Source organism: Streptomyces sp. NPDC007875, assembly GCF_042868035.1.
GTDB classification, from domain to species: Bacteria; Actinomycetota; Actinomycetes; order Streptomycetales; family Streptomycetaceae; genus Streptomyces; species Streptomyces antimycoticus.
Map to the genome: position 1 here is coordinate 170,966 of NZ_JBIADZ010000011.1, position 56,439 is coordinate 227,404.

A 56,439-nucleotide genomic window follows, 5' to 3' on the forward strand; every position below is an offset into this window, starting at 1 on the left:
CCCACGGCGGCACGCACCGCTGCGACGGCGGTCAGGACCGCGTCGTCCAGAGCGCGCAGATCGCTGGCGCGCAGGTACTCGGCGTGGTGTGCGGCGGCTAGTGCTGCGAAAGACCGAGCACGACCGAGGAAGGCGCGAGCTGTGCGCAAGTCGTTTGCGGCATTGCTTATTTCAAAGCGCCACAGCAACGCCTCACCGAGTGTGCCGAGCCAGGCCATACGGGCCGGGCTTAACTCTGGTAGGGCGGGGGATTCCAGGGCGTGGGTGAGGACGGTGATCAGCCGTTCCAGACGGGTGAGGCTGCCCTGTCGCTCGAAGCTGAGCCGAAGGGTCGTGACGAACGCCCCCGTCCACTCCGCCCATTCGGTCGGGTCGAGTTCGCCGGAACCGGCCAGGGAGAGGGCATCATCGAGGGCGACTGCCGCTCTGTCTAGGAGGTCCGGCTCGACCGAGCGTTCGTACAGGGCGAGGCAGGTGTAGCCGAGACTCGCGTACACCGCCGGTGAGATAGAAACGCCTTGGATGCCGTGCACATCGCGCGATGCCCGTGCACGCGCGAGGCTGAGATGGGTCTCGTAAGCCCTGTCCAGGTAGGAATTCTCATCTGAGAGCGCGTAGTGATACCGCTGCAGAGCCCCGACCGCACGCAACCAGCTTGCCCACACGCCTTGTTCGACGCGCAGTGATGTTGGGCTCGTGGTCTCCCATAGCGAATCGGCTGCGGCTTTCAGGTCTCCGACGTCACCTTCAGCTTGGTACCGCATCCGCAGGGCGGCCCCGAGCACGCCCGTCCACACCAGGGAGGCGTCGCGCTCACCGGCTCCTTGAGCGAGCCGGACGGCCGCCTGGGCGTTGTCGACCGCCCGGTCGAGGTCCGAAGATCGCCCAACAGCCTCGTAGCGCAGCAGTAGTGACTGAGCCAGATCGCCCAGAGTGAATGTCCATGCCCAAGGAAGCGGCTCATCGGTGCTGGAATCGACGGCCGTCTGTAGCCTGTCGACTGCCTGGTCCAGCGCGCTGGCGTCGCGGGCGCCGACTGCACGGAGGAGTCGGGTACGGTCGAGGGCGGAGAGCTGGATGTGCTCGGCGGTAGGGGCGCCGTCGACCTCATCTGAGGACGCGTTCAGCGCGTCGCGGATCTGGCAAGTGAGGACCAGCAGAGAGAAACTAGGGATCTCGCTCTCGTAGCCGCGGGCGGCTGCCAGGGCAGGCCGAGGAGCTCGATAGGCCGTTCGGTCCCCGCCAGTGTGTGCCCGAAGCAGGTCACGCAGCTCGTCCAACGTGTCCCCATCGTGTGCGACTCGTCCCTGAAGCTCGGCGCTTCGGGGCACGGCATATGGGGCGGGCACGTCGGGGAGACGATCGAGCCGCCTCCGCAGGGCCGGAAGGTCGGAGCCGAGGGCACTAGCCGCACCGAGCGCCGCGATGGCGTCGGGGAGCGTGCCCTCCCGCCCCGTGCTCTCGTATGCGTCTAGGGCCCGCTCCCCGATGAGCCCGGCACGTCTCTCAAGCGGCAGCTCCCGCTCGTTCCCCCCAAGGCCAACGGGCAGTCAACTGCTCCACGACAGCGACGAAATGCTGATGCTCCACCCGTGCCACTGCTGCCCCTCCCCGTACTGCTCCGGCAACAAGGGCACACTACTCGCGCTGGGGCGCCAGCGATGAGGTTCGCCGGTAGACCGGGGTCACCGGCGAACCGTGGCGGGTGCACTGTCGAACAGCGTGGTGTACAGGTCTGCGGACGCGATGGGCGGAGCCCGAGAGCCCGCTCCCATTCCTCGGACCGCGGACGACGGAAGAAGCTGGCCAGCCAGACAGTACGCGTCGAATCGTCGCTGACCTGGATGCCGCAGCCCGTCACTAGCGTTAGAAGCCGTGCGGCACGGACGGTGCGCCAGCTACTGGCGCCGGCCGGGGTGTTCCTCGGCGAAACCTGTGGCGCTCTTCTCTTCGAGGTCTATCTCGTCTTGGGCGAAGATGGACACTGCTGCACGTACCTCGAACAGCGAGTGCTGGATGGCGGAGAGCCTGGAGGCCAGGGTGTCTGCCTCCGTCGTGTCGAAGGGGTGGTGCACCTCGGCGACCTGGGCGGCAGACTCGACCTCCGCGAGCCGGCCGCGGAGCCGGGCGGTCACCCTGTCGATCTTCTCGATTTCCTGTGCGAGCTGATCTTTCGCACGCCACAGCGATTGGGCTGGCGTGTCGAGCGGCTCGGGCGCGGGCTCGTGCCTGGCCGAATTCGGCGGGAACGCTCGGTCGAACCAGGCAGCAGAGGCGCCCTCCCTGGTGGCCTCGCCTTCCTCGTCCACCCGGGACGGCGTCCGGTCCCCGCCGTTCATTGCCGCCGCCAGTTCACGCAACAGCCCGGCTGCCATGACTGGGTTGGCCCGCAGCGCAGCGATGCGGGCTGGCATCGTTCGGCGTAGGGGACTACCCGGCCCGAGATTGACGATGCCGAAGAAGGCCAGCCAGTGCGGGGCGCGGAAGAGCAGCAGCTCCTCTAGGGCGGACATATCGGTGTCCGCGGCTGCGAGCAACTCGTCCAGCGGGCGACCCGACAGGGTGATTCCCGTCCGCCCGCTGGAGGCCGGTAGCACTTCCGCCACCCGGGGGTTCCACGCCCGTGGGTAGCTCTGAGCGCTGAGCGCGGACCACAGCCGGGTCCGGTGTCGGACGTCCCGTACGGAGAGCCGAGACGGCGGTGGTTCGTCCAGGGCGCGCCGGAGCAGGGCGCGTCGGTCCGGATCGGTGGGAAACAGCTCGGTCAATAGCCGCATCGATCGGAGGTCCCGCAGTGCAGCGGTCGAGGCGCCGTGAGGGGCCTCGGGTAGGTCTCTGGCGGGGCGTAGTCCGGCCAGGACGCTTGCCGTCACTTCGTCCAGAAGGCCCTGCGCCACGTAGGCGTCGAGCACACTGCGTCCTAGAGTGAGCGAGAGGTCGGCTGCTTTGTGGGGAAGTGGCTGGAAAAGATGTTCACGGCGGATGTGGTCGCGGACGATGCTGAGCAACCGCCGGGGTGTTGGCGTACCGATGACCAAGTGAGCCTCTACCACTGCGACCTTGTGGGCTCGGAAGGCAGGCGAATCGGCATCTTTCGCTTGCACGGCGTCGGCGTATTCGGCGTTAAGTGAGGAGGACAGGGAGGTGAGCCAGAAGCCTGGGTTGGTGGCGAGGCCAGTACCTGGTCGGCGCAGTTTGGCGAACGGTACCCCGGTTAGGACTTCCTCGGAGGTAACGCCGAGCAGCTCCTGGCGGCAGCGCGTGCGGGAGTTGCCGTCGGCCGCCATCCATGCCCAGTACGGGCCGGGTCCGCGGTCCGCGCCGTCCACTGCGTCCTCGACTTCAACCGCGTGCGGGACGTAGAGACAAGGCTCTGTCTGGCCGCTAGCGGCCATATCCTCGATGAGGCTCCGCAGACGTGCGGTGTCTTGGTCGGCCACTGCGGCGTCGGTCCGCCGCAGCAACTCGACCAGTTCGCCTGTGTTGCGAAGGGTGCTTGACAGCGCGCACGCCTCCGCCTCTCCGCCGGCTTCTGCCTGCTGGGTCCAGGGGCGTATTGAAGGTAGGACCGATGTCCTGTCTGGGGCGTGCGCTGGATCGGCGGCTGAGGGCCACACGCCGGTGAGACGCTCGTTGTGTGGCCATAGACAGCCGGCCGCGCCGTGCAACTGTACGGTGGCCACCAGTAGCTGACCGTATGTGGTGTTCAGTACCCGCATGCGATCCGGCCGCAGTGAGAGTTTGCCGTGCCCAGCCTGAGAAGAGCTGAGCACGGCAAGTTTGGGGGCGACCACAAACGGCGCGATCGCCTCCAGCGCGGGCCGCGGCACATTGGCGCCCTTAGTCGACAGGACAGCATCCACCCACCTGCGTTGCCACTCACGCGTGGAGGGGGCGGGGAAGGGGCCATCGGTCGGGCTGGCCATCGAGGCGCCTGCGCTTTCTGGATCCGTTGCGGTGCGGGACGACCCAGCGGGGCCGTCCGGCCGCTTATCGGTTGAGTGCGACCAATAGCATGGCAAGGGCGCAGAAGAAAGAGCCCAGAGCGGCCACCACCATCACCTGCTGAACCGGCCAACGGCGAGTCTGCAGTTCCTGGATCTGCGCCCCTTGATCATCGACCTTCTTGGTCAACGTATCAACCATGCTGCGCAGCACGTGCAACTCGGCGTGGTGGTTGTCGGAGGGCCTGCTCATGACGGATGCCTTTCACAACGTGGGGCGGCGAGAGGCCGTCCCGGTCGCCAGTGACCGGTTGGGTCACGGGGAGCGGGCGGCCGGTCCGAAAACCTGCCTGCCAAGCACGTTGCGTCGCACCGCCTGAGTGGCGGCAGTGACATCCTACCGATCACGGCTCGCCTGCACCGATGCGGCCAACCAACGCCCGCTCGGTTAGGCGGAGCGCCTTCTGGTCGGTCTCACGATGACCGGCCCGCCGCAATTGCGCGACAGACCATGCGAGCCACGCCGGTCACGGGCACGACTCCGTTAGCCAACCTAGCGCGACAGCACATGAGTTGGGGTGGCATTGCTAAAAAGGTCCGCCCCTCAGCGGGTTGGCCGTGACTCAGATAGCTCCGCGCATCGTGCCTCCGCGCCCGCCTGTTTGTCGAGCTGAACGAAAGGGCCGGTCTCCCGCCGGTCCGGCTGAAGTCCGACCGCCGTATCGTCGTTCCGGCCACTTGCCAGCGCATCTGTTCCACTCTGTGTGTATCGCTGAACGCCGGGACCGCGAGCTGGCCGACCGCGTCGTGGAGGACCGCCTGTTCGCGGCGTCCACCTGATTGCCTTCCGTGGGCTGTGGCATAGCCATGAGGGGGAGTCGTGCTGGTGCTCGTGAGCCTGTTCCGTGGCCCGAATCAGACCCACGAGCTGCGCTCATGAAAGGGCTGAGCGACGCCTGCGCTTGCCTACAACGTGGCCTAATCGCGCAGCAAGCGCATAGCCAGTACGGAACCGTCAGGATGCATGGAGATGGGACCATTCCAGCGTGGGGCCCAGGCGTCGCGCGGCCATGTGGACCGGCGGGCGTAGATTTCCCGGCGGTACTGTTCCACCCGTCCTTCCTCAAGGTGGCGGAAGAGATCTTCCGCGACTCCGGAGAACGCCTCGACTCGCTTCCGGTTGAGCCGGAAGACGTGGTCGGTGCCGACGAAGTCGATGCCGAAGAACCGATGCCGTGCGTCCTGGACGCTGTCCGTGGCCGCATGGGTCAAGCCTGCGAAGTGTCGTTGCCCTTGCCGTTTCGTCAGGTACGGGACGGTCGCACTTGTGTCTCCAGCGAAGGCCGTAAGGCCGGCTGCGGCTGTGCGGGCAAGCACGTGTTGAAACCACCCGTACAGTTCGGGACTTACGTGATAGCCGGGTTCGGGCTCCGCGGGCTTGTCGTTTTGCGAGGATGGCTGGATGCCGGGATACACGTTCTCGTCTTCCAACGCGTGATCAAGAACGCGCTCCGGAGCGTCCAGCCAACCTCCCTCTCCACCCGCCTCCAGGGTGTGAACCGTCAGCGGGCCGTCGAGTGGGAGTTCGGTGCTGAACACCAGACACGGTGTCGCGTCCCAGGCTCCGATGTGCACTGCCTCCACGTGGGCGGAAGCCGAGGCAAGCTGAGTATGAGAGGCGGAGAGCCCGCTGTGGTTGCCTTTGCACGCGATCGGGAAGACACGAGAGGGCTCGCCTGGCCTCCATACCTCGGCGAAGAACTGCGGTCGGTATCGGTAACCCGACTTCGGACCGGAGTCCCTGCTGGTCAAGGCCCACCCTGCGCGCAGAGCTGTGTCAGCCGGCACTATCGAAACGAAATGGTTCGGATAGCGCCTGCTTAGGAGCCGTGTCGCGAGCGCCAGCGCGAAACCGGTGCCGAGTTCTCCCGACTGAAGCGCCTTGTAGTACTCCGCGGTCTCCTTACCCTCGGTGGAGAGCGCCATGAAGGAGTCCGCGTTCCCGGTCAGAGCCTGGTTGTACTTCAGGCAGCCCCAGTGCTCGGCGAGGCCGCGTCCCGCTCCGCGTCGTGCCAAGGTGATTGCCCGTCCAAAAGAGTGCAGCACATCCCAGGGCGTGAGTTGTGCGAGTCGGCCAAGATCCTTTGCGGGTATGGGGTCCAGCCCAGGCTTCCGGCGAAGCCGGTCGAGCTCCTTCTCCTCTCTCTGCTTGTCGTCGTCCGCCGCCGCGATGCTCACGTCCCCGGCCAGTTCCGTGTTCGAGTGGACCGCGACGTTGGACGGCTCCGCAAGGTCCCTCAGTACTTCTGCCGTGATCTTCAATGTGCTCCCCCTTGTGATCCGATGTGCCTGGATTAAGCACTTGTGGCCCGACAGCCACGCCGCAGATTTCTTGCGTGACGGCCTATGCGTCGGCTTCGGGCTGGCTGGCCGCGAGGTCGTTGAGGGCACCGTTCACGACGTACCAGGACACGGTGAGCGTGTCGCGGTCGGGAGTGTGCGCCTCGCGGAACTCACGCCGCGGGTGGACGAAATTGCGGTACTTGCAAACGGCCTGGCTGAAGCGCTCCATATCGACGTCGATCCAGCCCGCCTGGTGGCAGATGTCGATGAGGGCTTTGAGACCGATGAAGTTAGGGTCCTTGTTGCTCAGCAGTGAGGCGTCGCGCTCCTCGATCACCGTAAGCAGGACGCCTTCGAGGAGGCTGCCCAGCATGATGATGGCCGCGATGTGAGCGCCGTTGGCGAAGCAGGTGCGGGCTTCGTCAAGTCGGCGCTGGAGCAGTGCGGCCATCCGTGGTTCACGGATGATCTCTGCCATGGTGGCCTTGAGCTCGATCGGTGCCTGCTGGCCCGGGTGCGCCAGAGCCGGGTCGCAGACAACGATCCTGGGTCGGCCGCCCGGATTCTCCAGACGGAAGCCCTCGTGGACGAGGAAGGTGTTGACCGCGTTGACGACGGTCGCGAGGACACCGGGTTCATCGAGGTACTCGCGTGCGTCCGCGAGTCTGATGAGTACCTTTTCCAACTCGGTGGGGTTGTCACGACGAGCAGTGAGGAGTTGGAGAGTCCACTCGCCCCGGTACTCGCCGTCGTACTCAGGAACATTGAGCCACCCGGCGTTCTCCAGGAACTGGGCGATCTCGAAGCCTCTGCGGTAATAGAGGTGGTCGTCACCGCAGATGACGCGGGCCAGCTCCTTCAAAGTGTTGCCGTCGAGTGGGCCCAGAACGGCTTCTTGCGTCATGCTGCGTCGTCCTCTGCAGTGTCGTCGTCGATTCGGTCGTCGGTCTGTTCATCCCCGGTGTCCTCGTCGTCGGTGAGCCCGTCGTCCGAGGAGAGGTCGAGCGGCTTCCACTCGGCTTGGGAGCCGGCTACCTGGGCAGCTGGAGTGGAGCGCGCATAGCTGGCGGGGCGGATCTCCTGGCGGTCGAGTTCTTCCCACAGGCCGTCGAGCGCCGCTTCGGGATCGAAGCGGAATTCGCTCTCCCGTACCCGCCAGAACTCCCAGCCCACGCGCTTCAGTTCGCGGTCCCGCCGCTGGTCGTTCTCGATCTGCTCTCGCGTGGCGTGGTGGAAGGCGTCGCCATCGCACTCCACGGCGAGACGGCCGCGTGCCCCCACGACCACCAAGTCAATGCGCTTGCTGCCGGCCGGGAACTGCGGGATCACGTGGTAGCCCCGCTTCTTGATCTCCAGATACACCTGCTGTTCGAAGAGCGAGTCGAAGGGAGCCCTGCGGACGTCCGGCAGCACCGGTCCGATGTCGTCGGCGGCTTCCATCGCGGCGGGCGGGTTCTCCATGTAAGTCAGGAGGTTGAGCCGTAGGTCGTGCGGCTTGAGACGGTCCGGCGGGACCGAGTAGAAGAGCCACATCTGATCCTGAGCCCTGCTGGCGGCGACGTTGTATGCCTGCTGCTCGCTCTTGTTCCCGCCCGCTGCGCGCGGCGGGTTCGTCACGACCATGGACAGCAGGATCACGTGACGCTCGTCGCCCTGGAACGAGGCCGCGTTGCCGACGCGAATCTGGTGCTGCTCGCGCACGGTGGCCGGCAGCCGCTGCTCGATGAGGGTCTCCAGGAGCTTGATCTGTCCGAAGCCCTGGAGCACGATCACGCCCATGGTCTTTTCCTGGTAGGCCGGGTCCTCGGCAAGACGGGCCAGACAGTCGACGATCGCCTCGGCCTCCTTGGGGTTGTGGACACGGCTTTCGCGGCCCGCGACCACGGCGCCCTCGACGAAGTGGGTACGCAGCGGGTCCAGCCGTTCGGCGCCGTACTGCCGCAGGGGCAGGAGCTTGTTGTTGTAGAACGTGTTGGAGGACCAGTTGATGATCTCCGGCACACAGCGGAAGTGCTCCTCGAGGCGGATCACCTTTGGGAAGAAGGTGGACAGCAACTGGTACAGGTTTGTGTGCGGCGTGTAGAGCTCGCGCAGTCGGCTGGGCATGTCCGGCAGATGGGCGGCCAGCTTGTCTCGGATAGCTTGGTGACGGCCGTTGCGTGTGAGGGCGGGCGCACACTGTTTGTCGTCACCGACGACGATCACACGGGGAGCCAGCCACAGGAGGAAGAGCGCGTCCATGCCCGCCTGACTGGCCTCGTCCACGATGACGACGTCGAAGGCATCCCGCCTCGCCTGCACCATCTCGGCGACCTGGGGGATGGGCATGACCCACGCGGGCACTGCGTCCTGGGCCACGGACATCGAATCGCGTGCCGCGGCCCTGAAGAAGCCGGTGTTCTTCCCCTTGCCCTTGCCGAGGGACGCCATGTGGGTCCGGTACGCCTGGAGCGCCGAGCGCTGTTCCTGCGTCATCCGCTCCAAGCAGTGCAACCGACCCCAGGCCGCGGCGAGTTCGCCGGTCACCTGCTCCAACCGGTCTTCGTGCTCGCTCAGGTCGCCTTCAAGCTTGCGCTCCAGACCGGGTGTGCGCTGCCTGTCCAGGAACTGTGAAGCCTTCGCCCACGCCCACGCCCGCTCCAGGGAGCCCAGCCGTTCCTCCCAGTCGGGATCGTCGGCGTTGTCGAGGAGGCGGCCCGCGAGCAGGGAGTGGCCGGCGCGCAGGGCGCCCAGCAGTTCGTCGCACCGTCGCGTACGGTGCTCCCGCCGGTGCGCGGCCGCCAGTGCCTCCAGGGCCTCGGCATAAGCCTCCACGTTCTGGTTGCGGAGAGCCTGGACCAGGGCCATGGACTCTGTGGCCAGCTGCGTGCCGCTGACGGGGGTACGAAGGAGTTCGTCCCACGCGGCCAATTGCGCAACGGCCTCGTCGGCGGCCCGTCGGCCACGGAGCGCGGCGACACCGGCGTTGAAGTCCTGCCACGCCTGGCAGGAGGCGGTCGTCAGCCGTACCCCGTGACGCACGAGAAGCGCGTCGACGCAGTCCCGGGCCGAGCCGAATGCCTGTATGTGCTCAAGGCGCTCGGCGCGCGAGGTCAGTTCGGCCAGCCGCACCTCCACGTCCCCCGGCGGGACGGCGGCGTTCACCTGCTGCCAGCGCGTGGCCGCGCCGGCGATCGCGGAGTGCGCCCGGAGGTGGGCCAGCACGGCGTCCAGGTCCTCAGTCGTTTGGGGTGTACGGCCGTCGACAGTGCAGCAGTCCAGCAACTCCTGTGCGTTCTTCTGCACTTTGCCCGGGAACCGGGACCGCAGGGTCTTGCCTGTAGCCAGGTGATTCCGGAGAGCGACACCGGCGGTTGTCAGCTGGCCTGCCTTCTGGGCGGTCAGGTCCTCGGGCATGGTCACCAGGCGCAGACCCAGCGCATCCACGTCCCCTGCGACTATGCGGATGTCGCCGGTGACGGCTGCCACCCGCTGCCACAGTGCGAGGTCGGATCGGCAGAGCCGGTCCGTCAACGCCCTGGTGATCCAGGAACCGGGATCCCAGCGTGTGGCGTCGGCAGGCATTCCGAGGTGATGAAGGGCCGTCTCGCATGCATCGAGCAGCGAAGCCAGCTCGGAGGTCACGGACACGTCGAGATGGGCGAGTACGTTCCGGATCTCGACGGCCTCTGCGGACAGACCTTCATCACTGAGGCGGCTGGCCGCGAATACGTCCGCGACTTGCCGGGGCGAGGGAAGATCGCCAGGCACGGGAAGCGCGCCGCCAGCCCGCGGTTCACCCGCGCCGTCACGCAGCAGGACGAGCAGTTCGTGGGCCTGTTCGGAGGCCAGCGGCGGGACGTCCTCGGCGGTGTCGGGCAGACGGCCGATCCATCCGAACTCTTCGGTACCGGCTTGGACCCGCTCCACGATCTCGGCGAGCGTTCCTGCGTATCCCGGTGCCACGCTCCGATGTCGGTACTCGGCCTCCCGGAGCGAGATCACCTGCTCCGTGAGCGTATCGATCCGTCCCCTTGCCTCGTCCCGCTCCCCGGTGAGGCGGCGGATCTCAGCACGTAGTTCGGCGGGGTCACTGGCGGCCACCTGGTCGGTGAGCGCGTTGATGGTGCGCTCCAGTTCGCCCTCACTTGCGCCGTTGTGGCGAGTGGAGCTGAGGAGCAGGACGCACAAGTCCCTTACAGGTTGCGGAAGCTTGTCCCGCAGCACAGTGAGCGGCTGGTCGCGAGCGCTGGTGACGAGTACCCGCTGGCCCTGTGCGAGCAGTGCCGAGACAAGGTTGGCGATGGTGTGGGTCTTGCCCGTCCCCGGCGGCCCCTGGACCACCACACCGGTGTCGTGCTCCAGGCGCCCCAGCACGCTGCGCTGCTGAGCGTTCGTCTTGCCCGGGAAGAGAGGATCGTCACCGAAGAGCGGCGCTTTCCGGGCACCGTCCCAGGTAGAACGGTCGGCGGTCTCGATCGTCATGGCCATCTGGGCCAGGCCGAGTGGTGCCCGGCTCTCCGAGGCCACCGTCTCCGCTATCTGGTCGTAGAACCGTAGCAGCGAGTTGAGGTTGCGCGGGCGTAGGACCAGGGCCGGTGCGTAGGTGAGACGGGAGCCCAGTTCAGGTGCGCGGGGTGGCTCCCACCCTGCGCTGAAGCCCATGGGCCGAGTGGTCGCCCGCTCCTGCCACTGCGCGATCTGCTCCAGTGCCTCAGCCCCCAGCGGGTCCATCCCGCGAGCCGTTATCTCCTCCGAGAGAGCGGCTCCGCGCTCGCGTACCCAACCATCATCACTGTCCAGGAAGTCCTGGTCTTCGAGACGCAGGGCGCTCTCCGGCGACAGTTGCACCGTAAGCCGCGCCGTGCGGCGATCGACCGATGTCTCTACACGATGGGTGAACAGATGGCGGTGCACCACATCACCGTCCGGGGTGGCCCAGGTCAAAAGCCCTATGCCCAGAACGAGTTCAGTCTGGTCGTCTTCCCGGGCGAGCTTCTGGTGCCACGCGTACAGCCGGTCGTAGAGCTCGCGGAGTGGTCGTTCCGCGCGCTCCCGCGCCGCCCATCGACGCCAGCGATCCAGCCACGTTCCATAGGCCCGCAGCACGTCACCGGCCTCTTCGCGGCGCAGGGCGCCTTCCTCTGCTGGCGGTTCCCTGTCGTCCGCAACGCGCACCAGTTCGCCTCCTGGTCCCTCCTCCGCAAGAGGCGGATCGCCTCCGTCGGGGTCCAGGCAGCTCGTCGGCTCGACCCAGCCGTCTAGTGAGTCGGGCAGGTCGGGCGGCGTACTCTGCGGCACGTGGTCGAGCGTCAGCAGCAGACCGTCAGGGCGCGGCGCCGGCCTGCGGACGGGCTCCGGCAGCCTGGCCAGCCACAGACGTTCACGGTTGCGGTCGTCACGCTGCCGCTGGTGACTGCTGTGGACCATGTCGCGTAGGAAGTTGACCAGCCCTGCTGTTTGCCCGATGACGTCGGGGTCACTCGCGAGGCGTTGCGGATTGTTCACCGTTCTCCTCTCGGCCGCTGACGAACGTTCCAGGATGAGGGTCGGTTGAGAGCACAACAATGAGCCCCCGGCAGGATGACCGGATTCGTTTCACGGATTCGGCGTCGCGTACGTCGTTGAATCGGTTGTTCGCGTACGTGCGAAGGGGCTGAATGGGGGCGCTTCACAGCGTTCCGTCAGGTGCCTCTAAGCAGGTGAGAGGCACTGCGGAGAGGCTGGGGACGATGCCGGCACCGGCTTACATCCGAGGTGCTGCGCGTATGCGAACGGAGGGTTGAGTCCACGACGAATGATGACCGGTTGCGGTGCAAACCGGACGTCCGGCTTGATACTCGAAGCGCGGAGTGCTCGCGTTGTGAGAGACGGCGAATGCCGGTACTGCTCGGATGCCTACGAGGTGGCCCTCCAGGCGGACCATGACAGATGTCTGCCGGTATCGGCGATTAAGTACGCGGCCGAGTGCTCGGGCATTGGCAAGCATGCTGCCGCACTCAAGATCTTCATCCTGGGTCCGTGGAACGAACGGGTCTGACCGGGGTCGTGGCATTGTTGAATCGGTTGATGACCGGTTGGCGCGGGGGGAACGGCGTGAGGCTGTCGCGGGACATCACTGGGTGGGCGTTCATGGTGGAGGTGGACGGTGTCCGGCATGCTGGACTGGCGGTAGGACTGGCCGGCATCAGCCCGTTCACCGCCGGTGACGGGGCCGGAGGCAGCCTGTTCACCCGCGCGAACAGCTGGTGGGGCCTCCCGGTGCTCCTCTCGCTGAACGAACTGCCCTTCGGGCCCCCTGTCGATCACAGGTGGTGTGTCACGCAGGATGACGGAGGCGTGCTGTCCGTCTTCAGCCCAGACGGCGCGTACTTTGTGCATGACCTCCGGCTGGAAGAGCCGCCGGGCTGGCGGGAGAGGGCGATCGCCTCGGGTTCGGTCATGCTGGTCGTCTCCCACGTGCTGCCTGCTATGGACGATCCGATCGGCGCGCTCGACTTCGAAACGCGGCAGGGGATGGTGTGTGCCGGCCCCGTGCGCTTCGGGGAACCGGCCTACGAATCGCGTGATGAGGAGGATGGCGCGCCGACGGTCAGGTTCTTCATCGACCCTCTCGGCACGCTGATGGAGCTTGCACATTACGTGTGCGACCGGATCCTTTCGCTGTCCCAGGCGAAGGAACAGGCGCGCGAACTGGAGCAGACGCGACAAGCCTTGGCGGAACACGCGGACCAAGCGCTGCCAGCCGAGGCGATGGTGGAACTACTGTTCCGGGACGAGTTCCACGACCACCGCGGTCTGGTCGAGCTCATATACGTCTACTGGAGGCTGGTCGCCGAGGTCGCCGACGTATGTGGGGCGGAGGCCGCCTGGCGGGACGCGGCGCTCCGTACTGTCGAGTCGGCCGTCCACCTGGTGGCGGACCGGTGTGATCGCGCGGTGTTCGAGGAAGCCGACGCGGTGGTGTCACGGCTGATCGACGAGCTGAGCGATCCCGCCGAACTGGAAGCGGCGTTGCTGGCCGCCGCCCGGTTGCGGATGGCCACCCGGGGAGTGGAGGACTTCGCCGCCGACCACTACGCCCGCGGGATACGTACCGTCTGGTCCGCTCGGCTGGAAGCGGACCTGTACCGCACGTGGTTCACCGACGAGGAGCCCTTCCAGGTCGAGTCCCACCGTCTGGTGGCGGAGGCGGGACACCTGGTGATGCGCGCTCTGGAACTGGACGGTGGGACGCGAAAGACCCGGCTCCTGGCGTCGTTGGCGCAGATCCTTGCGAACGAGGAGGGAGTTCACCGGGATACCGCCGACGCCGCGCTGTCGGCATGGCTCGACTCGTCGACCGCCGACGATCTGGATGTCGCCCTGTTCCTGCTCAGGGTGATGGACGGGATTCCCCCGGCCCTGGCCGACGGGTTGCCCAGGGCGGTGTTCGGGTCGCCCTTGGCCGATTTCGTCGCCGCCCATGGCAGCAACGTAACCGCGAAGGTGATCAGCCAGGGCGTCAACCTGGCCCGGGAACGCGCCGACCGGCCGCTGCTGCGCACCGTGCTGGACTGGGCAGAGCAGCTCGGCGTCCGCTGGGACCCCGCACACCGCAGACAGTTGACTGAGGCACGGCTCCACGTGCTGCCCGACGACCCCACCGACTGCCCGGGTCCCGGCCAGCCGCTCGCGGCGTCCCTCCCGCAATCCGCGCAGTCCTGGACCCCGACGCAGCGGTCGGCGGCGCTGCTGCATACGGCCGCACACGCCCGCGACCTGCGGCAGCCGGCGCTGGGGCTCACCCTCCTGCGGCAGGCGGGCGACGTACGGAGCGCAGAGGCCAGGCTGTTGACGGCCGACCTGTACCACCAGTCGGCCCAGGCGGGCGAGCCGGTCTCCGGCCCTGTCCCGTTCCCTTGGGGTTACTACGCGTACGCGGCACTCGGCTACGCCTCGCTCGGCTTCGAGGAACTGGCGCGGGCGGGCCTGGTGCCGTTCGTGCAGCGGATGGGCAACCTCCACGGCGAAGAACTCAAGGCAGCGCTGTCCGCGATCACCGTGAACGTGCCGAACTTCGACACGAGCCGCGCGCCCGAACTCGGCGGGATACTGCGCGACCTGGTGCACTCGGCGGTCTGGCAGCTCACCGCGGAAGCCGAGGCGCTGCCGGTGGGGCTGATGCTCGGTCTGCACCAGGCGGGCAAGGGACCGGAGCTGGGCGCATGGTGGCGGATCGACGGTCCGCTCGCGCTGCCCGCGTACATCCAGCACTTTCTCGGCAAGCTGCGCGACCTGGAGGAACCTGGCGCCTCCCACGGTGCGTCCGGCGCGTCGCCGCACCTGCTGAACGCACTGGACTCCGACGGCCGTCCCGGCGGCCACGACACCCAGCAGATCGCACGAAACCTGCGGTGGCACATCTCGTCGCTCATCGACGACGAGCTGAGCCGCCGCTCGGCACCGCTCATCGATGACCAGCGCCTCTGGGCGAAGACGCACGAGTTGCTGGACGACCGGACCGTACTGCTCACTTGGTTCCTGCCCGCCGCTGTGAGCGGCGCGGCCGTGCTTCTCGCGGTCACCAGGCAGCGCCGGGCGCTCGTCGTGCACTTGGGCGACGGCGCGGACGAGAACATCGACCGGCATCCGGTGGCGGACCGGGTCGAGGCGATCCGGATCGAGGTCGAACGCGACCCGCTGTTCGGCGACGTGACGCCGGAAGGCAGCCGACTGCTGCGGCAGCCGGGCGACATACCACTCGGCGCCGACGAACTGTGGGACAACTGGCGGGCCCAGGGCAAGGACCGGATCCTGGCCTGGCCGCACGGCGCGCTGCACTACCTGCCGCTACCGCTGTGCCGCACCGGGGACCGGATGATCGCCGACGACTGGACGGTCACCACCATCGCCGGCCTCGAAGCCCTGACACCCGCCGCAGGCCCCGTACGGCCGCGTCGCACTGCGGTGCTGGCCTCCACCGACGGCGGCGTGCCCTACGGGCTGCCCGCCGAACCTGCGCTGGAGGAGCACGCGCGGAAGGTCGCCGGCGCGGTCCGAACGGAAGCCGTCACCGGGCCTGCGGCCACGCGCGACAGGCTGCTCGCGGAGCTCTCCACGGCGGACGTGGTCCACATCGCCGTACACGGGACGCTGGACCAGGACGCGCCGTGGCTGCACTGCCTCTACCTCACCCCGGACCGTGACGACGACGGCCGGGTCTTCGCTTACGACTTCCTGGAGGCCGACCTGCGCGGTGTCCGCCTGGTCACGCTCGCCGCGTGCGAGTCCGCGCTGGGCCGGTTCGACCGCGCGGACAACGTCCGTGGCATCCCGTCGGCACTGATCACCGCCGGCGCGCAGGCTGTCGTCGGGTGTCTGTGGCCCGTACGCCCGGAGCCGGCCACGTACTTCTACCACCACATGCACCAACGGATCGCGCACGGCACGGACCCGGAGCCCGCCTTCCGCCAGGCCCAACTCGCCACCCGTGCTCGGCATCCCCACTACCGTGACTGGGGAGCGTTCACCTACCTGCATGGTCGGAGCAAGGGAGCCGTTGCATGACCGAGGTCCGGTTGCACGATGTCGAGCTCGTGCCGGAGCGCACGCTCGGCAGCCCAGCCGACGACGAGCCGCTGCGCGGCAGGCTCACGTTCGGCTGGGACGTGCTGCCTGCCGACCACGAGGGCGTGCCCGCAGAGTGGGCGTCCTACGTCAAGGCAACGCCCGAACGCGAGTTCCGGCAGCTGCTGATGGTGTGCTCGTTCCGTCCGGAGACACCGACCGGCAAAGGCGCGTTCCGCCACGCCTCCCTGGGGGTGGCACTGTCCACGCCGGATGGCCAGGCACGGCCCGTCGCGCGGCTGATCGACCCCGGCGAGCGCACCCGCCCGGTCGTCGGCTCCGGCATGGGCATGAACTTCACGGTCAAGGCAGGTGTGCTGGACGTGGGCGTGGAGAAGCCACCGGGCGCGGGGTCGGAGAGGGACGAGTGGATCGTCCGCGGCCACGGCGCGTCCCAGCCGAACCCGCAGTGGGAGTTTCGCCGAGTCAAGAGCTTCCCGTTGGTCGGCGACCACCCGGTGGCCGCGCTGGTGGAACTCGTGCCCGACCGACTGAACACGGCCGAGGTGCTGGTGGCGGCAGAGCTGGAGCACCGCAGCTGGGGGATCCGCCGCTACCGGGCACGGCTCGCACCGTCGCCACACGCCATTGTGCTGGCGGGGTGACCCCGCCACATCCGTCAACGGAATGCGCACGGCGAGCCGCTATTGCAGGAATCTTGGGGTCCAAGGCCACCGAAGAGGCCACCTCGGACGAGACCGTAACTGAAACTGAAGCAGCTACTACGAGCTGAGGCGGGAGGCGTCCGAAGACCACGCCGTAAGGACTGACCCGACGCACGTAGCCAATATTTCAATGCTAGAGCGGCTACAAAGTCCTCAAGAAAGCCGCCACCTCTAGCATGTTGATGTGGTAGTAGTCCTTGGGGTGGATAACAATAGTGAGTTGCTTGCAAATGACGCTTTGTCGTGAGCGAGCCACAAAAGATAGCAGAATCATCTTGAGCAGACTCTCTCGATTGAGGCAAGCGACGCGCGCCAGCTCGGATCCAACAATCGGGATCGAAATCTCTTTTCGCTGACCTCGGACGTAGGCGGCTTCCCACACGGCTCCAAGGCTCTGCCACAAGAAGTCTACGTTCGAGTTAGCAATGAGGTTGTTCTCCAATTTGGAATAGGCAACGCAGAAAAAATGCCGAGCAGGATCACCAAGTACGGCAACGGTACCGATCGGATAGCGATCACGCTTCCCGACAGGCTTGACCGAGATGTCTTCGGTCTCGGTGACAACCTCCGCTGCGAGCGTGGCCGCCAGCTCGGCATCGAGTCGCACCAGATCGTTTCCGTAGATTCGATCCTGGAACTGACCTTGGACGCTCGTCTGGTTGATCACCACATTGTTCGTCGTGTCGGTGTCAAAGAGATCATTAAAACCAATCACGAGATGCGTTTGCTGCTTAAAGAGGTCTCCGACCATAACCCGCACCGTGATGTCCGGGCTGCCAAACTCTCGGCTTGCCTCACGCCGCGGCCACGCGCGGATAAGACCGAACACAAGCGAGAATCCCAGCAACGAAAGCAGCAGCACCCACCGATCGTGGCTCGTAAGCTTGATGCTTGCCCACAGGGCCAGCGCCACTTGCAGGAGGCCGGAGGCCAAACCGAAGGCACCCAACGCGTTTCGAGCGAGAAGCGAAAGTCCGCGTTGGGTGCCAAACAGCAATCTGAAACTGTGTCGCACTGCTTACAATCCAAGGTCGGTGTAGACGTGCGCCTTGTACTGGTAAGGCCCCGTAAGGGGGCTAGCAGCAACCAGGTTTTTGTTGAACCTCTCCACGTAGTCATCCAGGGCGTACTTAATAATTGCGGGCTGGAAGGACACGTTCATCGAGTAGTGATCTGTCAGAGTGGTCGGGATCTTAGCGGACTGAACAGTCCGTGCCTGATCGAGATTAACAAAGACTACCGGCAGGTTACGCCGCTTGATCGCCTCGATCTCGTAGTACAGGAAGCTCGACGACCTGCCGGCCTTCGGCTTGGTGGTACCACTCAAGAGCACGACGGTCTGCTTAGTGTTTGAGAGCCGCTCGCCAAGGCGACGACGGATCGTTTCCGGCTGGCTTGTGTCCAACGCCGTATTGATGTCGTGCGCGTCGAAGAAATCGAACTCGATGTGCTCGTTCTCGCGCCACGCCTTCATCAGGTAGTAGGAGCGGATGTCCTCGCTGGCGAAAGCGACATAGGTCTTGTTGCGGTAGGCCACATGAACCCCTTCAGGGTCTCAGAGAACGACGTGCAGCACTCAACGACCGCTGCACGTCTGGAACGTCGGTCGCCAAGAACACGGTAGCCCCACGGACTGACAATCCCTCACGCTCCGTCAGGCTTAGGGCAGACAAAAGGAGTAGACCACCCTTCCTTCTGACTGATTGTGATCACTTCTGTCGACTGGTGACCGTGCTCATCTCCCGCTCCAACACCCAAGAGAGCGCCACGCCACCCTTGGGGAACGTCCACCCCTCGTAGGCAACTTCGACGTTCGGTGACGAATCCGATGCGGCGAGCTGCGTGTACCGCGGCTGACGAGGACCAGAGAGGTAGCCCAAGACGTTCATGTAGCGGATACCGCAATCGCCGTACCAAAGCTCAGCCCTGAAGTCCTTGGTCGGCTGGGCGAGGTGCAGGCCGTGTCCGTGCTGTTGGACGAGCACGCGGCAGGTAGACGACACGATGACCGACTCCCCGGTCTTCACGTGGCCCCGAGGCTCACGGTGAAGACCTGGCCCTCCTTGCGGACACTGCGGCGGATGTTCTGTGCCTTGCCGTTCACGGCAACTTGCACTGGACGTTCATTGGGAAAGTCGAGCGCGGTCAGCGCAACGTGAGCCTGCACAGCATCCTGAAGTTGGCCGAGGCGCTCGGTGTGGATCCGGCGGGGCTGAAGGCGCCGGGAGACGCAGACAGTGGCGGCGCTCCAACCTCAGCCTCCTGAAAATACGCTGGCATCGTGCCGCCTCTGGCGCAGTAGAATTTCCGCGGGCCGTCATCTCTTGGACGGCTCTGCCTACGCGCCAACGCTTGAGGTGCCCGTGATCTTCAGATCGGCAATATCTGCCTTCTCGAAAATTCTTCGGAAGTCATCGTCCGGCGAGAAGGCGGCCTCAGAACATCTTCTGAATCTGGCCACCGACTTCTACATGAAGTCACTCGATTTCAATGGTCTGCCCGTACATGCCCTCGACATGGACACGGACGGTCTACGAGCGCTCCTGCGCCCGCTGATCGAGGCAGGTGCTCTTTACGTCAACTACGGTGACCGGCATCCCAATCCGCATATCTTGGCGTTCGAGCCGGAACCGCGAGAGCAGCAGCTTGAAAAGCTGGCAACCAATGATTTGGCTGGAGCGTGTCTCTACCCCACGGTAGGACATCTTGAAAAAGTTGTGGACCGAGAGGCATACCGAAGCCGGCCGTACAGCCTTGAACTCGCACTCGGATATCCCACCCTTGGGCACCACTTCTTCGATCTCTCAATCCTGGAGTCGTACCGTAACGATCCTCGCTACTACTACAACTTCGACATCAGCGGCATGATCAGTATCCACGACGACCACTTTGGTCAGTCGACGATGGCGGAGCGGGATCAGGTGCTACTCCAGTCGTTCGGCCTAGCACTATCGAAGGACCACGGATGGGGCGTCGTCGTGTTTCGCCGGTACTTGTCATCGCTTTCGCCCGAACATCAGCAGATTTGGAAGGCCAAGCAGGAAGACGACAGGGACAAGTTTGTTCCGCACCCGGATTACTGGCGGTCGAGCATCCTGGGAGAGTGGCACGAGATGCTTTCACTCTTCAGGGCATTCCTGGAGGAGATGGAGCAGGTCAACGCTCTCTGTCAGCACATCGGGCGGTCAGCACTCTTCCGGAACACCTATATCGAGAACCGACCGAATGACTTCGGCTACCTCATCCGTCCAACGGGTCGCGAGCTGGCTAACTTTGCTGGCGTCCTCGACAAGATGCTCTCAGACAACATCAACCGGGACTTCTTCCAGAACGAGGTTCCTTACGAGGATGAACTGCCAGACAAGAAGGGCCGCATTGTCGTCACGCAACGCGGAACCATCCGAATTCTTGATGAGTGGATCAAGCTGAAGTTCAGGACCTCGGACACCGAACTCATCGAGCACGCCATCAAGACGCTGAAGGATGTCCGCAAGAAGCGGAACCCGAATGCCCACTCGATCAGGCCCGACGAGTACGACATTACGCTGTTCAAGGAGCAGATTAAGCTCATGCGTAATGCCTACCGAGCAGTGGTAACGTTGCGGCAAATTCTGCAATTCCATCCGGCTGCGCGCGGCTACGAGGTACCGAGTCACCTCGAGGACCAAGAGGTGTGGGCGTTCTGAATCCGCTTCGCAGACGGTCGACGGTGACGGCGAGCTGGCGGACTTCGGGGATATTGGTGTCCGCGCACCGGGTCAGAAACTTCCACCGCGCGTGACCGATGCGGTGGCGGTCGGCGCCAGTGCGGGCCAGAGCGAGGAGGTTGCGCAGGGACTCCTTGGCGATCCACGCCGTCAGCAGGATGCGGCCGATCTTCCCCTCGGCCAGCAGCGGGTTCTACATCTTCGCGAACTGCTCATCGGTGAGGTCCTCGCGGTTGCGCAGCAGACACCGTCTCGCCTTCCATTCCGGGTCGCTGGCGCGTCCGCGCCGTCCGCGGGTTTCGGCGGTGGTGCGACGCCGGACCATGTAGAGCATCTTGTTGGCGAGCTGGACGACGTGGAAGTGGTCGACCACGACGGTGGCGTCGGGCAGGCCGGTGCGGATCGCGGCGCGGTAGGTGGCCGACATGTCGATGGCGACATGGCGGATGTTGTTGCGCCAGGTCAGCGGCGTGGTGGGCAGCCATGCCAGGACGTCGGCGATGGTGTGGCCCTCGACCTGGCCGAGGAGCCCGCCGTGGCCCAGCGCGTCGACGAACCCGGTGTGCCACCGGTCCCGGGTCAGGTGCCGGCTCTGGCCGGGTGACGATCGTGATCAGTGCCGCTTCGTGGCCCACCTTGCGGTGGCATCCTCAACTCATGTTCCGACGCATTCGTTCCCAACTCGCCTTGCGACAACGAGAGAAGGCGAACGCAGCGATACGTAAGTTGTGCGAGGACGCCGAGTACTTGGGCATCGGTCCGGTTCCAGGACCAGTTCGGGTCGCACTGCGTGCCCACCACGAGACTCGTTGGCAAACGTGGGCGGTTCTGATCCCCATAGGCTACTTCGTGGTGGCGTTTGTGGGCCGAGCACTGCGGGTCCTGGTCCTGACGTACACGCCGGCTTGGGTTCAAGAGGCGGTATACGGGGACCCACCCGAAGCGTCTGTGTCCAGCCGGGAAGGTTGGGTGTCGTTCGGGCACGGTGTGCTGCTGGTCGGAGCCAGCTTTCTGGCTGCACGACGTCTGGCTGTGTGGGCAGCAGACGCGTTCGAACTCCGCAGCATGACCTTCGAACGGGTCCAGCGCTGGGCCGACCTCATCGGCGAGTGCGCTGAGACTGCCCGCGCCCCGCACATGCGCGCGGATCTGCATGGTGTGTCTTTGCGGTTCGCAGTAATGCGGGTCAGAGGTGCGCGGTCGATGCGCGGCACGGTGCCGGCGCTGTCATGGCGCCGTCCCGGGCTGCGGGCTCACGCGAGCGGGGTTGTTGCCGCCCTGCGAGCTGCTCACGCTGGGTTCGACCTCGACAGGAAGGAAGCCGCTCGAAAGCTTGCCGCACTTTCACTCAAGATCAGTGACCGTTATGCCCAAGGGTACGTGGGAGCTCTTCTTGACGGTGCGGAGCTGGTCGAACCCGCGCGTCGGCGTGAGGCATTCAACCTAGCGATGATGGTTGGTGTGATGGTGGCAGTGGCCTTCGGCATCCGGGTGTGGCACTTGCCTATGCCGCTTGCTATGGGCGCTGTTGTCATGGTGGGTGCGTGGTTGTACCGCAGCACAGTCAGCGCTGGTCTGGCGGTATTGACGACGTTGCTGCCGGTGATGTTCCCAGGCAAATAGGCAGGTACGGTGCCGAGCACCGATCCCCGCTGGGATCAGGGGAAGGCCAGGCCACGGAAGGCGTTACGGATTTCGGTCAGGGGCTGGCGGTCACGGGTGTAGTAGAGCTTGTTGGTCAGGAGTACGGCCCAGCGCCCCTGGTGGGGTGAGATCCACATGCCGGTGCCGGTGAAACCGTAGTGGACCCAGATGTCCTCATCGGGGTGCGTGCCAGGGGCGGGGTGCCAAAATAGCCCGCGCACTGGTTCCAAGGTGCCGGTCTGTACGGTCAGTGACTGCCTGGTCCACTCGGGGCCGAATCCGGCTCGCCCCAGGCTGGTTGAGGTGTCCAGCATGTAGCGCAGGAAGACGGCAAGGTCATCGAGGACGGTGAAGGCGCCGGCAATGCCGCACACTCCGTCCAGGAGCCGGGCGGAGAAGTCGTGGGCGACGCCCTTGAGGTGGGTGTCGGTCTCCTGGTCGAGTTCGGTCGGTGCGCACTGTGCGGCGATCTCGGCGGACAGCGGACCGAATCGGGTGGAGTCCATGCCCAGCGGCTGCCAGCTCCGCTCCGTGGAAAGTTGGTCGAGGCGCTGACCCGAAAGGTGTTCCGCGAGGTATCCGAGGATGAGGGCGGCTCGGTCGGTGTACTCGACAGCCTCGCCGGGCGGGCGGTGCAGGGCCTCGTGAACGACGCCGTCGCGGATGTCCTGGGGGTCGGTGCCGTAGAGGTTTTTGAGCTGGGCGCGGAGCGGTACGCCGGCAGTGTGGGTCAGCAGGTGGCGGGCGGTCACGGCCCCGAGAGGGTGGGCGTCGACTTCGGACCAGAACGTGTTGAGCGGGGAGTCGAGGTCGAGCTTGCCTTCCTCCCACAGGGCTCCGATCGAGGCCCACACAGCGAGGATCTTGGTGAGGCTGGCGGCGTCGAAGACCGTGGCGGGCTGCATCGGCACGTTCGGCTCGTTGGGGTCTAGGACCCCGGTGGCGCCGTGGGCGCGGGTGCCGGTGGCGTCACCGACTGCCCATACGGCGCCGGGGTAGATCTTGTCGCGGACGCCTTCGTTCAGGAGGGCTTCAATGCGGTCGGTGCTGTACGTCATGGTCTCCCTGTTCGCCGTGGGCAATCCGCCGGATCAGCGTAGTGACGAGGGCAGGGCCGGTGGGGGAATGGCGTGTCGGACGTCGGATGCGGGGGCTGGTCGGCGGCTTTCTCAGGTGAGCTGGCGGCCGAGGTCGGCCAGGGCCTGGGCGGTGGTGGTGAGGGGGTAGCGGGCGGCGTTCGCGTAGCCCGTCTGTCGCAGGGCGGGCAGCAGGCCGGGGGCGGTCCGTAGGCGGTCGAGGTCGCGGGCGAGTGCGGCGGAATGGGTGAAGTCGGTGGCCACTCCGGACGCGGCGAGGACTTCGTTGAGGCCGGGCACGGGTTGGTACAGGACAGGCAGGCCGCATGCTTGGGCCTCCAGCGCGACCAGGCCCATGGCTTCCAGGGTGGTGGACGGCATGACCAGGACGTCGTGCTCGGCGAAGGCTTTCCACAACTGTGGACGGCGGAGCCAGCCGAGGTACCAGGCCCGCACTCCGGTCCGTTGGAGGAGCGGGGCCAAGGCGTGGAACTGGGCTCTGGGGGCGGCGATGCTCAGCTCGACTCCTGGAATGGGCGCCAGGCCCGTGATCAAGTGCTCTGCGCCCTTCTCGGCGGTCAGCCTGCCTGCGTAGAGCAGTCGTAGGTGGCTGGTGGAGGTGCGGGCGGGCCGCGTCGGCGGATCGGTGAGCAGATGGTCGGGGATGCCCCATGGAATGCGGACGACCTTGCGGCGGTCGATCTGCGGGGCGAGCTTGAGAAGGCGGTCGGCCATCGCGCCGGTGGGGACGACGATCGCGTCGGCGGCCCTCGCCGTCTCGCGCAGGACTTGGAGCTGGTCGCGGTGGGCCTCGGCGAAGATCAGGTCGGTGCCGTGGACCAAGGCGATTCTGGGGTGGGCCGGCAGTGCCCGGAGCAGGGCGGGCGTGGCGCCGAAGGTGAGGTGCTGCAGGTGCAGTACCCCGATCTGGGCTGGATCGATCGCGGTCACCAGCGCCCGGCGCAGGGCTGCGACGTAGCGGCTGAAGGCGGCGCCCTCCAGGCACTTGCCGGCGACCGTCAGCAGGTTGAGCCCGGCGGGGAGATGGGGTTTGGGGCGGGCGGGGGCCAGCATGAAGGCTCGTGCGGGGATGAGGGGCCTGTCGCCGGTGTACAGGTCCAGGAAGAGTTCGACGCTGCCGCCGGGGCTGCCGGCTGGGAGGTCGAGGAAGGTGGCGGCCAGCGGCCCCGCGGCCGAGCGGACGAGGGGGCTCACAGCGCTCCTTGGGGGATCTCTTCGTACAGGCGGGACATGTCGATGCCGTGCGTGGCGGCGTACTTGGCGCGCTGTTGCTGGTAGCTGGCCGGGGTGCCGAGGGTGGTGAGGAAGACGAGCTTGCCGAAGGTCATTCCCGGATAGATGCGGGCGGGCTTGGCAGCGCGGATCTCCAAGGTCCAGCGGATCGCGTGGCCCTGGTGGCCGAGTGGCGCGGAGACGTGGACCCAGATGCCGAGGGCGCCGATGGTGCGGTTGCCGTTGAGAAGTTGGGCATACGTTTCCGAGCCGGTCCTCTCCAGTGTGACGCCGAGGTAGAGCACGCCGGGCTGCAGGACCAATCCGGAGGCGGGGATGGCCAGCTCGGTGAAGGCGGTGGGGGCGGCGGCGTCCAGGTCGCCGTCGCAGATGCGGATCGTGTCGCCCAGCCGCCAGCCGTAGGCATTGGGGGACAGGCGTGCCGGGTCGTAGGGCGCGATGGTGATCTCGCCTGCGCTGACGGCAGCGGCAATGGCGGAGCCGGTGAGGATCACGAGGCGCCCGCCTGCACGTGTGCCGCATCCCGCCAGTAGCGGGAAGGCTGGGGGCCGGCGGCGCCCTGGTACTTGCCTCGGTACAGGTCGACGTCCCCGGTGGAGACGAAGAACATGATCTGCCCGATCTGCATGCCCGCGTACACCCGCAGAGGGCGGATGGGGGACAGCATCAAAGTCCACTGGCCGTGGAAGCCGATGTCACCGATAGGGGCGGTGATCTCGACGAATAACCCCAGCCGTCCGACCGAGGAGCGGCCGAAGAGCAGTGGGATGAAGAGGTCCGAGCCGACCTCCTCGACGGTGTGGCCGAGGTACAGCTCGCCGGGCTGGAGGACGTATCCGTCCGTGTCGATTCGGATCGTGTGCGTGGGGTTGGCGTGGTGGGCGTCGATGACCTTGGTGGCGTACGTCAGCAGGGTGGCGCCCAGGCGGACGTTGTAGCTGTTGGGGTTCGTCTGCTTCGGGTCGAACGGGGTGATGCGAAGGCGTCCGTCGGCAACGGCCGTGTTGATCTCGGGCCCGGTGAGGATCATTGAGCGCCCCCTTGAAGAGCGTCGGCAGAGTCAGCGAATGGGGCCGCCAGGACGCTGCGCACCGCCTGGCCCAGATGCAGTCCGGCTTGATGAGTGCGGCCGCCGAGATAGGTGTCGGCGATGTAGTCGGTGGTCAGCACGATGCGCGCTGTGGGCGGAAGGGGCGTGGGCGCGACTGCCAAGGGTCCGATGTGTTCGACGAGGTGAGCGAGCAGCTTGGCGTGGTCCTCGGACTGATCGTCGGAGAGGAAGGCGTGGACGAGCTGGTTGCCGAAGGGCTCGATGGCGAGCAGGTCGCCGAGGGTGAGGACATCGCCGAGCTGTACGGGGCGCAGAGCGGTCTCGTTGAGGATGACCGCATCCGTTCCGAGGCCGGTGTGCAGGCGGGTGGCGGTCTCGCCCAAGAGGAGGCGCCGGTCCAACAGGGTATTGAGATACGGCTCGTTCACGATGCCGAGCCGGCTCCCCAGGGTGCTGCCGACGAGGGCGATCTTCTCCTGCAGTACGGCGAGGTCCTCGGGGATCAGGGACGTGTCGGGGAAGGTGCCTATGCGGACGGCCCAGCCGGCCCCGACCGGCTCGGCGGTGGCGTACCCGACGCCGAGTTCGTGGCCCTTGACGACGAGGGTGTCACCGACGGGCACGGGGCCGTAGGTGTCGCTGTGGCAGTGCCCGGCGAAGATGACGTCCGTGAACGGGCAGGCAGCGGCCAGCTTCAGGTCCTCCTCGAAGCCCGAGTGGGACAGCACCATCCAGGCGTCGGCACGGTGATGGTGCTCCAGCATCACCTCGCGCAGGGCCTGGGCCGGGTCGGTGACGTGGTGGCCCGTGCGCTGGTTGGCAGGGATCGCGTTGAAGGCTTGCAGGCCGATTACCGCTGTGACGGCAACTCGCCGGCCACCGATGTGCTCGATGCGCACGCGGTCGAAGAGCGGCCTGCCGCTGCCGTCGGCTGCGTTCGCGCACACGGTCATTTCGTGCAGCTGCGGTTCGAAGTAGTGCGGCCAGCCGTGGTTTCCGGGGGCGAGCAGGTCGTACAGGCTGGTGAGGACCTCGCGCTCGATCTGCCCTTGGCCGAAGCGGTAGAAGCCGGTGCCTTCGAAGAAGTCGCCGCAGTCCACGATCAGGCTCTCGGCCCTGGCGGCGTGGAGGTAGGCGAGCATCGATGTGGCCTGGGCGAAGGAGGAGTGGACGTCGGTCGTGGCGGTGATTCGCTGGAGCTGCCGGGTCATGGAGTGACCTCGCAGATGTCGGCGCCCAGGGCGTGCAGTTTGGTGGGCAGGTCGGCGTGGCCGCGCCGGAGCTGTTCGAGGCCGCCGAGGGTGGCGACGCCGCTCGCTGTGAGGCCGGCGATGAGCAGGGCCGAGCCCGTGCGGATGTCGGTGGCCTCCACGCCGGCGCCGGTCAGCTGCTGCGGTCCGGTGAGGCGGCATTCGGTGGGCGAGAGCTCGTGGATCTCGGCGCCGAGGCGCGCGAGCTGGGGGAGCAGGTTGCCGTGACGGCCGGGGTTGATGGTGTCGGCGAACAGGTGAGTGCCGGGCAGTCCGAGGGCGAGGGCCATCAGCGATGGTTCGAAGTCGGCATCCAATCCGTCGGGGGAGAGGGAGGCGATGGCACGCAGCGATCGCCCGGTCGGTTCGGCGTCGTGGGCCCGGATGATGAGGGCATCGCCCTCGACGTCGGCAGGCACTCCGAGCCAGTTCAAGGCGGAGACCAGGGGAGCGACGTCGTCGCCGCGCACGCCACAGATGCGTGCCTCCCCGCCGGTCGCCGCGACCGCACAGGCCAGAGTCCCGGCTTCGACCTTGTCGCCGGGCACCGACCAGACGGTGGTCTCCGTCGGGACGGAAGTGGGTGGTGACAGCGTCAGGACCGACTCACTGACCCGGCACTCCCATCCCGCTACTTGCAACGCCTCTACGACGCTGATCACTTCAGGCGAGAGATTGGGATGGCCAAGGCGCAGGGGCCGGTCGGCTACGACCGCGCGCAGGAGGGCAGCGACGCTCGCCCCACGAGAGCGGAATGGCAGCACCACGGACACGGTTCCGGTCCCACCAGTGGCTGCTTCCACGAGGTAGCCGCGTCCATCGACCGTTGTGCGGTCACCGAAGCGCTCGTAGACGTTGAAGTGCTGCTCCATCCCGCGTTCCCCGATCCGGCAGCCTCCCGGCCAGGGCAGCCGGGCTCGCCCGGACGCGCCGAGCAGGGCCGGTACGAGGTAGTACGAGGCCCGGATGCGGGCGGCGACCTCGGGATCGGGGCCTGGCTGGGGCTTGTCGCTCGGCAGGATCACGATGGTGTGCGGATCGCTGACCGGACGGGCCGTGTGCCAGCCGGCCTGTTGGAGCAGGGTGAGCATGGTCTCGACGTCCGTGTTCGACGGGACGTTGCTCAGATGCACCGGGCGGTGCAGGGCCGCGGCGGCGGCCAGCAGGGGCAGGGCCGCGTTCTTGGAGCCGTCGACGGTGATGGAGCCGGCGAGTGGGCTGCCGGGTCGCACGGCGACCACTTCTGCGGCGACGGGGGGAATCCGTACGGCTGTCAACGGTCAACTCCTCTGCAGGGGCAAGTGTGATGCGGTGGGTAGTGGGGTGCTGACCTTGAACTCGGCCCAGCAGCGTTTGCCGGGCGGCAGCGGATCGAAGCCGTGGCGGTCCGCGAGTGCTGCGACGAGGAACAGCCCGCGTCCGCCTTCCTCGTCCACATCCGACAGGCCGACCTGTGGGACGGCGGGGTTGGCGTCGTTCACCTCGATCCGCAGTCCCTTGTCGCTCAGGCATGCGCCGGCCGTGATCGGGCCGCCGTTTGCGTGCCTGACCGCGTTCGCGATGAGCTCTGCGGCGACCAGCTCTGCCGCGTCCAGGAGTTCGGGGCCGAGGAAGGCGCCGAAAGTCCGTATCCCGTCCGCGAGCTGCTGGCGCGCGGACGCTGCGGCAGCTGGCGTGCCGGAGACGGGAATCCGGATGTGATGCGCTTCCATGAGCGGCCTCCTGGTCGGTTCGGCCACTCCACGCAACCGCTCGGGAGGTAAGCGGAGCCAGTCGGTGTGCCTGGGGTGCATCACTTATGCAGGAGCTGCATCACTGCCAAATGCCGCTCGGTTACTCTCGGTTGAGCAGGCAGGATCGGCGACGGCAGAAGGGGCCGTGGCACAGATGGCCGTGGCACAGAGTGAAGCGAGACGGATCGGCGAAGTGATCCGTCAGGCACGCGTGTTACAGCGGCGCTCGCAGAGGGACGTTGCCGCCGCGCTTGGGTATCACCAGTCGAAGGTGAGCCGCCTGGAGAGCGGCAGGGGTACCGAGGATGTGCGAGTGCTGCGCGAGATCGCGCAGGTGCTGGAGATTCCGCCGCAACGTCTCGGCCTCGCCGCCGCTTCTGATGCCAGCCCCGCCGAGCCCGGAACAGAGGACATGCACCGCCGTACCTTCCTTGCCGCGAGCGTCGCCGCGCTCGCGGCTCCGCCGTCGTCGAGCGCGGCACATCACGACCTGATCCAAGTCCTGTTGCCAGGCGCGAGCCCCGCGGCCACCGGGCAAGCCCTGGGCCTCGACAAGCTGCGGGGCCGGGCACGGGCCGTACGCCGGATGTTCTGCACGTGCGACTACGCGGAACTGGAGCAGACCTTGCCGGGTCTGATCGCCGACCTGCGTCAGGCCGCCGGAGGCTCATCCGGCTTGGCGGAGGTGTCCGGGCTGCTCGCGACCGCCTACCAGACGTCGGTGAGCCTGTTGCTCAAGCGGGCCGACCAGGGCAACGCCTGGCTCGCGGCCGGTCGGGCCATGGCCGAGGCGGAACGGTCCGGGGATCCCGTCGTCCTCGCCGCCAGTGTCCGCGTCCACGCGCACGTCCTCGTGCGGGAAAAGCACACGGCCCAGGCCGTGAACATGGTCCGCCACACTGCCGACCAGCTCACCGGCTCCTACGACCAGCGCTCGCCCCGGTACCTGGCAGCGGTTGGTCTGCTGTTGCTCCGCGGGGCGACCGCCGCCAGCAGAAACGGCGACCGCGACACCACCCAGGACTTCCTCGCCGAAGCCAAGGAAGTGGCCCGCTACGTCTCCTTCGACCGGCCCGACGCCTGGGCGAACTTCAGCCCCACCAACGTCGCACTCCACGAGATCAGCGCAGCCGTCTCCTTCGGCGACGCCGGCATCGCCCTGGAAACCGCACGGCCGCTCATGCGGCGGCACATTCCCGTCCCCGAGCGCCGGGCCGCGCTGTGGGTGGAGACCGCCCGCGCCTACAGTCAGCAGGGCAGGCTCGCCGACGGCTACCAGGCCCTGCGTATCGCCGAGAGCTGCGCGGCACAGGACATCCGCCGCCCGGCCGTACGCGAACTGGTAGCCGACATGGCAGCCCGCGACCGCCGCCGGGCACTGCCCGAGCTGCACCACTTCAGCCGCCAACTGGGAGTGCCAGCGTGAGTGATCAGCCCGACAAGCCGTTCCTACAGATCGTGGTCTGCGCGGCCGGGGTCGCCGCCGACGTCGGCAAGCTGATCACCGCAGCACAGGAACGGCACTGGGACGTCGGCGTCATTGCCACCCCACAAGGACTCGGCTTCCTCGATGCGGAGGCGGTCGAGACCCAGACCGGCCGCCCCATCCGCTCGGCCTGGCGATCACCGGGCGAACCGCGCCCGACTCGGCCTGCGGACGCGATCGCGGTCGCGCCAGCCAGCTTCAACACCATCAACAAGTGGGCCGCCGGGATCTCCGACAATCTCGCCCTGGGCGTCCTGTGCGAAGCACCCGCCATGGACATCCCGGTCGCCGTGCTGCCGTACCTGAACTCAGCCCAGGCCGCCCACCCCGCGTACCGCCAGAGTCTGGAACGGCTACGCGAGATGGGCGTCCTGACCGGCTCGTACGAACCGCACCGGCCGAAGGCCGGCGGCGGGGCCGACCGATACCGCTGGGAGGAAGCCCTGGAACTGCTCGCGCCCAGGCTGTCCGCCCCGGCCTGATCAGCGCCGCTGTGTCGGTGACCCCTGCGGTGGCCGAGCAATGGCTGCCGCAGGGTGGACCGGCACGCTGGGCCGTTGCACGGCACTGTGGGCCCTGGCTGCCTGGGCCCAAGGACCGGGAACGTGGCGCTCGCCGAGGCGGCGGATACGCCAGGTCAGCGCGCGGGCGGGACTGCGGGCGTCGTCCAGGGAACGTTGGTGCAGCGCTTGGCCGAGGACGGTGGCTGCGTTGTGTCCTGCTGCCTCTGCCTCGGCGAGCACGGTGGCGAGTGCGTCCCAAGCGGGGTCGTTGAGGATGCGCTCAACGTGCTCCGGAACCACATCCTGAAGGTGGTGGGCGAAGCGGCGCTTGGTCTGCGGGCCGGGTGCCCGGCTGGCGAGGCTCACCAGGACGGGCTCGGCGGTCTGCGCGTACGCGGTCTGCAGGTGGAGGAGGGCCTGTTCGGCTGCCGCCTCCTGCTGGGCGTGGTGGCGGGTGCGGTGCCAGTGCAGCGCGAAGACGACCGCGGTGAGTGCGGCGTCCAGGAGCATGGTGAGCCCGGTGCCGTCACCGTCCTGTGGCCTCTCGCGCCAGATGGTTTGGATGCTGCGGCGCAGGGCGCGGGTGCCGTCGAGGTCGGCGGTGATGCGGGAGCGGGTGGCGCGCTCGAAGGCAGTGGCGGCTTGTTCGAGTTCGGCCCGCGCCGCGGTCGGTGCCATGACGGGCAGCAGGTCCAGCGTCGCGCCGAGCGCGACGAGTTGGCCCTGGGCCGTCTGCTCGTTGCCTTTCGTGAGGTGGTGGGGGATGCGTTCGGTGGCGGCGGTGGCCTGGTGCCACGGGTTGCCAGGCTGGATGGTGGCCGGCTCGGGGCTGGTGGTGGCGAGGCGTTCGCGGATCTTGGGCAGGGAGAGGTCAGGGGCGAGGGTGGAGCCCGCGAACCACACCGGGTCGCCTTCCTCGTTCACGTTGCCGGGCAGGGCGAAGTTGCAGCCGAGCGCGTCGCCGGAGGGAGCGAGCTTGAGGCGCACGTCCACGCCGGTCGCCTCCAGCAGCGAGAAGAACTCGGCCTCGTCGGCCGCGGCGGCGACCGCGCGGCGCACCCGCATGCGCAGGACCTCGCGGGCGGTGGCGTCCTGGCCCTGGCGTTTGGCCTTGAAGTGTTCCTTGCTGGTGGGGCGTTTGGCGGCGGTGCCGTCGCAAGGCTTCAACCGCCGCAGTCCGTTGTCGACTTCGATCTGGCGGGCCTCGCGCTGGACAGCCCGGATGTCGTAGTCGCGCTTGGGGCGTCGGCCGTCCTGGCGGACGAGGGTGGCGGCGATGTGGATGTGGTCGTCGGCATGCCGTACGGCCACCCAGCGGCAGGCTTCGGCGTCTCCCGCGCGGGCGATGCTGGCGGCGGCCACGATCCGGCGGGCGATCTCCGCCCACTGGGCATCCGACAGGATCGGGTCCTCCGGGGCGGCGCGGACCGGGCAGTGCCAGACCGTGGTCTGGGGAGCCCGGCGGCCGAGCATGGCCACCGGCTGGTCGAGCTGGGTGTAGAGCTGCTTTTCCACCTCCTTGGGGTTGCGGTGGGGGCTGCGGCCGGGGTCGGGGGCGAAGTCGTTCCAGGACGCGACCAGGTGGGGGTCGACGTGCTCGTTGGCGTCGCCCTTGCCGAAGAGGTAGGCGATCAGCCGGCGGGTGCTGCCCTTGCCGGTGATGATCTTCGGTATCACCGGCCCTGCCTTCCCTCGGTGACCTGGGCGACGGCGGTGTCCACGTCGTCGATCGACGCTTCGACGCGGGCCAGGAGCCGGTGGACGACGTCTGGCTCGGGCCAGGCGCCGTCCTTGTTGAGGTGCCAGGTGAGCTGGTTGAGGTTGTTGCCGATCATGCCGAGCTGGCGGTTGGCGGCCATCAGTGCCTTCACCATGGCGCGGTAGTCGGCGATCGCAGCTGTGGGGTCCTCGGCGCGGGCTGCGGCGAGCGACGCCTCGGCGACGTAGCCGCCGATCTGCATACGGCTGAGCGCGGCGGCGTGGGCGAGGTCGGTGAACTCGCTGTCGCTGTAACGGGGATGGACGCGGCGCTCGCGCAGGCGCGACTGACGCAGGCGGCGCTGCGGTTTCGGCGTCCGCGCGGCGTGCGGCGACGGTCTGGTGGCTCCCGTCTCGGTCGGCACCCCCGGGCCGACCGACCTCGATGCCCCCTCGGCGCCGGGTGCCTCCGCCGCCCCAGGGGCAAAGGCAGGGTAAGGACTCCTTACCCGACAACTTGCTGCGCTGTCTGGGGCTGAGGTGGTGTGCATCTGCTCCTGAGGCATGGGCAGTTCGTGGTGCTGTTCGTGCATGGTGGTGCTCCGGTACTGAGGGGGCGGGAGGCGTGTCACGTGCGTCGCATCCGTCCCATGCCTGGTCAGCACAGGTACGGACACTCGGGCAGGTACGGAGAAGTCCGTCCCGGCGAGGACATCCGTCCCCGCGCTGACCTGCGCGGGGACGGATGCGACGCAGTGATACGGACCCGGTGGAGATGGGTCAGCGGGCGCGTTTGGGGCCGGCGGGGCCGCTGGGCGGGCCGATGGGCACCTGACCCGCCGGGGCGGCGGGCGGTTTGCCCTGGGCCGGGGGCGCGGGTGTGGCGTCGTGCGTGGGGGCGGGCGCCGTCTCGGTGAGGTCGGGGCAGTGTCGGGCCCAGCTGTCGAGGAACCGGTTACGGGCGTACCCCTTGGCCTGCCTGCCCTTGTCGAACCGGTAGTTGGCCGGGCGGATGTCGAAGTCCCGGAGCATTCTGCCCAGGTGGTAGGCGTTGAGCCCGTTGGTGCCGTGCTCTGCCCAGGGGGCGTCGGGGTCCTGGAGCAGGGCGGTGACCAGATCCAGGGAGGACAGGGCCTCGGGGCTGCCGTGTGCCTCGAAGACGCGGTGGATGTCGCGCAGCAACCTTGTCTTCAGGTTGGTCTGCTCGTCCTGGACGGCCTCGTACCGGGTCATCGCGACACAGGCCGCACGGGCGCTGGCTGGCCACTGGCCGCCGGCCAGGTCGGCGATGATGACCAGCGGTTCCCAGGTGTCTGCTGCCCGGTCCTCCACCGGCATGGTCGGCGCCATGCGGCCTGCCGTGCCGCGCAGCGGGCCCAGCCAGGCGGCCAGCTTGTCCCGCAGCGCGTTCAGTTCCGGTGTGGCGTAGCGCGAGCGGAACGGGGTCACCTTCTCTCCCGGCTTGCGCTTTTGCATGCGGAGCACGACCGCCCGGTCTGTGATCGTGTCGGGCAGGTCGCCGATCGAGGCCAGCGCGGCCATGGCGAAGGTCGGATACGGGGTCGGCTTGTGCTCCGGACCGGAGATGCGCCAGGCGGGCCGGTTTCGCTGGTGTCCGGCGTTCAGCAGGCCGCGCAGTTCCTCGTTGTCGCCGGCCTTGCTGAAGATGGTGTCGGCCTCGTCCACCAGGATCGTGCGCGGGTTCTTGCCGATGACGCGGAAGAGCACCGCCGTGGACATGTTCACCGTCATGATCGGCTGGTGGACGGTCTCGTGGAGCACGTCCAGAACCCGGGACTTGCCGCAGCCCTTCGTCGGACCTACGACCGCCAGACGCGGCGCGTGCTGCAGAACGGTCTGGATGTGCGTGGCCGCCACCCACAGGGTGACCGCTGTCAGTGCCTCGTCACTGGGCAGCACGACGTACTTGCCGATCGCCGCCCGCAACTCATCCAGCAGTTCCGCACCCTCACCGGAACCCCTTTCCCCAGGGTCTGCCGGTCCCCGAGGAGGCCGGGAGCCGGTCCCGTGATCCGGTCCCCGTATGCTTCCGCCTCCGCCGGGTGTTCGACGGTCCCCGACGTGGGGGACCGTGTGTCCTCCTGATCCTGGCGGCGCCAGGGGATGCCTTCGCCGGGGACCGCGGGAGTGGGCCAGCCGGACGGGGAGGTGTTCGTGGAGCTGGGGGACGTAGGGTCCTCCATAGGCGTTCCTCTCCGGTGAGGGGCAGGACGGGCAAGGTCCCGCCCCTCACCAGCTCGTTCGTTCAGGGATGGGCGATCAGTCGGGAAGTCTTCGGCCCTCGGCGTTGGCGCGCCGGGGGCCGCTTCGTTGTCCGCGCCAGACGCGGGGTCAGGCCGTGAGGTCGTACGACGTCTGGGCATCCAGCCACGCGTCCACCTCCCGCCAGCGGTAGCGCAGGTGACGGCCGACCTTGTGGACGCTGGGGCCGATGCCCCGGTACTTCCACTGGTAGAGGGTCTTGACCGGTACCCCGAGGTACGCGGCCACGTCGGCGGGAGTGGCGAGCTGGTCACGCTCGGCGCCGGCAAGGCGCGGGGAGTGGTTCGGCAATGAGGTCTCCATATCGGAATCAGGGTTTTTGATGGCAGGCGTGGGCGACACAGCCACACCACCTGGGAAGCGTCCAGAGTGAATTCTTAAACTCCCGGTTACTTCCCTCGGCGTCGCCGGGGAAGACCAAAACTGTAAGGGCGGATCGCCGGTTGCCGAAATAGCTCCCGCGGAAGCCGAAATTTTCTGCGGCGAAGCAACCGGCCGAGGTGCCGGAATCCGGTACCTCGGCAGCTCAGAAGCGGTGTCCAGCAGTCAGGAGTGACGCGGCCAGCCCGCCGGACACCTCATCCGATAGGTGCTCAAATCGCCCAATTCTTTGACGCGGAGGGAAGGTAGCACAACCTCCTCGCTGAAACGGCTCGTGATGTACCGGAATTCGACGAGACGAACACCATTTCGCCCCCGAATGACTTTTGGAGAGTTTAAGAGCTAACTCTTGCCATAGCGGTCGGCTGCAAGTTACAGCTATGTGTCATGCCCAACCGACCTGTCGAAATAGGCCCCGCCGGCCTTCACGCCGCCCGCGCCATCGAACACCTACGCCTCGTGCGCGGGCTGACCCAGCACCAGCTCGGCGCCCGCTGCACCGCACTGGGCCGCCCGATGGCCAACACCGCCCTCAGCCGCACCGAACGCGCCCGCCGCCGCTGCGACATCGACGACCTCGTCGCCATCGCCACCGCGCTCGGCGTTCCTCCCGCGACCCTGCTCCTGCCACTCCCGTCAGGGCCCAGTGATGACCGGAGGGGGTGCTAGTTGGCGCGGGTCTGGATTGAGGACCGCATAGGGCACGCGGCGTACGTTCGCGCTGCGGCGGAAGCCAAGCGGGCGGGCCGTACGCCACCGGGGCGCTACCGCGTGCGCTGGTACGACCCTGACGGCAAGCCGAAGATGAAGACCTTCACCCGCAAGGTCGATGCCGAGGCGGAGCGGACGAAGATGGAGTCCCGCCTCAGCGACGGCTCCTACCGTGATCCAGCCGCCGCGCGGGCGAAGTTCGCAGAGATAGCGGAGTCCTGGCTGGCTGCGCAGCTCCATCTCAAGCGTTCAACCCGAGGCCGCTATCGCGGTGTTCTCGACGTCCACGTGATCCCCAAGTGGGGCACCACGCCATTGGACCGCATCCACTTCGAGGACATCGCCGAGTGGCTCGCGGACCTGCTGTCCGGCGAGGCGACCGGCGGCAGGAAGCTGAGCCCTCGGTCGGTCCGCAAGGCGTACGTCGTTCTCAGCCGTGTTCTCGGCTACGCGGTCAAGGCCCGTCGTCTGGCGGTCAACCCGGCTGTCGGCGTGCCCTTGCCGAAGGTGATGCCCGCTGACCACGTGTACCTCGACGACATGCAGGTCGACGGGCTGGCCAACGCGGCAGGCGCCTACCGGGTGTTCATCCTGCTGCTGGCCTACACGGGTCTGCGCTGGGGTGAGGCGTCCGCGCTGAAGGTGGGACGTGTCGACCTGGACGCCTGCCGGGCGCACATCGTCGAGGCGTACGTCGAGGACAACGGCAAGCTCTACCTTGACACCCCCAAGAACCACGAGCGTCGCTCCGTACCGATCCCGCGGTTCCTGGCCGAGGAGCTGAAGCCTCACGTCCAGGGGCGGGGAGATGAGGAACTGCTCTTCACCGCCCCGCAGCGCGGGCCTCTGCGGGCCCGCAACTTCCGTCAGCGGTTCTTCGCGCCGGCGGTCGTGAAGGCCGGACTGGGGCACCTCAAGGTCACCCCGCACAAGCTGAGGCACACGGCAGCCTCGCTCGCCATCGCCAGCGGCGCGGACGTCAACGTCGTCCAGACGATGCTGGGCCACAAGTCGGCGACGCTGACCCTGGACACGTACGGGCATCTCTTCCCGGACCGCCTGGACGAGGTCTCGAAGAAGATGCACAAGCGCCGCTCCAAGCAACTGGCCAAGGCGAAGGCCAAGCTGGAGAAAGCGGAGAAGAAAGCCCGCAAGGCTGCCGAGGCCGTGGCCGTCCTGGAGGATCCCGCGGCGTGATGTGTGCCAAATCCGTGCTGTCTTTGACAGCAGGGGTCGTTTCGGCGGCGCGGCGGAACGCCCCCTGCTGTCGGGCTGCTAGGGCAGGTCGCGGCGGACCAACGCCCGAGCGAATGGTTCTCCGGTGGCCTGGGCGTAGGCCATCCGCTCGCGCACCTCGCTGAGGGTGCGCGGGCGGTAGCCGGGGCCGCCGCAGCAGCTCTTGTGGAAGCGCACACCGGCGTGCAGCAGCACTGAGAGAGTGCGCCAGGCGGCGGTGTCCCGCCTCTTGGGTGCCGCGAAGGCGGAGCCGACGTGGATCAGTGGTTCGGCGCAGCGTGGACAGACCCGGTCGTGGTCGTGGTAGCCGGGGTAGGGCTGCTTGTACGAGGCCCGGCAGGGCAGGCAAACGTACGAGGTCTTGGCATGGGCCATGCGGGAAGGGTAGAGCCACCACAGGGTCGGGCTCGACAGATTTCCGGCAGCCTGCACAGGCCCTTCAGTAAAGGTGGGGCGGCGATGGCCGACCGTACTTGCTTCTACTCGCCCCTTCGGAGTGCTGCGTCGACGGCGGCAGCAGCATCCCTCGCGGCCAGCTCGCTGATCTCTCTGGGGACCTCGCGGTCGTCGTACACGAAGAGTCTTGCGTCGACGATGTGGGTCTTCGGTTGCCAGCCGAGACGACGGCCCGCCTCGCGTGCAGCACGACGGACGTCCTTGAGTTCGCCCATCTCCTCAAGATCGCCGCTGCTCAGGATCAGCTGCCCGTGGTAGCCCCGGTAGCGAGGCTTCAGTGAAGCCCGCATCAGGCTCTCCAAGCGGTCGACCAGCTTCTCGTACCGGCGCCGGGCCAGCTCGTCCTTCGCGGGCATATCGCACAGCTCCCCACCTCTGCCCGCAGCCGCATGTGTGCCATATGTGTGCTGCGAGGAAGAAGGCCCTCCCGTCCGACGGACGGAAGGGCCTCTGACCAGGTGTTTCTCTGTGCCCCCGGCAGGATTCGAACCTGCGACACCCGCTTTAGGAGAGCGGTGCTCTATCCCCTGAGCTACGGAGGCCCGGCGTCAAGGCGGCATGGTGGTGCCGCCGCGTCGCACCGCCACAGTGTAGCGGGTCGTGCACTTGGATCGTTTCGGGTGCTCCGGGCCGCCGAAGGCTCGGGCCCGGGGTGCCCCCGGGCCCGAAGCTCCGGCCCGAGCCCCCGGCCCGGAGGCCCACCGGCCGCCTCAGTCCCCCGCTGGCCCGAATCCCGCGATCGGGTTCCGCAGCGTGCCGATCAGCTGCAGTGCCCCCGCCGGGTCCTGGAGGTCGACCATCTCCCGGTTGTTGCGGAGCTGGAGGCGGTTGAGGCAGGAGAGGGCGAAGTCCTCGGTGAACATGTCGTACTGGGCGAATTTGTCCGCGAGGTGGGGGGCGGATCGCTGGTAGGCCAGGACGGAGTCGGCGACCGTCTGCCAGAAGGTGTCCTCCTCCAGGAGGCCCTCGGTGACCAGGATGCCGTTGAGGAAGCGGAGGAAGCAGTCGAAGACGTCGGTGAAGATCGAGAGCAGTTTCTTGTCTTCGGGGACGTCCACGCGGATGCGCTCGACGGTCGGGGGGAGGACCGTGGTGGGGTCCATGACGGCGATTTCCTCGGCGATGTCCTTGAAGATCACGCGCTGGACGGCGCCGTCCTCGATCACCAGGATGACGTTCTCGCCGTGCGGCATGAAGACCAGGTCGTAGCCGTAGAAGCTGTGCAGCACGGGGGTGAGGTAGGCGTCCAGGTAGCGGCGCAGCCAGGTGGCGGGGGTGAGGCCGGATTCCTCGATGAGGGCGCTGACGAAGGAGGCGCCGTCGGGGTCGGTGTGGAGGAGGGACGCCATGGTGGCCAGGCGCTGGCCGGGTTCCAGGGACGGGACGGGGCTCTCGCGCCACAGGGCGGCGAGCATTTTGCGGTACGGGGAGCCCTTCGCGGTGGCGGCCTCGTACTGGCGGTGGTGGTAGCCGATGGCGGCTCGTTCCCGGATGATCGAGAAGCCGCAGGACCGGAAGGTGTCGTCGGCGGAGATCAGGCCGGCCAGCCAGTCGTTGATGGCCGGGGTCGCCTCCATGTAGGCGGCCGAGAGGCCCCGCATGAAGCCCATGTTGAGGACCGACAGCGCGGTTTTCACATAGTGCTTGGACGGGTCGCTGGTGTTGAAGAAGGTGCGGATCGACTGCTGGGCGAGGTACTCGTCGTCGCCGGGGCCCAGGCACACCAGATACTGCCGGGCGACCTCGGCGGCGAAGCTGACCGACAGCTTGTTCCACCACTGCCAGGGGTGCACCGGCAGCAGGTGGTAGTCGGCCGGGTCCAGGCCGAGGTCGGTGAGGGTCTGCGCGAAGCGGGCCCGGGTCCGCTCGCTCAGTTCGGAGTGGATCAGCGCGTCGTAGTCCAGGTCCGCGGAGGCCGTGAAGGTGGAACGGTCGCGGCGGGCGGCGAGCCAGATCAGGTGGACGGGGCTCGCGGTCTCGGGGGCGTACGAGAGGTATTCATGGATGCCGAAGCCGAGACGGCCGTTGTTGGCGACGAAGCAGGGGTGGCCCTCGGTCATCCCCGTCTCGATCTCCTGGAAGCCGGATTTGGCCAGCTGGGCGGCGCCCACCGGCTCCGCGGCCAGTTTGAAGGCCGTACCGGAGAGGGTGGAGCCGATCTCCTCGAGGTAGACGGGGAGGACGTCCTCGCTCAGGCCCAGCCGCTCGCTCAGCTCGATGAAGAAGTCCAGGGCGTCCAGGGGGAGTTCGGCGCCGGACCGGTCGTGGCGGGTGATGCTGTCGGCGTCGACCAGCCAGTGGTCCAGGGAGAGCACCCGGGCGGCGAAGCGGTAGGTCACCGCCCCGTCGTCGCTGGTCACGGCGTAGCGGCCGTCGGGGCCGAGCTCGGGGGCGAGCAGGCGCTCGTGGGTGAACTCGGCGAGGGCCTTGCGGATGAGGAGGCGGCCCGCCCGGTCCCACAGATCGGGGGTGAGGTGGGCGACGGCGTCGCGGGGGCTCATCGGGTCACTCCTTGGACGGCGCGGGCGGCGAGGGCGGTGCGGGCGGCCTCGAACCGCTCGCGGGTGCAGACGCTGAGGTAGGCGTCCTTCTCGGGTTTGGCGATCCGCTCGACGATCTCGAAGCCGACGGCCGTGTTGAGCGCGTGCACCGCCGCGTTGCGCACATCGGGCTCGACGACGACGCGCCGGACGTGCGGATCGGCGAAGCAGAACTCCATGACGACGGTGATCACGGCCAGCGTGAAGCCGTGCACCGGGGTGTCGGTCGGCGCGCAGAGGAAGTGCATGCCGACGTCGCCGGGCCGGGCGGGGTAGAGCCCCTCGAGTTCCACCCGCGACGGGTCGTAGCGCTCGGCCAGGAACGCCGGGCGTCCCTCGTGCAGGCCGATGAACGCGTCGTGGTGCGGATGCTCGTGGATCCTGCGGTACTCGGCGGCGACCTCCGCCTCGTCCGCGCCCTGCATCATCCAGTAGGACGCCTTGGGGTGGGTCACCCAGCCGTGCAGCAGCCAGGCGTCGGCCGCCGGGTCCAGGGTGCGCAGGGCGAAGGTGCCCAGGCGCGTGTCCGTGTGCTCGAAAACCGGTGCCGGTGTCATGAGATGGCTCCTTCCGGTGCGCCGAACTCCTGGAAGGCGATGGACTTCTCCACCGGGTAGTGCTCTCGCCCCAGCAGCTCACGGATGATCCACGAGTTGCGGTACGGGCCCATGCCCAGGTCCGGGGAGGTCAGGCTGTGGGTGTGGGTGGCGCCGTTCTGGAGGAAGATGCCGCGCCCGGTGGTGTCGATGCTGTAGTTGCGGGCGACCTCGAAGCGGCCGTGGCCGTCCCAGCGGATGCGGTCGCGTACGGGGTCCAGGAAGGCGGGCACCTGGTAGCGGTAGCCGGTGGCCAGGACGAGCCCGTGGGTGGTCAGCGAGAAGTCCCGCTCCTGCTCCGCGTGGCGCAGCCCCAGGGTGTACGTGCCGGACAGATCGTCGTACTCCGCGTCGGTGAGCGCGGTGTTGGTCAGCAGTCGCGTGGGCACCGGGCCGCTCACGCTCTTCTGGTAGAGGAGGTCGTAGATGCTGTTGATGAGGTCGGCGTCGATCCCCTTGAACAGGCCCTTCTGGTCACCCTCCAGCCGGTAGCGAGTGTCCTCGGGGAGCGCGTGGAAGTAGTCCACGTACTCGGGCGAGGTCATCTCCAGGGTGAGTTTGGTGTACTCCAGCGGGAAGAAGCGCGGGGAGCGGGTCACCCAGTTCAGCCGGTAGCCGTGGATGTCGATGTCGGCGAGCAGATCCTGGTAGATCTCGGCCGCGCTCTGGCCGCTGCCGACGATGGTGATGGACTCCTTGGACTGCAGCGCCTCCTTGTTCCCCAGGTAGTCCGTGTTGTGCACCAGATCGCCGTCCAGGCCGCGGCACACCTCGGGGAGGAACGGCGGGGTGCCGGTGCCCAGCACCAGATGGCGGGCCCGGTGGGTGCTGGTCTCGCCGGTGGCGGGACGCAGGGCGCGCACCGTGTAGAGGCCGTCGGCCTCGTCGTACTCGACGCTCGTCACCTCGTGGCCGAAGCGGACGGACGAGAGCTTCGCGGCGGCCCAGCGGCAGTAGTCGTTGTACTCGGCGCGCAGCGGATAGAAGATCTCGCGGATGTAGAAGGAGTACAGCCGCCCGGATTCCTTGAGGTAGTTGAGGAAGGAGTACGGGGAGGTGGGGTCGGCCAGCGTCACCAGGTCGGCCATGAACGGGGTCTGCAGGGTGACGCCGTCCAGCAGCATGCCCGGATGCCAGTCGAACTCGGGCTTGCTCTCCAGGAACAGCCCGTCGAGTTCCTCGATCGGCTCGGTGAGGCAGGCAAGGCCCAGGTTGTAGGGGCCGAGCCCGACCGCGATGACGTCATGGGTGTGCGGGGTGGGCACGAGGGTCTCCGGCGGGGTGAGGGGGCTCAACTGGCGCGCGAGTGGCGGGGGCCGCTGAGTTCGGGCTCGATGTGCAGGGCCAGATACTGACCGGCGTGCTCGGCGAGGAGGTCGAGGACATACGCGATGTCGCTCAGCGAGGTCTCCGGGTTGAGCAGGGTGAACTTGAGGTAGTGGCGGCCGTCGACGACGGTTCCGGCGACGACCGCCGCACCGGAGGCGGCCAGCGCCTCGCGGGCGTGCAGATTGGCCCGGTCGACGAGGTCCGGGTCGCCCGGCCCGTCGGTCGGCGGTACGTAGCGGAAGACGAGCGTGGACAGCTGGGGCTCGGTGACGACCTCGTAGCGCGGATCGGTGTCCAGCAGGGCCCATGCCTCGGCGGCCCGGTCCACCACCTCGTCGAAGAGCGCTCCGACGGCGTCCGCGCCCATGATCCGCAGCGTCAGCCACAGCTTGAGCGCGTCGAAGCGGCGGGTGGTCTGGATGGACTTGTCGACCTGGTTGGGGATGAGGTTCCGGGCGCTGCGCTCGGGGTTGAGGTAGTCGGCGTGGTACGTGGCGTGGCTGAGCGTGGCGCGGTCGCGGACCAGGACGGCGCTGGAGCTGACCGGCTGGAAGAAGGACTTGTGGTAGTCCACCGTCACCGAGTCGGCGCGCTCGATGCCGTCGAGCAGCCCGCGGCGGGTCGGGGAGGCCAGCAGTCCGCAGCCGTACGCGGCGTCCACATGCATCCAGGTGCCGTGCCGGTCGCACAGCTCGGCGATCTCGGGCAGCGGGTCGATGGAGCCGAAGTCGGTGGTGCCCGCGGTGGCCACGACGGCCATGACGACCAGGCCCTCGCGACGGCAGCGGTTCAGCTCGCGGGCGAGGGCGACGGTCCGCATCCGGCGGTCCTGGTCGCAGGGGACCGGGACGACGGCCTCGTAGCCGAGCCCCAGGATGGCGGCGGCCTTCTGGATGGAGAAGTGGCTGACCTGGGAGGTGAGGATGCGCAGCCGCGGCAGGATGGCGGATTTGGCGACCGTCTCGCCGGCCGCGGTGGCCTCCTTCTCCACCAGCGTGCACGCCTCGTCCCGCGCGAGCAGCATCGCCTGCAGATTGGACTGGGTGCCGCCGCTGGTGAAGATGCCTTCCGCGGCCTCGCCGAGGCCGATGCGCTCGGCGGTCCAGTCGATCAGCCGGCGCTCGATGAGGGTGCCGCCCGCGCTCTGGTCCCAGGTGTCGAGGGAGGAGTTGACGGCGGAGAGGACGGCCTCGCCCAGCAGTGCGGGGATCACCACGGGGCAGTTGAGGTGGGCGAGATAGCGCGGGTGGTGGAAGTAGACGGCGTCCTTGAGGTAGACGCTCTCCAGTTCCTTGAGGGCGGCGTCCGGATCGCCGAGCGGCCGCTCCAGGTCGATTCCGGAGATCTCGGGGGCGAGTTCGGCGGGGGTGACGCCGGTGAAGGGGCGCTCGGTGCGGGCGACGGTGGAGGCCACCAGGCCGACGCCGTCGGTCACGGAGCGCCGATAGCGTTCCGCCGTACGGCCGTTGAACAGGTGGGCCCTGCCATCCGCCGCCCCGGGTATCGGCTCCGGCGACGGGTCCTCAGCGGTCTGCGCGAGGAAACTCACGGTCGGTCCCTTCTGGAAATGAGCATGCGGGCGTGCGGAGGGTGCGGGCATGCGGCTGGCGGTGGGGAGAGGCGGCCCACCGCCCGCGGCCTGACGGCCTGATGGGCGTGCGGGGGCGCTGGACGCGGCGACAGGGCGCGTGGGGGCGCGCCGAGCGGTTGGCCGCCCGTCGTCCAGTGGTCGGTCTTTCGCGGTCCCGTGGCGGGATTCGGTTGTGGCGGTTCGGTTGTGGGGACTCAGTTATGAGGATTCAGCTGCGGGGATCCGACATTCCGGATGCGGGATGCGGGATGCGGGATGCGGGATTCGGTGGTGCGGAGCCGGTCCGGTACGGCGCTGGGGATCAGTCGTCGGTCGCGGGGCCGGTGCCCGACACGGCTTCCTCGACGAGCTGTTCCTCACAGGTGCCCAGGCGCCAGTAGCCGGTGAAGGTCACGGCCTTGCGGTCGAAGCCGCGTTGGCGCACCAGATGGCGGCGCAGCTCCTTGACGGTCCCGGCCTCACCCGCGATCCAGGCGTACGGCGTACCGGAGGGGAGTTCGGTGGTGCCCACGGCGTTCAGCAGCAGCGCGGAGCGCGGGGTGCCGGGGGCCACGGCGTCCCGGACCAGCCAGGTGATCTCGGCTTTCGCCGCGGTGCGCAGCTCCTGCATGTCCTCGGCGTGCTGGACCTCGAGCCATACCTTGGCGGGCAGGTCGGCGGGCAGCCATTCGAGGATGCCCGCGATGGCGGGCAGCGCGGTCTCGTCGCCGGTGATCAGCACCCAGTCGGTGCCGGACGGCGGACGGAAGTCGACACCGCCGTTGTCCTCCACGACCGGGCCCAGCAGGGTCACGCGGTCGCCCGCCTCGGCGCGCGCGGCCCAGCGGGCGGCCGGGCCGCTGTCGTCGTGCAGCGCGAAGTCCACGTCGATCTCGTCCGGGTCGTGGCGCTGCCGGCGCACCGTGTACGAGCGCATGATGCCGCGCTCGGCCGGGTCCATCGCCCGCCAGGTGGCGAACCAGCCTTCCCCCGCCTCGACCGGGACCACCGGGGCCGCCTGGCCGGGGTGCGGCAGGAACAGTTTGAAGCGCTGGTCGCGGCCGCCGCTGGTGAAGTCCTTCAGACAGGCGCCGCCGAAGGTGATCCGTGCCATGGACGGTCCGAGCGGGCGGGTCCGTACGACCCGCGCGTCGAAGAAGCGGAACGGAATGGCGGTGGTGGCGGTGGCGGTCGTGGTGGCTGCGGTGGTCATGGCAGGGGGTCTTCCCTTCGCTTGCCGTGGGGAGGCCGGGCCGGCCGGTCGAGCTGACCGTTCAGCTGAGCTTCTTCGCGTCCTGGATGGCCTTGGTGAGGGATTCGACGAGCGGGGCGGCGCCGGCGTAGGAGAAGCGCGGCTCGCTGCTCCAGGGGGTGATCTGACCGGCCTTGACCGCGGCGAGCTTGGACCAGGTCGGCTTGGAGGTCAGGGCCCCGGGCTGGAGGGTCGCGGTGCGGTTGTCGAGGAAGAGCACATCCGCGTCGTACTTGTCGGCGTTCTCCCAGCTGAGGCTCTCGAAGTAGCCGCCCTTGTCGGGCTTTTCGGGCATGACGAAGTCGACGCCGAGCTCGCTGAAGTAGATCAGGTCGGCACTGATCTTCGGGTTGGAGACATAGAAGAGGTCGGCGCTCGCGGAGCAGGCCATGACCTTGATCCGGTGCGATTTGACGGTTTTGCGCAGCGTCTCGGCTGCCTTCTCGAACCGCGCCTTGGCGTCGGTGACCTTCTTGGCCTTCGGATCGGCGCCGAGTGCCTCGGCCAGTGCGGCGTAACGCTTGATGGGTTCGAGCATGGAGACCCGGCCGGTGGTGATGGCGGCGCTGGGGGCCAACTGGAGGATCTTCTTCTTGCTCTCGTCCGGGATGTAGAAGAGCGCGCCCGGGTCGTACATGTTGGTGATCAGCAGATCGGGGCTGAGCGAGGCGTACTTCTCGACGTTGAACTGGCCCCAGGTGTTGCCGAGGGAGGTGGCCTGGTCGACGGGGAAGTCGCCCGCCTGGACGTCCGGCTTGCCGTTCTTCAGCGTGGTCGGCCCGAAGACGCCGGTGATCTGCTTCTCGATGCCGAAGTCGTAGAGCGCGGCCGCCGCGGCGATGTAGGCGACGATGTGCTGGGGCCGGCCGTCGAGACTGATCTTCTTCTTGCGGTCATCGGTGAACGACCAGGAGCCGCCGCCGTCATCGCTGCCGGAGCCCGGGCCGCCGTTGTCGCCACAGGCGGTGACCAGGGCTCCGAGTCCGAGGGCGCCGCCTGCGGCGAGCAGGCCGCGGCGGGAGAGGGGGAGTGCTCTGGCCTGGCGCATGAAGTGCTCTCTCTCGATGCGTACGGGGACGTGGTTCGCGGGACGGCAACCCGAGGACGTAGTTAGGTTAGCCTAACCAACCTGGTTGTCCAGTGGGCGGGGTCGTTCCGAACCTCACATCGAGGGGCTCACACGGCGGTTCAGGGCGGATTCACAGGTCCAGCACCAATCGGGGGCCACGACAGCGTGAGACGCAGATCATCATGGTCTCGCCCGAGGCCCGCTCCTCGTCGGTGAGCACGGAGTCGTGGTGGTCCACCTCTCCTTCGACGACATCCGTCTCGCACGTCCCACACGTGCCCTCCTCGCAGGAGTACAAAACCGGTACCCCCGCCGCCTCGACCGTGCGCAGCACACTGCGCTCCGGCTCCACGGTGAGGGTCAGCCCGGAGCGGGTGAGCACCAACTCGAAGGCGCCGCCCGCCGGTTCGGCGCCCGCCGCGTCCGTACGGGGCTGGAAGCGCTCGGTGCGCAGGGCCCGGTCCGGCCACGCGCGGCACGCCTGCTCGGCGGCCTGGAGCAGCGGTTCGGGACCGCAGCAGTAGACGAGGGTGCCGGGGTCGGACGGGGCGTCGAGATACGGCGCGAGGTCGAGCAGCCCCTCCTCGTCCTGCGGCACCAGGCGCACCTTGCCGCCGTAACGGGCGGCCAGCTGGTCCGCGAAGGCCATCGAGGCACGGGTGCGCCCGCCGTACAGCAGCCGCCAGTCGGCGCCCGCGGCCTCGGCGGCGGCCGTCATGGGGAGGAGGGGCGTGATGCCGATGCCGCCCGCGATGAACAGATACCGGGCGGCCGGGCGCAGCGCGAAGTGGTTGCGCGGCCCGCGCACCCGCACCGCGCTCCCCTCGGTGAGGGTGTCGTGCACCCGGGCGGAGCCGCCGCGCCCGGCGGGTGCGCGCAGCACCGCGATCCGCCAGGAGGCACGGTCGGCGGGGTCGCCGCACAGCGAGTACTGCCGGGTCGGGCCCGGGTCGAGGACGAGATCGAGATGGGCGCCGGGCTCCCAGGCGGGGAGTTCACGGCCCGTCGGATGGCGCAGGGTGAGCGCCACCACGTCCGAGGCCACCTCCTCCCGGCGGGCCACCAGCAGGGTGTCCTCGTACTCGCCGCCGGGGTTCATCACGTCATCTCCTTCCGGTGCCCGGTGGGATAGTGCCCGGTGGGATGGTGCCCGGTGGGGTGGGCGAGCATCCACTGCCACAGCTCGACCGGGTCCTCTGCGGTGCGCTCGGCGCCGCAGTGGCAGATGCCGTGCAGCACATCGGTGCCGGGCAGCCAGTCGATCCGGTACACCTCGGCCGTGGGGGCGCCGCTCGCCCACCCGTCGCCGGCCACCACCCTCAACGGAACCGCTGCGCGCTGCTCGCGCTTCATTTCGCGGCCGCCACGGCCGCGGTCCGCTCTCCTTCGGCGGCGAGACGGGCGAGGATGCGGCGCGCGGCCAGACCGCCGGTGTCGATGTTGATGCTGAGCTCTTGATACCCCTCTTGCTCGGTGTCCAGGGCCTTCTGGAGCAGATTCAGCGCCCCCACGTCCTGCAGCACCACGGTCCGGTTGAGGTCGTGGAGGAAGGCGGTCACCTCCTCGTCGTCCTGCGCGAAGTCCCGTGAGACGGCCCAGAAGTCGTACACATGGCGGTCCGTGGAGGGGGTGATGGCGTAGGTGATCTCCACATGGAAGGCGTCCGGGTCGGAGCCGTCCGGCTCCGGCAACACCCCGACCGGGGCGATCCGGCTGTGCAGGAGATAGAGACAGGGCGCGTGGTACTCGATGTCCTGCCAGCGGGTGATGCGGCCGTCGATCCCGGTGGAACGGGCGTAGAACGGCGGGCACTCGGCGTCGTCCATGTGCCGGCTGACCCGTACGACGCCCGCGCCCTCGTCGACCTCCGTGGTGATCGGGGTCTCGGCGACCTCGGGGGTGCCGATATAGCCGCTGTGCAGATACGTCTCGTGGGACAGGTCCAGCAGATTGTCCACCAGCAGGCCGTAGTCGGCGTCGATCGGCTCCATGCCGCCCACGGTCGTCCAGCCCGGATCGGCCAGCCAGGGAGCGCGCGGCACCGAGCGGGGATCGGCGAGCGCCGGGTCCCCGATCCACACCCACACCAGCGAGTCCTGCTCGACGACCGGATAGGAGCGGACCCGGGCGGTGCGCGGTACGCGCTTCTGGCCCGGTACGAACACACAGGTGCCGCCGGTGTCGTAGGTGAAGCCGTGGTAGCCGCAGACGACCGTGTCGCCGTCGAGACGGCCGGCGGTGAGCGGATAGCGGCGATGGACGCAGCGGTCGGCGAGCGCGATGACCGTGTCGTCGGACTCGGCGCGGTAGAAGGCGATGGGCTCGTTCAGGATGGTGCGCCCCAGCAGCTCCCGGCCGATCTCGCGGCCGTAGGCGGCGACGTACCACTGGTTTCTCGCGAAGGCGGTCATGCGTGCCAGCGTGGTGACGCCCGTCACGCACGGGCAACGGCCCTTCCACTCAGTGGAAGGGCCGTGCGGGGAGGCGTGCTGTGGCGGTGGACCGCCGGGCGGATCAGCTGCCGAACTGCCAGAAGACCGACTGATTCAGCGTCAGCAGGACGATGAGCACGACCACATCGGCGATGCCGAGCACGAGTCCGAGCAGCGCCCGGCCCCTGCGGCGGGTCTCCCGGGCGAGCGCGAGCGTCCCCAGGACGATCGCGCAGGGCCCGAAGACCGCGTTGAAGAGCAGCAGGCCGATCAGGCCGAGCACAAAGGAGGCGACGGCCATGCCGTCGGCGTCCCTGCGCGCCCGGATAGGTGAGGTGCGGGACGGTGCGGTGAGTGCCATGGGTCTCAGCTCCCCTTGTGGCCGGTGCGTTCGCGGATGAAGAAGATCAGCAGCCAGGCGCTGATGGCGCCCGCGGCGGCGAGGAACAGGGGGAGCGGAGTGTGCGCCGCCGCCCCCAGAAGAACTCCCATCAGGGCGAGTGCCGCGACGATGAAGAGCATGTGAGCCTCTCTCGAAGTGACGATCCGGATGCGGTTGGCGTGCGGATGGTAATTGTTCGGTGAACAGTTGGAATCACAACTGTTCACTGAGTTCTAGAGTACCCCGCCCACCCCTGGAAAAATTCAGCGAACAGCTGTTTACTGAATGATATGAGTCACACGCCAGGGGTCCGGCAGGCCCAGAAGGAGAAGACCCGGCGCGCCCTGATGGACGCGGCGTTGCGGCTGCTGGAGGACCAGAGCCTGAGCAGTCTGGGGCTGCGTGAGGTCACGCGGGCGGTGGGGGTGGCGCCGGCCGCCTTCTACCGGCACTTCCGGGATCTGAGCGATCTCGGTGTCGCACTGGTCGAGGAGTCCCTGGGCAGCCTGCACCACATGATCGGCGCGATACTCGCAGGTCAGGACGGTGACGAGGAGCGGATCGACGCCACCGTCGAGGCGGTCGCCGAGCATGTGCGCCGCTATCCCGCGCATATCCGCTTCATCGCACGTGAGCGGCATGGCGGGGTGCGTGCGGTGCGCGAGGCCATCGCCGCCGAGCTGGACCGATTCGCCGATGAGGTGGCCGCCGACTTCTCCCCGCGGCTGACGCCGGACGGCTGGCCGCCGGAAGATGTCCGGATGCTTGCGGAGCTGTATGTGGACCACATGGTGATGACGGCGACGGCGTTCCTGGAGGCGCAGCCGGATCATCCGCGGCTGGAGCGGCGGGTCGCCGACACCGCGCGCAAGCAGCTGATGCTGATCAGCCTCGGGCGCCGCCACTGGCGCGACGGGTGATCTCCACGCCGAAGTCACCGGCCGCGTCCCGGCCGGTGACGCGGACGCGTATCCGCAGGCCGTTCGTCTCCGTGCGGAAGGTCTCGCCGGGCGCGTAGGTCGCGTCGCTGAGCCCGGGGTGGACATTGCGTTCCCGGGTGCAGCCGCGGCCGTGGGGGGTGGAGTCCATGATGGTGACGGGGCCGCCACCGGAGTCGACACCGGTGTCCACCCGGGAGATCAGGACGCCGGGCTTGCAGATGGCCTCGTCGTTGCCGCCGCTCGCGCGCGCCTCGATCGCATAGCCGGTGGACGGCGAGACGGGGACGAAGACCAGCTTGGTGCCCTCCGGACGGCTCAGCGGGGACAGGACGTGCGCGAAGACCCCGGAGCGGGCGGCGCAGGCGATCTGCCGCGGGCCGAGCCAGCCCAGCTTCCACTTGTGCCAGGCCAGCAGGTCGTTGCCGACGCCCCAGTCCTCGGACATCACATCCCAGTGGCCGGCCTTGTCGCCGCCGCCCCGGGTGTAGAGGTCGGGCAGCCCGAAGACATGGCCGTTCTCATGGGGCAGGACGCGGAAGCCGGTGCGGCGCAGCGAGCCGGAGCCGTCGTCCTGGCGGCTGTAGACGAAGGAGACATTGGCCAGCGGAACGCCGTCGGCGGTCGGGGCCTGCTGGTTGTCGGCGTAGGTGACGGAGAGCACGGCATGCGCGGCCGGCGGCCCGGCGTTCGGGGTGACCAGGACGTTCACCAGGTCGTAGCGGCGGAAGTCGACCTTGGGGTCGGCGGCCTTGGCGATGTCGGCCACCAGTCTGCGATAGCCCGGGTCGAAGGGGCTGCCGCGCTTGATGCCGTAGGCGCGGAACGAGCGCGGCATCCGCAGCCAGTGGGTGATCGGTATCTCGGGGCGGTAGTCCAGTCGTCCGTACGAGCTCTGCGCGAACCACCGGGTGGTCTGGGGGAAGAACTCCTCGAAGCGCTGGCGGGCGGTGCCCTGGCCGCGCACATCGGGAAAGTCGATCATGAGGTTGAGGGCGTGGACCGTGCCGGTGCTGCGGCTGTAGCCGCGGCCGGTGGGTATGCCCTCGGACATCTGCAGCCCCGGTCCTGAGGCGAGGGCGCAGGGCGCGAGCGAGCCGAAGGCCGGTCGTCCGGAGGGCGCCGGGGCCAGTTCGGGGGGCGCGGGGGACCCGGGACGCGGAGTCGCCGCCGGGGCGACCACCGCCACCGTGAGCACGGCGGCAGTGGCGAATGCGCTGCCTCTGCGGGGCCGGCGTATTCGTATGCGGTGGCGGGTGGTCCCATGCGTCTGCCTCATTGCCGACCACGGTGTGACGGCGCGGGCCGGATCGCTCGTGGGGTACCGCCGAGTGAGGGAATGACCTGCTCCGTTTGGGCGGCGGGGGGTGCCGAGCAGGTGTGAGGCAGGTCACCTGCGGACGCGGAAATTCCGGGGAGTGATTCCCCGTTTAACCCGGTGACCGCATAAACGGGGACTGACTCCCCGGAAATGTTGAAGCTCGAACGTCTGGGCCGGGGCCTGGTGTCGCCACCAGGCCGCCGGAGAACCGTACGCATGGATGCCGTACGCAGAAAGGAGTGCTGTCATGGCCGCCGACACGATGACCGCGAAGTCCGCGCAGCCCCGGCTGCGCGCGGACGCCCTGCGCAATCGGGAGCGTATTGTCGTGGCCGCCCGTGAGGTGATCGTCGAATCCGGGGCGCAAACCCCCCTCGATGAAATCGCTCGACGGGCAGGGGTCGGGAATGCCACGATCTACCGGCACTTCACGGACCGCCGTGAGCTCATCCACCATGTGGCGCTTTCGGTGATGTCCGGCGTCGCCGACCAGGCCGAAGCCGCCCTGGCCGAGGAGGCAGACTCCTTCTCGGCGCTGCGGCGCTTCGTCCATGCCGCGGCGGACGAGCGCATCGGCGCGCTGTGCCTTCTGCTCTCCGACGGCCTCGACAAGGAGCACCCTGACCTCATTGCCGTCCGCGACCGTCTGTCCGCCGGAGTCGAGGCCCTGATGGGGGCCGCGAAGGCCGACGGCCGACTGCGCACCGACATCGGTGTCGGTGATCTGATGGTCGCGCTCAACCAGCTCACCCGGCCGCTGCCCGGCAGCTTCTGTGTGGACTTCGACGCCTTTGTGCACCGGCATCTGCAGATCTTCCTGGATGGATTGCAGGCCCCGGCGCGCTCCGAACTACCCGGCAAGTCCGTGACCTTGGAGGATCTGCAGCACCGGCCGTGACATAGATCGCACCCGGCCGATCCCGGAGCACCGCTTATTTCGCGCGCGTTCACAAGTCTTCTGTACGTGCGTCGACGCCTCTCGCTACCTGTTACCCAACGGCCTGAGCCGGCCTGACTTCGGTCGGCACCACTCGTCCCATTTATCACTCTCCGCACCGCTAGGTAGGCTCACCCATGCCTGAAACGGCACCATTCGTGGATCCCCGGCGCTGGAAAGCGCTGATATTCATCGCCCTCGCCCAGCTGATGGTCGTGCTCGACGCGACCATCGTGAACATCGCGCTGCCCAGTGCCCAGGCCGACCTCGGCATCTCCGACGGCAACCGGCAGTGGGTCATCACGGCCTACGCCCTCGCCTTCGGCGGACTGCTGCTCTTCGGCGGCCGGATCGCCGACCTGTGGGGACGTAAGCGGACCTTCATCGTCGGCCTGGCCGGCTTCGCGGCCGCCTCGGCCATCGGCGGCGCCGCGCTGAACACCAGTGTGCTGCTGGGCGCGCGTGCGCTGCAGGGTGTGTTCGGCGCGCTGCTCGCCCCCTCAGCGCTCTCGCTGCTCGCGGTGATGTTCACCGACCCCAAGGAGCGCGCCAAGGCGTTCGGTGTCTTCGGTGCCATCGCGGGTGGTGGCGGTGCCGTCGGTCTGATCCTCGGCGGTGTGCTCACCGAGTACATGGACTGGCGCTGGACCTTCTTCGTGAACATCCCGTTCGCCATCGTCGCCGCGATCGGCGCGGTCGCCGTGATCCGCGACCCGGTGGAGAGCCGCAACACGTCCCGGCTGGACGTCCCCGGTGTGCTCCTGGCCACCTCGGGTCTGGTCTCGCTGGTCTACGGCTTCACCCGCGCCGAGTCCGACGGCTGGTCCGCGGGCCTGACCATCGGTCTGTTCGTCGCCGCGGCCGTGCTGCTGATCGCCTTCGTGGCCGTCGAGTCGCGGGTGAAGGCGCCGCTGCTGCCGCTGCGCGTGGTCACCGACCGGAACCGGGGCGGTGTCTACGCCTCGCTGGGCCTCGCCATCATCGGCATGTTCGGCCTGTTCCTCTTCCTCACCTACTACATGCAGGTCGTCAAGGGGTACAGCCCGGTCAGGACCGGCTTCGCCTTCCTGCCGATGGTCGCGGGCATGATCACCGGCTCGACGCAGATCGGCGCCCGGCTGATGACCCGGGTCCCGGCGCGGCTGCTGATGGGACCGGGCTTCCTGGTCGCCTCGGTCGGCATGCTGCTGCTGACCCAGATCGACCTGGACACCTCGTACCCCGCGCTGATCCTGCCCGGGTTCCTGCTCCTCGGCCTCGGCATGGGTACCGCCTTCATGCCGGCGATGAGCCTGGCCACGCATGGCGTCGAGCCGCGTGACGCGGGTGTCGCCTCGGCGATGGTCAACACCTCGCAGCAGGTGGGCGGCGCTATCGGCACCGCGCTCCTGAACACCATCGCGGCGAGCGCCACCACCGCGTACGCCAAGTCGCATGCGGCCGGGGCTCCTTCCCGCACGGCGCTGGAGCTGCAGTCGATGGTGCATGGCTACACCGCCGCCATCTGGTGGGCGGTCGGCATCCTGGTGCTGGCCGGGGTGATCGCCATCACGATGGTCAACGCCGGACATCAGGGAGGCGGCGGCGCGGTCGCCGGCTCCGATGAAGGAGCGGCGGAGGACGCCATTCCGGTCATGGCGCACTGACGCGCTGAGGTAGTTCGTAGGTGGGCGAAGGCTCCGTTCCCCTGGGGAGAATCCTGGGGGAGCGGGGCCTTCGTCCGTCCTTCGCTCGTTCGGTCCTCGGCGTGCTGGGACGGGGGCGTCAGCGCAGCCAGGGGAGGTCGGCGCCCTCCGGTTGCAGACCGTCCGCGATGATCCGGCAGATGGTGCCGAACTGCTCGACCTGCTCGGGGGTGAGCCGGTCGAAGACGGCCATCCGCACGGCGGACACATGGCCGGGGGCGGTCTCCTCCAGCACCTTGACCCCCTTGTCGGTGAGGACCGCGTTCTGCCCGCGCTTGTCGTCGGGGCAGTCCTCGCGTCGGACCCAGCCGTCCTTCTCCATGCGCGCGATGGCATGGGACAGCCGGGATCGGGTGATCTTGGCGGCCTCGGCCAGTTCGGTCATCCGCATCCGGTGGCGTGGCGCCCAGGAGAGCTTCACCAGCAGGCCGTAGTAGACGTGGGGCATGCCGGCGTCCCGCTGCAGCTGGCGGTCGAGGTGGTCCTCCAGAAGCATGTGCGCCTGGACGTACGCCAGCCAGCTGCGTTGCTCGTCATCGGTCAGCCAACGCGGTTCGTCGGTGTCTGAGGGGGTCTTCATGGCGTTGTCCACGCGTCCATTCTAGAGAACACTTTTTGAACTTTAAACAAGTGTGCGGTACAGTGATGGGTACTTGCTTGAGACTTCAAGTATCCTTGTCGGGCTCTGCCGAGGAGACCTCATGTCCGCGCTCGACGGGCGTATGCCCGCCCTTTACCTCAGTCATGGTGCTCCGCCGCTCGCCGACGATCCGGTCTGGCCCGGACAGCTCGCCGCCTGGGCCGCGGGCCTGCCCCGGCCCCAGGCCATTCTCATGATCTCCGCCCACTGGGAGGAGGCGCCCCTGGCGATCGGGGCCACCCAACAGGTGCCACTGGTCTATGACTTCTGGGGATTCCCCCAGCACTACTACCAGGTGCGGTACGCGGCGCCGGGAGCCCCCGAGCTCGCCGAGCGGATCCGTAAGACGCTGCGCACGGCGGGGACACCGGTCCAGGACATCCCCGACCGGGGGCTGGACCACGGGGCGTATGTGCCCCTGGTCGAGATGTATCCGGAGGCCGACATCCCGGTCCTGCAGGTCTCGATGCCGACCCTCGACCCGCGGAAGCTGATGGAGATCGGACGGAAGCTGGCGCCGCTGCGGGACGAGGGCGTCCTGATCGTCGGCAGCGGCTTCTTCACCCACAACCTGGCCGCGATGCGGCAGACGGGCCCGACGCCGCCCAGTTGGTCGGCCGAGTTCGACGACTGGGGGCAACGGGCCCTGGACGCACAGGACATCGACGCGCTGCTGGACTTCGAGCGCACGGCCCCGGCGGGACGGCTCGCCCACCCGCGCACCGAACACTTCGCGCCATTGTTCGTCACGCTGGGCGCGGCGGAGGCGGAGTTGCGCAGCCAGCGAAGCGTGATCGACGGCTTCTGGATGGGGTTGGCGAAGCGGTCGCTGCAGTTCGGGTGAGCCGGGGGAGGGGCTCGGCGAGCGGTGGGTCCGAGCGGGTACGGACCGGCTCGTCGGGTACGGACCGGCCCGTGCCCGCCTCAGAGCGCCGGGTCGATCATCGCGCAGGCGTGGAGCGCCGCGGCCAGGGCCATGGCGTCCGGGCCCTGGGCGACGTCGAGGGCGGTGTCGGTGAGCTTGATGGCGTGCTCATCGCCGTGCGCGGCGGCGCGGGCGAAGACCTCCTCGGGGGTGACGCCGACCGCGGACGGCAGCCGGTCGGCCGGGAGCGGCTCCTGCGGCGCGTACACCGCCGTGACCGCGGCACTCGCCGCCCATGCCGCGTCCAGACTCGGCGCCCACAGCTCCCGCGGCAGCGCGGGCAGGACGCGCAGTACGGCGTTGGGCGCGGTCGCGGCGTGGACCAGCATGACCGGTGAGCCGTGGCCGTGGGTGGCGTAGCGATGGGTCGCGGCCCGCACGAGCTCGGTCAGCCGCCGGCGCGCCTCCTCCGCCGGGTCGGTGGCGTCGGGGGTGGTCGTCCGGCTGGTGGGCTGCGGGGTGGGCGTCTGGCCGGGCTGCGGGGCGGGCGTCTGGCCGGGCTGCGGGGTGGGCGGCCAGGTGGGGAAGGCGGTGAGGCGGGCCAGCCGCGCCCGTATGCCACCGCTCTGGTCCGCGATCGGCTCCACGGCGGCCAGAGCGTCGGCCGCCGCCCCCGAGGCGGGGCCCGGCTGCTGCCGGAGCGGCGGCAGCGGGGCGTGCCGGGCGGCCCAGTAGCCGAGGGCGTGGGCCAGTTCGGCGGTGCGGGGAGCGGTCGCAGTGCCCGGGTCGTCCAGGAGGGTCCGTACGGCGTGGCCGACCCGGATCACCGGATGCGTCGCGCCGCCCGCGATGCCCGGCAGCAGCCGTGGCCACCACACGGCGAGCACGTCCCGCCAGGGGCGGTCGGCGAGCTCCCGGTCGAAGTAGGCCGGCCAGTCGGCGAGACGGCGTGGATCGCCGAGCGCCTCGCGCCAGTTCTCCTCGGTGATCCGGGCGTACGAGCCCGGCATCTCCTCCAGCTTGTCGCGGTAGCGGTCCAGCCACCGGTGCACGGTGCGCCCCTGGCCGTGACGCACCAGCGCCTCCACGGCCATCGGCGCGTGATTGCTCAGCCATCCCTCATGCTCGGGGCCGGAGGCATGCAGTCGCTCGAGGGCTTCGTCGAGGGTTCCACTCGTGTCGTCCGTCATGGCCACACGCTAGGGAGGGCGGGGCGGCCCCGAATCGGGCCGAGGACGGAAGCGTGCGGGGACCAACGACCTAAGCCGGGACCGCGGCGAGAGGGCCGGGGACCTCGGCCGGAGGTCTGGGCCGGGGGCTGTGGGGGACCACGGCGGGTTACGGGCTACGGGGGGCTGACGGGCTACTGCGGAGGGCGTTCCTCCCGTGCGTGGAAGATGTAGAACGCTATGCCCATCATCGCGAGCCCCGCCCCGAGCCCGATCCCCGCGGACCGGTACACCGAGCCTCCGCTCACGGCGTGCAGAAAGCCGAGCGCGCAGCCGAGGAGCGTCCCGTAGAGCATGGCCCGGATCTCCGGCATCAGGCCCGGCGTCATCCTGCCGAGGGCGTAGCAGAGCGCCCCGACCACCACTGCGGACACCACGCCGAGGACGGCGGACGCGGGGATGCTGGAGCCTTGATTGTGGTCCACGAACATCACCCAGCCGCCGAAGAGCACCGCCAGAACGACGGGGATGCCCCAGGAGGCGGAGGGGTGCAGTGGGAGGTGGAGTCGCGGATGGTGGCGGTGGCTCACCGGGGCTGTGGGGGCATTCATGACCGAACCTCCTCGTCGCCGCGTCCCCGCCCTGACCTGTCACTTTCCAGCGCACACCCATGTGGAGGGCCGGGCAACCCGGCGCGATGGGCCA

General features: G+C 68.2%; 52 protein-coding genes and 1 tRNA gene (1 of these 53 running past the window's edge). 14 read left to right on the top strand and 39 right to left on the bottom strand.

The window, feature by feature from the left end:
• From ACFYOY_RS23885 to ACFYOY_RS23910, 6 genes are all read right to left on the bottom strand, one after another.
• Positions 1 to 1,280 carry the 5' portion of a CHAT domain-containing protein gene (locus ACFYOY_RS23885; protein WP_388589400.1) on the bottom strand. It extends 2,392 nt beyond the left edge of the window, so only the first 1,280 of its 3,672 coding nucleotides appear in the window; it begins with the start codon at positions 1,278 to 1,280; its stop codon lies beyond the left edge, outside the window.
• A gap of 618 nt (positions 1,281 to 1,898) precedes the next feature.
• Positions 1,899 to 3,863 carry a hypothetical protein gene (locus tag ACFYOY_RS23890; RefSeq protein ID WP_388589403.1) on the bottom strand — a complete coding sequence of 655 codons (1,965 nt, stop codon included), beginning with the start codon at positions 3,861 to 3,863 and terminating at the stop codon, positions 1,899 to 1,901.
• Between the two features lie 127 nt (positions 3,864 to 3,990).
• Entirely contained in the window at positions 3,991 to 4,197 is a 207-nt protein-coding gene (locus ACFYOY_RS23895) for a hypothetical protein (RefSeq protein WP_388589406.1), read from the bottom strand.
• A gap of 725 nt (positions 4,198 to 4,922) precedes the next feature.
• A complete protein-coding gene (locus ACFYOY_RS23900; RefSeq protein ID WP_388589409.1) occupies positions 4,923 to 6,266 on the bottom strand; it encodes a hypothetical protein in 1,344 nt (447 codons plus the stop codon).
• 82 nt (positions 6,267 to 6,348) lie between these two features.
• Positions 6,349 to 7,191, bottom strand: coding sequence for a hypothetical protein (locus ACFYOY_RS23905; RefSeq protein WP_388589411.1), 843 nt, complete (start codon positions 7,189 to 7,191; stop codon positions 6,349 to 6,351).
• Positions 7,188 to 11,774, bottom strand: a complete 4,587-nt coding sequence (locus tag ACFYOY_RS23910) for an AAA domain-containing protein (protein WP_388589414.1) — start codon at positions 11,772 to 11,774, stop codon at positions 7,188 to 7,190. Before ACFYOY_RS23910 ends, ACFYOY_RS23905 begins: the two co-directional genes overlap by 4 nt.
• 624 nt (positions 11,775 to 12,398) lie before the next feature.
• Here ACFYOY_RS23910 and ACFYOY_RS23915 point away from each other — a divergent pair.
• Positions 12,399 to 15,815, top strand: a complete 3,417-nt coding sequence (locus ACFYOY_RS23915; RefSeq protein WP_388589417.1) for a CHAT domain-containing protein — start codon at positions 12,399 to 12,401, stop codon at positions 15,813 to 15,815.
• Positions 15,812 to 16,480, top strand: a complete 669-nt coding sequence (locus tag ACFYOY_RS23920; protein ID WP_388589420.1) for a hypothetical protein — start codon at positions 15,812 to 15,814, stop codon at positions 16,478 to 16,480. The genes ACFYOY_RS23915 and ACFYOY_RS23920 overlap by 4 nt, the downstream gene beginning before the upstream one ends.
• Positions 16,481 to 16,682: 202 nt before the next feature.
• Here ACFYOY_RS23920 and ACFYOY_RS23925 read toward each other — a convergent pair whose 3' ends face one another.
• The 3 genes from ACFYOY_RS23925 to ACFYOY_RS23935 all read right to left on the bottom strand — a co-directional run bounded on the left by ACFYOY_RS23925 (position 16,683) and on the right by ACFYOY_RS23935 (position 18,567).
• Positions 16,683 to 17,537 (bottom strand): macro domain-containing protein, encoded by an 855-nt coding sequence (locus ACFYOY_RS23925; protein WP_388589422.1) that lies wholly within the window; start codon positions 17,535 to 17,537, stop codon positions 16,683 to 16,685.
• Positions 17,538 to 17,558: 21 nt separating this feature from the next.
• Positions 17,559 to 18,077 (bottom strand): TIR domain-containing protein, encoded by a 519-nt coding sequence (locus ACFYOY_RS23930; RefSeq protein ID WP_388589425.1) that lies wholly within the window; start codon positions 18,075 to 18,077, stop codon positions 17,559 to 17,561.
• Between the two features lie 172 nt (positions 18,078 to 18,249).
• Positions 18,250 to 18,567 carry a hypothetical protein gene (locus tag ACFYOY_RS23935; RefSeq protein WP_388589428.1) on the bottom strand — a complete coding sequence of 106 codons (318 nt, stop codon included), beginning with the start codon at positions 18,565 to 18,567 and terminating at the stop codon, positions 18,250 to 18,252.
• Between the two features lie 83 nt (positions 18,568 to 18,650).
• On the opposite strand from ACFYOY_RS23935, the gene ACFYOY_RS23940 reads away from it, so the two are divergent.
• Positions 18,651 to 18,806 (top strand): helix-turn-helix domain-containing protein, encoded by a 156-nt coding sequence (locus ACFYOY_RS23940; RefSeq protein WP_388589431.1) that lies wholly within the window; start codon positions 18,651 to 18,653, stop codon positions 18,804 to 18,806.
• Between the two features lie 97 nt (positions 18,807 to 18,903).
• Positions 18,904 to 20,226: a hypothetical protein gene (locus ACFYOY_RS23945; protein WP_388589434.1), complete on the top strand. Its 1,323-nt coding sequence runs from the start codon at positions 18,904 to 18,906 to the stop codon at positions 20,224 to 20,226.
• 214 nt (positions 20,227 to 20,440) lie between these two features.
• Here ACFYOY_RS23945 and ACFYOY_RS23950 read toward each other — a convergent pair whose 3' ends face one another.
• Complete coding sequence (locus ACFYOY_RS23950; protein WP_388589582.1) at positions 20,441 to 20,749, bottom strand: transposase; 309 nt, start codon at positions 20,747 to 20,749, stop codon at positions 20,441 to 20,443.
• On the opposite strand from ACFYOY_RS23950, the gene ACFYOY_RS23955 reads away from it, so the two are divergent.
• Entirely contained in the window at positions 20,687 to 20,851 is a 165-nt protein-coding gene (locus ACFYOY_RS23955) for a hypothetical protein (RefSeq protein WP_388589437.1), read from the top strand. The genes ACFYOY_RS23950 and ACFYOY_RS23955 overlap by 63 nt on opposite strands.
• A 365-nt stretch (positions 20,852 to 21,216) precedes the next feature.
• Positions 21,217 to 21,870 carry a hypothetical protein gene (locus ACFYOY_RS23960; RefSeq protein WP_388589440.1) on the top strand — a complete coding sequence of 218 codons (654 nt, stop codon included), beginning with the start codon at positions 21,217 to 21,219 and terminating at the stop codon, positions 21,868 to 21,870.
• Between the two features lie 35 nt (positions 21,871 to 21,905).
• On the opposite strand, the gene ACFYOY_RS23965 is transcribed toward ACFYOY_RS23960, so the two are convergent.
• The 7 genes from ACFYOY_RS23965 to ACFYOY_RS23995 form a co-directional block, all read right to left on the bottom strand.
• Positions 21,906 to 22,949, bottom strand: a complete 1,044-nt coding sequence (locus tag ACFYOY_RS23965) for a serine hydrolase domain-containing protein (RefSeq protein ID WP_388589443.1) — start codon at positions 22,947 to 22,949, stop codon at positions 21,906 to 21,908.
• A 111-nt stretch (positions 22,950 to 23,060) separates the two neighbouring features.
• Complete coding sequence (locus ACFYOY_RS23970) at positions 23,061 to 24,182, bottom strand: glycosyltransferase family 4 protein (protein WP_388589446.1); 1,122 nt, start codon at positions 24,180 to 24,182, stop codon at positions 23,061 to 23,063.
• Positions 24,179 to 24,715, bottom strand: coding sequence for a deoxycytidine triphosphate deaminase (locus ACFYOY_RS23975; RefSeq protein WP_388589449.1), 537 nt, complete (start codon positions 24,713 to 24,715; stop codon positions 24,179 to 24,181). Before ACFYOY_RS23975 ends, ACFYOY_RS23970 begins: the two co-directional genes overlap by 4 nt.
• Positions 24,712 to 25,251, bottom strand: coding sequence for a dCTP deaminase (gene dcd, locus ACFYOY_RS23980; RefSeq protein ID WP_388589452.1), 540 nt, complete (start codon positions 25,249 to 25,251; stop codon positions 24,712 to 24,714). The genes ACFYOY_RS23975 and dcd overlap by 4 nt, the downstream gene beginning before the upstream one ends.
• The gene (locus tag ACFYOY_RS23985; protein WP_388589455.1) at positions 25,248 to 26,483 is read right to left on the bottom strand and encodes a metallophosphoesterase; all 1,236 of its coding nucleotides are present in this window, start codon (positions 26,481 to 26,483) and stop codon (positions 25,248 to 25,250) included. The genes dcd and ACFYOY_RS23985 overlap by 4 nt, the downstream gene beginning before the upstream one ends.
• Positions 26,480 to 27,763 carry a UDP-N-acetylglucosamine 1-carboxyvinyltransferase gene (locus ACFYOY_RS23990; protein ID WP_388589585.1) on the bottom strand — a complete coding sequence of 428 codons (1,284 nt, stop codon included), beginning with the start codon at positions 27,761 to 27,763 and terminating at the stop codon, positions 26,480 to 26,482. Before ACFYOY_RS23990 ends, ACFYOY_RS23985 begins: the two co-directional genes overlap by 4 nt.
• A gap of 39 nt (positions 27,764 to 27,802) precedes the next feature.
• Complete coding sequence (locus ACFYOY_RS23995; protein WP_384357740.1) at positions 27,803 to 28,234, bottom strand: ATP-binding protein; 432 nt, start codon at positions 28,232 to 28,234, stop codon at positions 27,803 to 27,805.
• A gap of 175 nt (positions 28,235 to 28,409) precedes the next feature.
• Between ACFYOY_RS23995 and ACFYOY_RS24000 the strand changes: the two genes are divergently transcribed.
• Positions 28,410 to 29,681 carry a helix-turn-helix domain-containing protein gene (locus tag ACFYOY_RS24000; protein WP_388589458.1) on the top strand — a complete coding sequence of 424 codons (1,272 nt, stop codon included), beginning with the start codon at positions 28,410 to 28,412 and terminating at the stop codon, positions 29,679 to 29,681.
• Positions 29,678 to 30,223 carry a flavoprotein gene (locus tag ACFYOY_RS24005; protein WP_388589461.1) on the top strand — a complete coding sequence of 182 codons (546 nt, stop codon included), beginning with the start codon at positions 29,678 to 29,680 and terminating at the stop codon, positions 30,221 to 30,223. The genes ACFYOY_RS24000 and ACFYOY_RS24005 overlap by 4 nt, the downstream gene beginning before the upstream one ends.
• Here the strand turns inward: ACFYOY_RS24005 and ACFYOY_RS24010 are convergent, their stop codons facing one another.
• The 4 genes from ACFYOY_RS24010 to ACFYOY_RS24025 form a co-directional block, all read right to left on the bottom strand.
• Positions 30,224 to 31,921, bottom strand: a complete 1,698-nt coding sequence (locus tag ACFYOY_RS24010) for a mobilization protein (protein ID WP_388589464.1) — start codon at positions 31,919 to 31,921, stop codon at positions 30,224 to 30,226.
• Entirely contained in the window at positions 31,918 to 32,367 is a 450-nt protein-coding gene (locus ACFYOY_RS24015) for a plasmid mobilization protein (RefSeq protein ID WP_388589467.1), read from the bottom strand. Before ACFYOY_RS24015 ends, ACFYOY_RS24010 begins: the two co-directional genes overlap by 4 nt.
• 355 nt (positions 32,368 to 32,722) lie before the next feature.
• A complete protein-coding gene (locus ACFYOY_RS24020) occupies positions 32,723 to 33,889 on the bottom strand; it encodes a DUF3631 domain-containing protein (protein WP_388589470.1) in 1,167 nt (388 codons plus the stop codon).
• A gap of 405 nt (positions 33,890 to 34,294) precedes the next feature.
• Positions 34,295 to 34,528, bottom strand: coding sequence for an AlpA family transcriptional regulator (locus ACFYOY_RS24025; RefSeq protein ID WP_170320875.1), 234 nt, complete (start codon positions 34,526 to 34,528; stop codon positions 34,295 to 34,297).
• 465 nt (positions 34,529 to 34,993) lie between these two features.
• Between ACFYOY_RS24025 and ACFYOY_RS24030 the strand changes: the two genes are divergently transcribed.
• Together ACFYOY_RS24030 and ACFYOY_RS24035 are read left to right on the top strand one after the other, a co-directional pair.
• Positions 34,994 to 35,275, top strand: coding sequence for a helix-turn-helix domain-containing protein (locus ACFYOY_RS24030; protein ID WP_266583058.1), 282 nt, complete (start codon positions 34,994 to 34,996; stop codon positions 35,273 to 35,275).
• The gene (locus ACFYOY_RS24035) at positions 35,276 to 36,514 is read left to right on the top strand and encodes a site-specific integrase (RefSeq protein WP_266583056.1); all 1,239 of its coding nucleotides are present in this window, start codon (positions 35,276 to 35,278) and stop codon (positions 36,512 to 36,514) included.
• 78 nt (positions 36,515 to 36,592) lie between these two features.
• Here ACFYOY_RS24035 and ACFYOY_RS24040 read toward each other — a convergent pair whose 3' ends face one another.
• The 14 genes from ACFYOY_RS24040 to ACFYOY_RS24105 all read right to left on the bottom strand — a co-directional run bounded on the left by ACFYOY_RS24040 (position 36,593) and on the right by ACFYOY_RS24105 (position 48,319).
• A complete protein-coding gene (locus ACFYOY_RS24040; protein ID WP_266583054.1) occupies positions 36,593 to 36,928 on the bottom strand; it encodes a deoxyxylulose-5-phosphate synthase in 336 nt (111 codons plus the stop codon).
• Positions 36,929 to 37,032: 104 nt separating this feature from the next.
• Positions 37,033 to 37,365 carry a hypothetical protein gene (locus tag ACFYOY_RS24045; RefSeq protein WP_388589474.1) on the bottom strand — a complete coding sequence of 111 codons (333 nt, stop codon included), beginning with the start codon at positions 37,363 to 37,365 and terminating at the stop codon, positions 37,033 to 37,035.
• A gap of 113 nt (positions 37,366 to 37,478) precedes the next feature.
• A tRNA-Arg gene (locus tag ACFYOY_RS24050) sits at positions 37,479 to 37,551 on the bottom strand.
• 168 nt (positions 37,552 to 37,719) lie between these two features.
• Entirely contained in the window at positions 37,720 to 39,510 is a 1,791-nt protein-coding gene (locus tag ACFYOY_RS24055; RefSeq protein WP_388589476.1) for an IucA/IucC family protein, read from the bottom strand.
• Positions 39,507 to 40,106: a GNAT family N-acetyltransferase gene (locus ACFYOY_RS24060; protein WP_351886582.1), complete on the bottom strand. Its 600-nt coding sequence runs from the start codon at positions 40,104 to 40,106 to the stop codon at positions 39,507 to 39,509. Before ACFYOY_RS24060 ends, ACFYOY_RS24055 begins: the two co-directional genes overlap by 4 nt.
• Positions 40,103 to 41,410: a lysine N(6)-hydroxylase/L-ornithine N(5)-oxygenase family protein gene (locus tag ACFYOY_RS24065; protein ID WP_351886585.1), complete on the bottom strand. Its 1,308-nt coding sequence runs from the start codon at positions 41,408 to 41,410 to the stop codon at positions 40,103 to 40,105. The genes ACFYOY_RS24060 and ACFYOY_RS24065 overlap by 4 nt, the downstream gene beginning before the upstream one ends.
• Positions 41,411 to 41,436: 26 nt before the next feature.
• Positions 41,437 to 43,023: a pyridoxal phosphate-dependent decarboxylase family protein gene (locus tag ACFYOY_RS24070; RefSeq protein WP_388589480.1), complete on the bottom strand. Its 1,587-nt coding sequence runs from the start codon at positions 43,021 to 43,023 to the stop codon at positions 41,437 to 41,439.
• 343 nt (positions 43,024 to 43,366) lie between these two features.
• Positions 43,367 to 44,257, bottom strand: coding sequence for a siderophore-interacting protein (locus tag ACFYOY_RS24075; protein WP_351886591.1), 891 nt, complete (start codon positions 44,255 to 44,257; stop codon positions 43,367 to 43,369).
• 61 nt (positions 44,258 to 44,318) lie between these two features.
• Positions 44,319 to 45,344 (bottom strand): ABC transporter substrate-binding protein, encoded by a 1,026-nt coding sequence (locus ACFYOY_RS24080; RefSeq protein WP_388589483.1) that lies wholly within the window; start codon positions 45,342 to 45,344, stop codon positions 44,319 to 44,321.
• A gap of 151 nt (positions 45,345 to 45,495) precedes the next feature.
• Positions 45,496 to 46,464 carry a PDR/VanB family oxidoreductase gene (locus ACFYOY_RS24085; RefSeq protein WP_351887247.1) on the bottom strand — a complete coding sequence of 323 codons (969 nt, stop codon included), beginning with the start codon at positions 46,462 to 46,464 and terminating at the stop codon, positions 45,496 to 45,498.
• The gene (locus ACFYOY_RS24090) at positions 46,464 to 46,679 is read right to left on the bottom strand and encodes a hypothetical protein (RefSeq protein WP_388589486.1); all 216 of its coding nucleotides are present in this window, start codon (positions 46,677 to 46,679) and stop codon (positions 46,464 to 46,466) included. Before ACFYOY_RS24090 ends, ACFYOY_RS24085 begins: the two co-directional genes overlap by 1 nt.
• Positions 46,680 to 46,714: 35 nt before the next feature.
• The gene (locus ACFYOY_RS24095) at positions 46,715 to 47,776 is read right to left on the bottom strand and encodes a Rieske 2Fe-2S domain-containing protein (RefSeq protein ID WP_388589489.1); all 1,062 of its coding nucleotides are present in this window, start codon (positions 47,774 to 47,776) and stop codon (positions 46,715 to 46,717) included.
• A 103-nt stretch (positions 47,777 to 47,879) separates the two neighbouring features.
• On the bottom strand, positions 47,880 to 48,158 hold the full coding sequence (locus ACFYOY_RS24100; RefSeq protein WP_351886603.1) for a DUF4190 domain-containing protein: 279 nt from the start codon (positions 48,156 to 48,158) through the stop codon (positions 47,880 to 47,882).
• A 5-nt stretch (positions 48,159 to 48,163) separates the two neighbouring features.
• Positions 48,164 to 48,319: a hypothetical protein gene (locus ACFYOY_RS24105; RefSeq protein WP_086709795.1), complete on the bottom strand. Its 156-nt coding sequence runs from the start codon at positions 48,317 to 48,319 to the stop codon at positions 48,164 to 48,166.
• Positions 48,320 to 48,469: 150 nt separating this feature from the next.
• Between ACFYOY_RS24105 and ACFYOY_RS24110 the strand changes: the two genes are divergently transcribed.
• Entirely contained in the window at positions 48,470 to 49,099 is a 630-nt protein-coding gene (locus ACFYOY_RS24110) for a TetR family transcriptional regulator (RefSeq protein WP_351886606.1), read from the top strand.
• Here ACFYOY_RS24110 and ACFYOY_RS24115 read toward each other — a convergent pair.
• Entirely contained in the window at positions 49,065 to 50,396 is a 1,332-nt protein-coding gene (locus ACFYOY_RS24115) for a M6 family metalloprotease domain-containing protein (RefSeq protein WP_351886609.1), read from the bottom strand. The two genes, ACFYOY_RS24110 and ACFYOY_RS24115, sit on opposite strands and share 35 nt — an antisense overlap.
• Positions 50,397 to 50,685: 289 nt before the next feature.
• Here ACFYOY_RS24115 and ACFYOY_RS24120 point away from each other — a divergent pair, with 289 nt between their 5' ends.
• Both ACFYOY_RS24120 and ACFYOY_RS24125 read left to right on the top strand, forming a co-directional pair.
• Positions 50,686 to 51,336 carry a helix-turn-helix domain-containing protein gene (locus ACFYOY_RS24120; protein WP_351886612.1) on the top strand — a complete coding sequence of 217 codons (651 nt, stop codon included), beginning with the start codon at positions 50,686 to 50,688 and terminating at the stop codon, positions 51,334 to 51,336.
• Positions 51,337 to 51,512: 176 nt separating this feature from the next.
• A complete protein-coding gene (locus ACFYOY_RS24125) occupies positions 51,513 to 53,021 on the top strand; it encodes an MFS transporter (RefSeq protein WP_351886615.1) in 1,509 nt (502 codons plus the stop codon).
• Between the two features lie 118 nt (positions 53,022 to 53,139).
• On the opposite strand, the gene ACFYOY_RS24130 is transcribed toward ACFYOY_RS24125, so the two are convergent.
• On the bottom strand, positions 53,140 to 53,640 hold the full coding sequence (locus ACFYOY_RS24130) for a MarR family transcriptional regulator (protein WP_351887250.1): 501 nt from the start codon (positions 53,638 to 53,640) through the stop codon (positions 53,140 to 53,142).
• A 121-nt stretch (positions 53,641 to 53,761) separates the two neighbouring features.
• Here ACFYOY_RS24130 and ACFYOY_RS24135 point away from each other — a divergent pair, with 121 nt between their 5' ends.
• Positions 53,762 to 54,544: a class III extradiol ring-cleavage dioxygenase gene (locus ACFYOY_RS24135; protein ID WP_351886618.1), complete on the top strand. Its 783-nt coding sequence runs from the start codon at positions 53,762 to 53,764 to the stop codon at positions 54,542 to 54,544.
• Positions 54,545 to 54,624: 80 nt separating this feature from the next.
• Here ACFYOY_RS24135 and ACFYOY_RS24140 read toward each other — a convergent pair whose 3' ends face one another.
• Positions 54,625 to 55,755: a questin oxidase family protein gene (locus ACFYOY_RS24140; protein ID WP_351886621.1), complete on the bottom strand. Its 1,131-nt coding sequence runs from the start codon at positions 55,753 to 55,755 to the stop codon at positions 54,625 to 54,627.
• A 173-nt stretch (positions 55,756 to 55,928) separates the two neighbouring features.
• Positions 55,929 to 56,345: a hypothetical protein gene (locus tag ACFYOY_RS24145; protein ID WP_351886624.1), complete on the bottom strand. Its 417-nt coding sequence runs from the start codon at positions 56,343 to 56,345 to the stop codon at positions 55,929 to 55,931.
• Positions 56,346 to 56,439 lie beyond the last annotated feature (94 nt).

Coding starts and splice junctions, on each gene's coding strand:
- ACFYOY_RS23895 (WP_388589406.1), bottom strand. CDS start 4,197: ATGAGCAGGCCCTCCGACAACCACCACGCCGAGTTGCACGTGCTGCGC.
- ACFYOY_RS23905 (WP_388589411.1), bottom strand. CDS start 7,191: ATGACGCAAGAAGCCGTTCTGGGCCCACTCGACGGCAACACTTTGAAG.
- ACFYOY_RS23915 (WP_388589417.1), top strand. CDS start 12,399: ATGGTGGAGGTGGACGGTGTCCGGCATGCTGGACTGGCGGTAGGACTG.
- ACFYOY_RS23920 (WP_388589420.1), top strand. CDS start 15,812: ATGACCGAGGTCCGGTTGCACGATGTCGAGCTCGTGCCGGAGCGCACG.
- ACFYOY_RS23955 (WP_388589437.1), top strand. CDS start 20,687: ATGGCGGATGTTGTTGCGCCAGGTCAGCGGCGTGGTGGGCAGCCATGC.
- ACFYOY_RS23965 (WP_388589443.1), bottom strand. CDS start 22,949: ATGACGTACAGCACCGACCGCATTGAAGCCCTCCTGAACGAAGGCGTC.
- dcd (WP_388589452.1), bottom strand. CDS start 25,251: ATGATCCTCACCGGGCCCGAGATCAACACGGCCGTTGCCGACGGACGC.
- ACFYOY_RS23985 (WP_388589455.1), bottom strand. CDS start 26,483: ATGACCCGGCAGCTCCAGCGAATCACCGCCACGACCGACGTCCACTCC.
- ACFYOY_RS23995 (WP_384357740.1), bottom strand. CDS start 28,234: ATGGAAGCGCATCACATCCGGATTCCCGTCTCCGGCACGCCAGCTGCC.
- ACFYOY_RS24000 (WP_388589458.1), top strand. CDS start 28,410: ATGGCCGTGGCACAGAGTGAAGCGAGACGGATCGGCGAAGTGATCCGT.
- ACFYOY_RS24025 (WP_170320875.1), bottom strand. CDS start 34,528: ATGGAGACCTCATTGCCGAACCACTCCCCGCGCCTTGCCGGCGCCGAG.
- ACFYOY_RS24030 (WP_266583058.1), top strand. CDS start 34,994: ATGCCCAACCGACCTGTCGAAATAGGCCCCGCCGGCCTTCACGCCGCC.
- ACFYOY_RS24040 (WP_266583054.1), bottom strand. CDS start 36,928: ATGGCCCATGCCAAGACCTCGTACGTTTGCCTGCCCTGCCGGGCCTCG.
- ACFYOY_RS24045 (WP_388589474.1), bottom strand. CDS start 37,365: ATGCCCGCGAAGGACGAGCTGGCCCGGCGCCGGTACGAGAAGCTGGTC.
- ACFYOY_RS24055 (WP_388589476.1), bottom strand. CDS start 39,510: ATGAGCCCCCGCGACGCCGTCGCCCACCTCACCCCCGATCTGTGGGAC.
- ACFYOY_RS24060 (WP_351886582.1), bottom strand. CDS start 40,106: ATGACACCGGCACCGGTTTTCGAGCACACGGACACGCGCCTGGGCACC.
- ACFYOY_RS24075 (WP_351886591.1), bottom strand. CDS start 44,257: ATGACCACCGCAGCCACCACGACCGCCACCGCCACCACCGCCATTCCG.
- ACFYOY_RS24080 (WP_388589483.1), bottom strand. CDS start 45,344: ATGCGCCAGGCCAGAGCACTCCCCCTCTCCCGCCGCGGCCTGCTCGCC.
- ACFYOY_RS24085 (WP_351887247.1), bottom strand. CDS start 46,464: ATGAACCCCGGCGGCGAGTACGAGGACACCCTGCTGGTGGCCCGCCGG.
- ACFYOY_RS24095 (WP_388589489.1), bottom strand. CDS start 47,776: ATGACCGCCTTCGCGAGAAACCAGTGGTACGTCGCCGCCTACGGCCGC.
- ACFYOY_RS24100 (WP_351886603.1), bottom strand. CDS start 48,158: ATGGCACTCACCGCACCGTCCCGCACCTCACCTATCCGGGCGCGCAGG.
- ACFYOY_RS24105 (WP_086709795.1), bottom strand. CDS start 48,319: ATGCTCTTCATCGTCGCGGCACTCGCCCTGATGGGAGTTCTTCTGGGG.
- ACFYOY_RS24110 (WP_351886606.1), top strand. CDS start 48,470: ATGAGTCACACGCCAGGGGTCCGGCAGGCCCAGAAGGAGAAGACCCGG.
- ACFYOY_RS24115 (WP_351886609.1), bottom strand. CDS start 50,396: ATGAGGCAGACGCATGGGACCACCCGCCACCGCATACGAATACGCCGG.
- ACFYOY_RS24120 (WP_351886612.1), top strand. CDS start 50,686: ATGGCCGCCGACACGATGACCGCGAAGTCCGCGCAGCCCCGGCTGCGC.
- ACFYOY_RS24125 (WP_351886615.1), top strand. CDS start 51,513: ATGCCTGAAACGGCACCATTCGTGGATCCCCGGCGCTGGAAAGCGCTG.
- ACFYOY_RS24130 (WP_351887250.1), bottom strand. CDS start 53,640: ATGAAGACCCCCTCAGACACCGACGAACCGCGTTGGCTGACCGATGAC.
- ACFYOY_RS24135 (WP_351886618.1), top strand. CDS start 53,762: ATGTCCGCGCTCGACGGGCGTATGCCCGCCCTTTACCTCAGTCATGGT.
- ACFYOY_RS24140 (WP_351886621.1), bottom strand. CDS start 55,755: ATGACGGACGACACGAGTGGAACCCTCGACGAAGCCCTCGAGCGACTG.
- ACFYOY_RS24145 (WP_351886624.1), bottom strand. CDS start 56,345: ATGAATGCCCCCACAGCCCCGGTGAGCCACCGCCACCATCCGCGACTC.